This is a genomic window from Paenibacillus sp. MAHUQ-45 (genome assembly GCF_058133325.1).
Genome location: NZ_JBYUPV010000008.1, coordinates 35,225 through 92,895, shown reverse-complemented (window position 1 = coordinate 92,895; position 57,671 = coordinate 35,225). Strand labels below are relative to the sequence as shown.

Sequence of the window (57,671 nt, the reverse complement as noted above, 5' to 3'; positions counted from 1 at the left end):
GCGCTTGATCGAATATATTGATTGCCCAAACCTCAAAAGCATAATAGATTTTTTCTTTGGGTGTGTCCCGCTGCGACAGCCCTTTTTGTATTTCCTCTATAAGGTTTTCCCCATTGAAAAGTATCGCTGAGTTAAAAATCTCCTCTTTACTCTTGAAAAATAAGTAAAGACCTGCTCGTGAGATTCCAGCTGCCTGAGAAATATCATTCATCGATACACGCTTGTATCCATACTTGTAAAACACCTCAAGTGCGGTCGAAATAATGTGATGCCTCTTTTGATCGTCCATTCAACACTGCCCCAGTCTTGATTTTCTGTAATTTTATTATATAGACACTTTACAATATCTGTCCACTCGTTTATTATACACACATAGACGATTATCGTAATTTGTATAATAGTTTAAAATGAGAGGTGTTAACTGGATAAAATCTTTAACAATTCCTTTTATTGAATACCTGCCGATCCTGCCAAATATATGATCTACAAAGGAGAATACTAACAACATGAGTACAGAACAAAAACCGCTGCAATCAGGTTTCGGATTTCATACTACTGCACAGGAAGCTTTAGCTGGGCGTGATCTTCACGGGAAAATTGCCATTGTAACTGGCGGTCACGGAGGGATTGGTCTTGAAACAACAAGAGTACTCTCGAAAGCCGGAGCTACAGTTATTGTCGGGGCCCGCAATGTAGAGCAAGCGCAGCAGAATGTAAGTCAATTCAATAATGTAGAAGTTCTTCAATTAGACCTTTCTAATCCGGCATCCATTGATGCTTTTGCCGCCGAATTTCTAAAGTCTGATCGTCAGCTTGATATTCTAATTAATAATGCCGGTGTTACAGCACCGCCAGAAATTAAAGATTACCGCGGATTTGATACTCAGCTGGCGACCAATTATTTGGGTCATTTCCAATTGACCACCAGACTTTGGGAAGCACTGAAAAAGTCAGGGAACGCCCGAGTAGTGTCGCTTTCTTCCATCGGTCATATGGATGGTCAGGTTGATTTGAGCGACCTTAACTTTAACACCAGACCCTATAACACAGACATTTCGTACGGACAATCTAAAACGGCATGCTCGCTGTTTGCGATTGAACTGGATAAACGGGGTAAGGAGCATGGCATCCGGGCATTCGCCGTCCATCCTGGAGGCATATTGACTGGCTTGACTCGCCATTTATCTGATGAGGTGCTCGCACTTTGGGGCGTTCATCGTGATGCTGCAGGTAATTTCATTTCACCTGAAGGGTTTAAAACCGTTGAGGAAGGTGCCGCCACAACTGTCTTTTGCGCAGCAAATCCATTATTAGAAGGCAAAGGTGGCGTATACTGCGAAGACAGTGATATCGCGGAATTTGTTCCTGATGATTATAGTGAGCGTAGAGGTGTTCGCAGTTGGGCAATTGATCCGGCACTCGCACAGTCACTGTGGGAACAAAGTGAGGAGCTGCTTAACATCCCTCATGGCACGATCCCACAGGGTTCAAACTAACCAAATGTAGTTAACGAGGTACTCAGACCCTTCACATAGGAGGAGCTGAGTACCTTTTCTTGTCACTCGACATTCCTCCAGACTCCCCCAAGGGTTGTACTGTATGAAGTTCCTTCTTGGTGCGAACACTATGTAGCGCCAATTCACTCCAGCCACTGAATTATTCCCTCCGCCGATACACGCCAGGGGATACCCCGTAGCGCTCCCGGAAGACTTTGTGGAAATAAGTATAACTGCCAAAGCCACATTCTTCTGCGATACGCTCCAGGGTGTAGTTACTGTTATCCATGAGACTTAGGGCCATAGCCAGACGGATTTGCTTGGCATATTGGATCACAGAGTATCCAAACTGCGCCTTGAACAGATGCACGGCTCTTGTCGGACTGATCCCAGCATGGGAAGCCACATCTTCCAAACGAATAACGGAGGTAGCGTGTTCTTCGATATAGCCTTTCATCTTGAGGGCAAGCAGTAGTGATGAGGAGGAAGTCACAGGCGCCTCTTCAATGGCTCGGTCGAGGAGCAGACATAATGCCTTGAATAAGGCCTGAAGGATTTCCGCATTGCCTCCGTCCAGCCTTCTTTGTTCAAAGATAAGCTGCTGCCATACGCTGTGTATTTTGCCGACATCAGCGATTCTGATTTTCTTCGGGCGCTCACGTTTGTTCCACCAATAATCCACCCAGTCGCCCGTACACATGACAAAATAATCGCCGCTGTGGCCCAGCGGACTTTGCTTCTCTCCGATCCGCAGATCGTAGACCTCCCCCGGAGGAAACAAAAGCATGTCCCCAGGCAGGACGGTCACCATCTTACCGTCGATCAGCGCTTCGCACTCACCTTCTACCTGAAGCCGGATGATATAGGTTTCGAGACCGTTTCGGAATAGTTGCCGAAAGGGCTGATCATGGCTGATGTAGCCGCTGAGCTGTATGTTTACACCAATTTTTTCCATAGTAATCCCTCTTTTCTTACACTTTCATGACCAGATTGATGAGGTTATTAGCCATATTGTTTCTTCAAAGGAGGCCGGAATTCCTCCTATAATAAATTTATGAAATTACCTAGGAGGTTATCATCACTATGAGCCAAGGAACTATTCGCGTCATCCAGACCGCTAAAGATACCGCAGATCGTCTGACTGAAAAGCAAGCGCTTACGTTCACTCCTGACACTGAGGGAAAAGAAAATACACTCATCAACATTTATGATGATCTTGAATATCAAGAAATTGAAGGCTTTGGCGGTGCGCTTACCGAAGCTTCGGCAGTAACGCTGGCCAAGCTGGGCGAAGAGAACCAGAAGAAAGTCATTGATGCCTATTTCGACCGGGAGCAAGGCATTGGATACACGCTGTGCCGCTCGCACATTCAAAGCTGTGACTTCTCGCTCGGCAACTACGCTTATGTAGAAGAGCAAGATGCCGAGTTGGCAACTTTCGATATTTCCCGCGACCATGAGTCCATTATTCCGCTGATCAAGCGCGCTTCTAATGCAGTAGGTACAGACTTCCGTCTCTTCTCCTCGCCATGGAGCCCTCCAGCCTTCATGAAGACGAATGGCGAAATGAATAATGGCGGTAAGCTTAAACCAGAATACAGAGAAGCTTGGGCCAACCTTTTTGTGAAATACATCCAAGCCTATGCCGAAGAAGGTATCGATATCTGGGGAGTCAGCGTACAGAATGAAGCCAAAGCTCAACAAATTTGGGATTCCTGTATCTACACCGCCGAGGAAGAAAAAGATTTTGTCCGTGATTACCTCGGACCTGCACTGGAAAAAGCCGGCTTGTCCCACGTTAAGGTGCTGATCTGGGATCACAACAAGGAACGTGTCTATGACCGTGCCAAAGTTGCTTTTGAAGATCAAGCTGCTTCCAAGTACATCTGGGGCATCTGCTTCCACTGGTACTCCGGAGATCACTTCGAAGCCCTGTCTGCGGTACATGACCGCTTCCCGGACAAGAAGCTCTTCTTCAGCGAAGGCTGTCAGGAAGGTGGCGTTCAACTTGGTTCCTGGAAGACAGGCGAGCGTTACGGCCATGATATCATCGGTAACCTGAACAACTGGATGTCCACTTGGACCGACTGGAATATTCTGCTCGACGAGCAAGGTGGCCCTAACCATGTAGGCAACTTCTGTGATGCCCCGATTATTGGCGATACTGTACAGGATGAACTCATCTTCGAGAGCTCCTACTACTACATCGGGCATTTCAGTAAATATATTCGTCCAGGCGCCAAGCGCATTGGAAGCTCCAAGTATACCGACAGTTTGGAGACAACGGCGTTCCGCAACCCAGACGGAACCATTGCTGTTGTCGTCATGAACCGGACGGACAATGAGCTGCCGTTCACCCTCCGTTGCCGTGAACAGCTGGCTGAGACCTCCATTCCAGGTCATGCGATCCAGACCCTCTTGTTCAAATAAGTGAACAAGAAAACGGGTACCCTCCTTATTATTAGGACGGTACCCGTTTTCTATGTTGCTAATGGTACAGCAGCCAGGCTACAAGTGGAGCAGTGAATGAACCTGCAACCGCGCACACGGTCATCGCGACCGAGCTCATGGACAAGGACTGTTCCCCATACTCCAGTGCCTTGGCCGTTCCCAGTGCGTGAGATGCGGTTCCTAGACCAATCCCAATGCCGAGCTCGCTGCGGACTCTGAACAGCTTCAGGATGTACGGACCAGCAATGGCCCCGGTAAATCCGGCAATCATCACAAAGACAGAGGTCAGAGACGACTCTCCGCCCAAGCTGCCAGAGATCTGGATCGCTACCGGTGTCGTGATTGACTTGGGCAGAAGGGATAGAATATACTGCTTCGGAAAGCCCATCAGCATAGCCAGCAGAATTCCACTGAACATCCCTACCAAGAGTCCAGTTAGCGTACCTCCCAGAACCGCTGGAAGGTTGCGACGCAGCACATGACGCTGGTTATAGAGCGGATAAGCTAACGAAACGACAGCGGGACCTAGCAGCTTGTTAATCCACTGTCCGCCGATCATGTAGGTCTCGTAGGGAATTTCAAAGTATAGCAGCAGGACGACAACCATGAACGTCGCAGTTAAGGCTGGCATCAGAACAGGGATGCGGAATCTTTTATAGATCAAGGCCATCAGCACATATATGCTTACATTGGCCAGCACAATTGCAATCGCAGTTAGAATCATGAAGCTTCCTTCTCCTTCTCTTCCATTCCCGGCAGGGCCTTTGGTACATCCATGCTCCATCTGGCAAACCATCTGCTGGAATGTGCCGCCGCACCAATCGTGACTGTCGTACTCAAGATCAGCACTACAATCAGCAGTAGCCCTTTTCCGCTAAACAGGCTCAAATGATCCACAATGCCCGCTGTCGCGGGAATAAAGAACAAGGGAAGATACGCCAGAATCGCCGCAGCCCCATGCTCAATCCAGCGGATAGGCACAACCCGGCATAGCAGCAGAATAAAAAGAAGCAACAGACCGATAATACTTCCCGGTATAGGAAGATGCAGAAGCTGCTTCACAGCCTCGCCAGCCAGGGAGAACAAGTACAGCAGTACCACCTGAGCAATAATTCGCACAATCTTCATCACACAAAAGTCCCTTCACAGAGTAAACTATCCTTAATGTTATTGTAAAAAACGGACTCTACCAGACTAACAGAGATTTCATGATTTTTTCAATGTATAATATGAAACTCTGATGTATTTTCACTGTGTGCCGATTTTTGTTATAATCAATTCAATTCGTACTTATGAATTAAGACATAGAAGAAGGGGACGTTTGCATTGTCAAAGATTATTAAGACTTTAACTATTGCCGGCAGTGACTCCAGCGGGGGCGCGGGCATTCAGGCTGACCTGAAAACTTTTGAGGAATACGGAACATACGGCTTCAGCGCTCTCACCACTATTGTGACGATGGACCCAGACAATGGCTGGCACCATAATGTCTATCCGGTGGATGCGGCTATCGTTGCCGAACAGCTTAAAACCATTTTCGCCGGCGGTCCAGTTAATGCCATGAAGACCGGCATGCTGGGGAGTGTAGAAATTGTCAAGGTAGCCGAACAGGCAATCCGTGAGAATCTCCAGACCAATGTTGTCATTGATCCTGTTATGGTATGCAAAGGAGAAGACGAGGTACTGAATCCGGAGAGCGCGCAAGCGATCCGCGATTTGCTGTTGCCTCTGGCCACCGTGGTTACACCTAACCTGTTTGAAGCAGGTGTATTGTCCGGTCTCGGCAAGCTCACCACCATTGAAGATATGAAAGAAGCTGCACGTTTGATCCACGAACTGGGTGCCCGCAACGTTGTAGTCAAAGGCGGCAAGGCGCTGGATGGCTCCAAAGCGATCGACGTCTTCTTCAACGGTACAGACTACACCGTCTTTGAAGCGGATAAAATCGAACCGGCACACAACCACGGCGCAGGCTGCACCTTTGCAGCTGCGATTACCGGTGGACTCGCGAACGGCCTAACCGTGGACGATGCGGTGGCCAAGGCGAAAGACTTCGTCTCTGCGGCCATCCGCAACGGCTTCGCGTTCAACCAGTACGTAGGACCGGTCTTCCACGGCGGCTACCGTCTGGAACACTAGGTCTCGCCAGTCTGGCGAACAGTCTTGACATACAAAAGAGCAGAGCCGAGAATCTCGGTTCTGCTCTTTTTATACGGCTATAGTAAGCTGTTCAGCAGCTTTCAACTTGTTAACGAGATGTATTTACACCCTATCAAGCTAGGTGCGCTCTACAGGTTATTTTCCCCAAACTGCCGTCTTCTCAGCTCTCCTTGACAGTCTTTCCGGCATCTTCCCGTTCATTCACGAAGCTCAGATGGCTTCTGCCCCAGCCGCACATGCTGTCCAGCACCACAGCAATCGTCCTGCCATGCTCAGACAGGCTGTATTCTACGCGTGGAGGCATCTCTTGATAAAAGATCCGGTCAATGAGCCCGTCCTCCTCCAGCTCCCGTAGCTGCTTTGTGAGCGTGCCCTGGGACACGTCTGGAATTCTCCGCCGCAGCTCCCCGAACCGCTTCGTTCCGTCCACCAGCAGCATGAACAGGATCAGCGGCTTCCATTTACCCCCGATGACATCCAAGGTTGCCAGCACACCTGTCAGTCTAGGCTCCTGCGAATTTCGTTTCATCATTATCACCTCTCCTGTTCTCTCCATCATACCTGGGACACTCCTTAATTGCACGTCTCTTGCCTGGAGAATGGCAAAACATCCATTAGTACGAATTTTCGTACCGGGTACGAATAAAGTGCGTACTGGGCAGCGCTGTTATTTTACCCAATAATAGAATGGAAACCATCATACGAATAAAGGAGAACAACCTATCATGTCAACTCTTACTCTACAAAATCAGCGGGTCGTTATTATAGGAGGAAGTTCCGGAATTGGATTCGCTACAGCCAAACAAGCGGTGGAACAAGGCGCTTCCGTCGTTCTGGCAGGTCGGTCCTTGGACAAACTGGAACTAGCAAAGGAACGACTGGGCGCTGACTCCGTGGAAATATATACGCTGGACAATAAAGATGAGGAACAGCTCAAATCCTTTTTCGAGCAAGTGGGTCCATTCGATCATCTGTTCACGCCTGGTGCCAGCTATGTCAGAGGGCCGATCACGGCAAGCGCGGAAGTTGCCCGCAGCTGCTTCGACGCCAAATTCTGGCCACAATACAATGCTGTAAAATACGGTGCCCCTCACATGAACCCTAGTGGATCGGTGGTCCTAATGTCCGGCGCCTTTGGGCAAAGACCACTCACAGATGGAGCATCTTACGCTGCCTGCAATGGAGCCATCGAGAGTCTGGGCAAGGCACTAGCGGTAGAGCTCGCCCCAATTCGTGTCAATGTTATTTCCCCAGGAACGATCCACACAGAATTTAACTGGGAAGGTGCCGAACAGGCTGTTCGGGATGAATCCTACAACGCCTATGCCAAAATCAATCTGCTCGGCCGTATCGGCACAGCCGCAGAAGCCGCACATACTGTCGTCTATCTGCTGACGAACGGATACACCACCGGCAGCACCCTGTTCCCGGACGGCGGCTATATTTTACGCTAATCTTCTATACTCTAAAATAAAAGGTGTCCCGATTAGCCAGAAAACTAACTAATTCGGGACACCTTCTATGTATTTAATGGATTATTTCTGGGCAGTCATGGCCTGATAGCTTGTCTCACTCACGACACGACGTGCGGTAACATAACGTTCAGCATAATACGATTCCGACAATTTGCTGATTCGAACGCCCTTGCTGCTGGAAGAATGGGCGAACTCGCCATCACCGATATAAATGCCTGCATGAGAGATCCCGTTACCAAGAGTATTGAAAAATACCAAATCTCCGACACGAAGATCTTCTTTAGCGACAGCTGTACCAGCTTTGGCTTGGGACTGCGAGGTGCGTGGAAGATCTCCAGCATTGAACTTATTGAATATGTATAAAATAAATCCGGTGCAATCAAAACCCGCAACTGTTGTGCCTCCCCATACATAAGGAGTACCAATGAGTTGGTTTACTTCATTGTCGATCTTAGCATTAACGTTACTGGCAAATGCGGCTGGTGCTGCAGTGAATAGAATAGCGGCTCCAATTACAGAAACAATAAACTTCTTCAGAACGTTATTCTCCCTTCAAATGCCTACGGAGTTAGCTGAGGGTTCGGTTAAAGGTTTCCCTATATTCCCTTGCGTTCAGGAATAATTCACCCAGATGTGGTTCCCCCGTTTTCAACGATTGAAATTCGGCAACATTAATTAATATTTTGTAACTATTTGTATAGTAGTATAGATGCACACCTCCTGTCAATGCTATTTGCTAGATTCATAACTTTATTTGCTTCTACATTCTTTCTACATATTCATAGATTATACTGGCTTTTTTCAGTTGTTTTTCAGCTGATTTTCGATCATTTCTTCTCTATTAATCCCTCGGGGGTAGATCGTAATACAATTGTAACAAAAGGTAACATTCTTGTAATCACTGCAGATAACGCAGTATAGATGTCGGAATTGGGCGATGGAATATCTCTGACTCATTAATTAATAGAATTTCATTTGTTCATAATCTATCTCATCCATCTTCTTTTCGATAGCTTGGATTGGGGCTTTTTTCGTTTATTAGAGAATTTCCCCCTATAGTTAGACAACAGCTTGTCTTCATTTAGATAGAAAAAGGTTGGGCAGAAGATTATTCTGACCCAACCTTTTTTTGTGTATCCGCAGTCGACGGATATAGATTATTAGTTAGTTCAATAAATCCATTACTTTGTTTGCATATGCAATCCAATCCTTATTGTCAGTATTTATCTCTATCGTTGGCAGGATTGATAAACTAGATTGTTTACGTAGTTCTGATTGTGTTTGTATAAATTCATCGGCCGACTTTCTGATTTGTTCTCTTGATTTGCTTGTCCATTCATGAGGTGTTCGACTTTGCATTCTTTGTTCTACGTTGCCAGAAGAAACCGTTAATAATACACATGTAGCACCAAGGTGGAGCAGTTCATTTTCAAGTGATTCAATTTCATATAAGGAGTCGGAGGGGAAGGCCACTCTGTGATTCAGATGGAATCTTTCCAATATAAAAAATATACCTCTAGACGCCCGAGATGCATCTGGACCCAAATATGTTGACCACTCATTTAATTGTCGTAGCATACTAACCCGTTCTTTCAATATATGAAGATGTTCATCACGGCTTAAGCGTTTAAATTCTCCATGAACATTGTTTAATACTTGGGAATACTGTTCGCTCAAGACAATGATACTGCGCTCTGCTGATTCTTCTTGTGCTTGAAGTAACTTTAGAGCTTTTAGAACAGATGTTTTTCCTGCGTGTGAGTAACCCTCCAAAATAATTCCTCTTATGTGGCTCATTAAAGACCTCCAACTAACAATTATTTGAAAACTACTCTTTGAGTCCATCTATCCCTCCAGGATTTTTAATTATACACAATAAAGGTTATTTTTGGGTATTAATATTTTCAGAATAGTACACCCGGGTTATGAATCCTCTCTTTTCCGCGCATACTACTCTTACACATTCAATATGAATCACTGCGAGAGGAGAATGCCGTATGACGCAATTATTCCGTAATTCTCTGCCCGCCGGAGCGGGTCAGCCTGCGCCAGTGCTGCCTGTTCCTCTTTCTTTTAACCGCAACTGGATGCAGGATTTGGAGTCAAAGCTCGATAAAGGCGGTCCCTGGGGCGACTGGCGATTGTCACAGCTGGCCGTGCAGGGCGAAAAAGCGACTCTGGTCAGTAGCTTCGACGAATTGCAATGTATGAAGCATCTGTCCGGACTCTCCCCACTTCCCCACCAAATCGACACTGCACATAAGGTGCTATTCCAAATGTCGGGCCGGGCCATTCTCGCCGATGAGGTTGGACTTGGCAAGACGATCGAGGCTGGGCTGATCCTCAAAGAGTATCTCGTACGTGGACTTGTATCCAAGGTATTGATCCTCGTTCCGGCCTCCTTAGTGCTGCAATGGGTTCGGGAGTTGAACGCCAAATTCGGCATTTCTGCCATTGCCCAGAAGAAATCCTATTCCTGGGGTAACGACATAGTTGTCGCTTCCCTGGATACCGCCAAACGTGATCCGCATAAAGAAGTGCTGATGAACAACGAGTACGACATGCTGATTATTGACGAGGCCCACAAGCTCAAGAATAAGAAGTCAACCAATTACCAGTTCGTACAGCAGCTACGTAAAAAATACTGCCTCCTGCTTACCGCCACCCCCGTGCAGAACGACCTCGGCGAACTGTTCAATCTCATTACTTTGCTGAAGCCGGGCCAGCTGGGGAATCAAGGCGATTTTGCCACCAACTTTGTTGTTGATAAGCGTCAGCCTAAGAACGAAGAGCAGCTCCGCGGGGAGCTGTCCAAGCTGATGATCCGTAATCGCCGTGGAGAAGGCCCGGTCAATTTTACGAAGCGCAAGGTCCGTAATATTCCACTGACATTGTCGGAAGAAGAGAAGTCACTTTATGACGGGGTTACCGCTTTTGTCAAAGACCAGTATCAGGAGGCGGGCGGCAATCTCAGCAGTATGCTCTCTCTTGTCACCCTGCAGCGGGAGGTATGCAGCAGCCGGGATGCCGTCTTTATCACCTTGGTGAACCTGATCAAGAAACTGCCTGAGGACTCACCGAAGCGTGACCGGATGATGGAACTGCTCCAGACGCTTCGTACGGTAAAAGCCAATACTAAGGCGGAGAAGACGATGTCTCTAATCCGCGAAATGAACGAAAAGGTCATTGTGTTCACCGAATACCGGGCCACCCAGGAGTATCTTCTGCAATATTTTCGCGAAGGCGGGCTGCAATGCGTCACCTATTCCGGGGGCATGAACCGTGGCAAAAAAGACTGGATGATGGATCTGTTCCGTGGCCGCGCCCAGGTCATGATCGCTACAGAAGCCGGTGGCGAGGGCATCAACCTACAATTTTGCCACCATATGATCAACTTCGATCTGCCCTGGAATCCCATGCGGGTAGAGCAGCGGATCGGACGTGTCCACAGACTGGGACAACAAAATGATGTAGTGATCTATAACCTGTCGACCCAAGGCACCATTGAAGAGCATATTCTGCATCTACTGCATGAGAAGATTAATATGTTCGAGATGGTTATCGGCGGACTCGATGTCATTCTGGAAAAGTTCGAGAAGAAGGAATCGCTGGAAAAGAGTCTGTACAAGCTCATGCTGGAATCGCAAGACGAGCAGCAGCTGCGCAGTGGTCTTAACCAAATCGGTGAGTCGCTTACTCAATTGAACACCAGCATCAAGAAGGAAAGTGAGACAACGTCATGACCCTCTCCCCACAGCAAGTGCGCAAGCAGGTTATGGATTATCTTGAGGCCACGGATTGCTCCATTATTGAGACCTCTCCCCTGCATGTGACGGTCAAGCTCTCTCCGCGTGCAGACCAGATGCTCACAGATCGTCCCTATTATTGGGGCTTCGTAGAACGCACAGGAGTGGAACCTGAGACACTGTCATTCACGTTCGTGTTCAATCCTGAACAATATGACACTCAAGCCGAAGCCCCTGCGGCACCCCGGAGTTCGGGATTAGGAACCTCCGGAGTGATGAGGACAGGCATCAGCAGTGGAAGCGTTAAGCCTGCCGAAATAGAAGCAGCCACAGAACCTGGAGGTACCATTACCGCAGGCTCTGTAGGATCTCCCCCTCCTCCGGGCAATCCGCAGGACAGCATTTTGTCCCGCTATTTCGGCGTTATGCCCGCCTTGCCCAGGATTGGCCCTGGCCTGATCAGGCGCGAGGATGTTATTTATGGCAGCAAACGGCTGCGCCAGATCTGGGACGCTGCCCGTGAGGAAGGCAAATGCCTCTACCTGTTCGAAGACCCTGGCAATCGCCAGCGAACAACGCTGTTCTCAGCGGCCTATGAGCCATGGCTCGGAGTCTGCTACAAAGTGGAGATGTCCTGCGACTTGAAGCGTGAGGAGCTGCATTTTATGGCTATCTCTTTGGTGTCGGGTGTCATTACCTATGAATTTGCGAATAAGCTTGCACCACTCAAGCTGACCCCGCGCCTGCCGGAAAATGTCCATGTTCAGCCGCTTGAAATGTCGGTGACGGCAGGCGCGGAACAACTGGAAGCCAATCTTACCAACCGGCTTGCAGGGCTGGATTACAGCTGGGCGGAAGCGGCCCGTGAACGGCTGCGGCTGGAGCTAGACATCATCGACGTCTATTACGAAGAGTTGCTCAAGGAACCGGATGAAGAGAAGCGTAAAGAGATCGAGGAGCAATATGCCCGGCGCAGGCAGGAGACCGTGTGGCAGTATGAACCGCAAATTGCAGTTTCTGCGGTGACCTATGGACTGTTTCATCTGCGGAAGGCATAGAATGCGACCCGGCTCGCTAAAAGCAGGCAAAAAAACAACGGAATTCCCGCAGCTGCTCGCGACAGCTTGTAACACTCTTTTTACAGCTTGTCCTTTACAATATCAGTATGCTTATGGAGAAGAAAGGTGATCGGTGCTATGAAAATATTCGTTCAGCGGGAACGCCACCGCAGGCTCCCCGCTTCCCTTCTGCTGCTGTTATGCCTGGGACTGGCAGCAGCAAGCTTTGGTTTCCCGTCACAGCTCGCTGCGACCGGCAGCCGCGTAAGCGTTGTGCAATCCGTCTCGCAGGAAGTACCGCCCATCTTCCGGTTTCAGGAGGCTTCCGCCCCTGTCACTCTGGAAGACTTCGCCCAATCGAACATTATAAAGCTCTCGGAGCAAGCGCCCTTCAAGGAATGGGCCAGTGCAAAACCCCAATATTACCCACTGGGACCGGGAACGCACGGCTGGCTGGTCAATGTGATGAATGGTAAGCAGCGAATCGGTTATATGATTATCTCCGCCTCTGAGGATGGAGGTTATGTACTGAGTGAATACGGAGCCGGAACCTATGGTCTCCCGTACAGCTTAAGCGAACTGCACCGGTTATTGGTGCAGCAAGGACTTATTTCTTCTACTTATTCAGGTACACTGGAACTTACAGCGTTGTATGCCCCCCTTCTGCCAGTATGGAAGCTGAAAATCGACGGTAAGCTTGTCTTTATCGACGCCGCTGCACCACAGGTGCTGCCTTGGACCCTGAGTCAGGTGGATAACGCATTCAAGAATAGAACAGTCAGCTTAGAGGATGTAACCAGTAAAAAGGCTACCATCCCCCGCACCGCTTACCGGACCGGAGGAACAGACGATCCTTATGCGGATCTGCTATGGCTGACATCGCCCAAGCTGGTCGTTACGGATGCCGATAGTTTTACTGCTGAAATCTCTCCTGGTGTAAGCCTTGTCTTTCAGGCACCTGGACGGAATGACCTGTTCGGATCACCTTTTACGATTACAGGCTATCAGAGCTGGCTGCCAGCAGAGAAAACTGCGGACGCCAAGACGGCTCTATACGCAGCTACAGGTGCAGGAGGCAAACGTTACTTACCGTTGTCCGTATTGCTCCAGAACGGAACGCTTCAGAAATTACCCGGAAATCGTACAGCATCATTCAATTAGAATCACGATGAGAAAGCGAACATTAGGATATGTCAAAGAACCTTCCAACAGCCATCTTGGCATAGGGAAGGTTCTTTGCTGTGATATAGGCTGAGTCCAAAGCTACGCTGAATTGGCCTAAGCATCATGCCTGTTTAGGGATGATACGGTACTCTTTTCCTTTCGTGGCCAGCTCCCCCGCCAAACAGACCAACCCATAGGGATCATACCGAACCACTTCTCAGACCAAGGCTCTTTCACCATTTCTTTGTGGGAACGGATGCTGCTGCGCGGGTCCTCGATAAATACAACTATTTTCTCGGTGATATACTTCACCAGCTCATCGCCGCCTGAAGCCATATTCACCACCTCCTGCACTGTTTGTCCTTGATTTGATGGACACTCCATTATAGCTATAGTGTGCTCCGCCGCCGTGAAATCTAAACCCATGGAAGAGGGTCGTATAGGTTTGCCTGTAGCGGCACAATCTAACAGTGTAACCACTCCCAGATTTTTTTCCCATTTCAGGTAAGGAGGCGTATTTAGATGAAGTTGACCATCGGGTCGGGCTCCTCCAGGTTCCTACGCCGGATCAGTCTTTGCTGGGCAGCTGGAATGCTACTACTGACCCCAGGTTATATCGGAGCTGAACCGGTGTATTCCACGCAGGAGCAACAGGATGATGATGAACGGCACCACATGCTGGGCCATGGCCAGCGGATGATCCTGATCGATGCCGGGCACGGGGGCGTGGACGGCGGTACATCCTACGGCAAAATTCTGGAAAAGGATATCACACTGGATATCTCCCGCAAGCTGTTCCTGCTGCTCCGCAGCGATGGCTTCGATGCGATTCTGAATCGCAACGGTGACTATGCGCCCAGTGATGAGAACCGCTGGCTGCGCAGTTCCTCCCGTCATCTGCGCGATCTAGCCCAGCGTAAAGAGCTGGCCGAGACACTCCCGGCCAACGTTGTCGTCAGCATTCATATCAACTGGGCTTCTTCCCCTTCCAAGCATGGACCGTTAGTGCTGTATCGTCAGGAAGGACGCAGCTTCATCCTCGCCAAAGCGATCCAGAGCCAGCTGAACCATCTGTATGGCACGCAGACTGATCCAAGACCCGGCAAGCCCTTTTATCTGCTTAATAAAATAACCGCCACAACGGTAATTGTCGAGGCGGGCTTTATCAGCAGTCCAACGGACCGGGCGAAATTGTGTAGTCCTGCGGGCCAGCAGGAGATTGCCGAAGCTGTAGCGAATGGCATTGCCGCTTATCTTATGGAAGTGTAGGCCGAGGAGTCCACTTCCATTCTTCTTTTACAAGATCGGAAATTCCAATGAAGTCGACCGTGTTCTTCATGTCTTCAATGCCGCTGCGAATCCCCGCTGCGGTATTTTTGCCTTGTACACCGACGTGCCCGATAGTTACACAGTAACGCAGATTAAGGGCCCGTTCCTGTACAAGACGCATCTGCTTACGCACATGGTTGACATTATGAACATCGTCCAGGAAAATGTGGTTCTCAACACGGGGCAAGCCGAGCTCTTGTGCCACCTCTCCCACCACAGAACGGTAATTAGTCTTGCTGTCCACGAAGAATAGTCCACGCTCCTTGCAGACAGCCAGCACAATGCCCATGATTCGGGGATCTCCCGTCACTTTCGAACCCATATGATTGTTGATGCCGATCGCATAAGGAACATTATCCAGTGCCGCTTCGACCTTCTGACGCACTTCTGCGTCGCTCATCTTTGCCAGCACTGCACCTGGACCGAGCCACTCCGGTCTCCCACTTTTTGGCTCCATCGGCAGATGAACCAGTACATCATCTCCCCGTTCATGGGCACGCTTCGCGTCCTTCTGGGAGGTCGGCAGGAACGGCATCACCGCTACGGTGAGCTTAATCGGCAGGGAAAAGATCTCATCCGTGCCCTTCATTCCGTTGCCGAAATCATCAATAATAATGGCTACCCGGCTGCGGGTCTGACGAGAATGCTTGCCCTCTTTGCCCGCTGGCACGGTACTGCCCGGCCCGTTCAATGAAGCCTTCGGTTGTCCATCGGCAGCAGCAACGACACCTACCGTCTGAACGTCCTTACCATAAGCCCCTTCAGCTGCTGTAGCAGCATAGTTCCCGGATATCGCCAGGCACCCGGCGGACAGCAGCACGGCAATGTTTCTTCCCCCGGTCATGAGCCGATGACGCCATTGGTACTTTCTCATGCCCTCATCTCCTTCTCACTTTGGATTGTGTTCTCATTGTTTGAATTTTGGAGGGCAATTATGTAGAAGTGACTCTACGCAATAATTAACATTCGCCTTGGAAGGATCACGATCGAGCCACATCTGGTTATTTGCGAGAATTAACGTTGTGTTGTTTAATGCGCTATATAATACAATTGAATCCGTTTGATTTTTACCTTAATATTGAAAATAAACTAAAATTAATCTCTCAGAAAGGAATGATTACAATCCTCGGATACCTCTTTATTTTTATAGCTAATTTCATATTCGCCTATTTTATTTATGATGATGCAAGCATGGTTAAGCCTTTATTCCATTCTATTATTATCGTACTCATAAGTTTTATTATGGATCTCGTAAGCAAACACAAGAAAGAAAAGCTCAATAAGCCACTATAGAAATGAGCCTTCAATAAAATGATTTTCCCACATAAGGCCCATAATAATGATACAGTTTCAAGCATATTGATCCCTTGCATTGGAGATTCTAATCCCATGGACATAAGTATCGTTGCCGACATCACCAAAAGCCCACTCAGACGGTCGTTGTATCACTTCACCAGAGCCTCTAATCTGCAAGCCATCGCCCATTTCGATGCCCTGTATTCACCATCTGTTATTGCTCCTCATCTGTCTAAAGGCATTCGTCGCAGCTTGAAACATTCCACCTTGTTCAATGAGCAATCAGTCGTTCTGAACGCTCATTTGCGCATTACCGACGACGCAATGGACCCCAGCACTACACCGGAGCAATTTAGAACCTGTCTCGACCGTCATGTATTCCTCTGGCCTACCAAGCGCGATTGCCTAACAATGCTCGGGATGTACTCCCGCCGGGAGCCTGACGAATCTTTCGCCGTTCTCCAACTGGATGCCGCTGCACTGCTGACTGATCATTTTGACGTAATTGCGCTGTCCAAATACGATTCCGGGAGCTCTCCGCGGTATCCGCACCGAATGTCCTACCGGAAATCCTGCGAAATGTTTCTGCCACTTCACCGCTTCAAGCAATCTACAGCGACTTTTGTCCCGAGCAAGCCCTCAGAGATCAAAGAAATTCTGGTTGCAGGTCCATTGACTCCGCTCAGCAAATACCTGCAAACCATTTATTGCACAGCAGAGTCACTAGTTCCACTCAGGTGGAACGCCTTGGCGAAACCGTTAGCCACACTCCATGAAGACGGTAAATGATCTGATTTCTATATAATTAACTACACTACATCGCTCAATCCGTCACACTCACCAGCACCGCTCTTGCGACCTGAACGTCATCATCGGACAACCATATTCTAACCGTAGGATCAGTACCTTTTTGTTTCAGCAAGGAAGCCAGATCCCCTGTAGAACCTTCTTCATATCTGGAAATGAGCTGATTTTTCTCCGAACTTATATGTCTGATGAAGACTTTCGTTGCAGCATTCAAGGAGATGTCGTTATACAATTCACTCGCCGCTTTTTCCGTATCTGCGGTTGACAATGTGGTCATATACTTAGGATTCTGATAAACCGTGATTGTCCTTTGCTCCGCCGCATTCAGATCACCGAACAGATCAGCTGTACTCTCATCCAGTCCCGCCATAATTCCTTTATTCTCATCTATATATTCAAACTTCTGATGCCCAAACGGCAGGAGATTACGATCCACAGTTCCAATTACGGCTATACCGCTAATCCCTGTTACAAGGAAAAAGACTACGAGGGCATTCATAATCTGCTCTCTCGAAGTCGTCCTCCGCTCCAAACTCTTATACACAGCAATGCCAAGCATCCCGCCGATCAGGTTCAACAGAACATCATCGATATCGCTGCTGCCGAGTGCCAATATATACTGAATGATCTCAAACGATACGGTGGTCGTCAGTATGATGCCAAATTTGTACCGACTAGAGCGCATTACACCCATATGAGATACAAAAACCCCCAAGGGAATAAACAGCGCAATATTGCCCAGAATATTCTCCAACAATCGTTTGAGCCCCACTGAATCATCACTGAAGTAAGATATAATTGTGTAAAAGGGCATGAGATTCACACTTCGCAATAAACCAGGGTAGCTGAAAATAGCTGTTATAGGAATCGTCTTGAATAAGATAAGGTTGACGGCTATCACAGCATACCCGGCAAATAGCAGATAGAATACCACCTTCACTGTGCTGTTTCTCCTTTCGATATGTTCCATTTGCACATTCCTCCCCAATCATATATGCACCTTTTTTCACAACACCTTCGCTCTTTCTTATCATAACGGGCTTTCTATCATTTGTAAAATATTCCAAAATACACAAAAGCGGCGAGTCTCCTCTGAACAAGAAGACTCGCCGCTTACTAGAATTGCAGCCATTACCCATGGTCACATATTAAATTTTAAATGCCGCTTCCGTATCCTTGAGATTGCTCAAGAGTACCTTCACCTGGTCAGACATTTCCTTCATCTCATTGACCTGGTTCATCTGGCTCTTGACACTTTCGGAAGATTCATAGGTCTTCTCAGACGACTGCCGGGCGATCTCGGTCATCTGTACGATCGAGGCTGTCGCTTCTTCCGTTCCTGCAGAAATTTCCTGAGAGGCAGCGGATACCTCCTGAATGCGGTTGAATACGGCCTCTATTTTACCCCGAATGTTCTTGAGAATAACTCCGGCTTCCTCCGTCAATTGCATCCCGCCAGTAACCTCATCGTTAACTGCCTCCATGGAGTTCAGGGCAGCTTCAGACTCTGCCTGCACCGTATGGACAAGCCCGGAGATCTCCTCAGCCGATTGGCCGGTTTGCTCCGAGAGCTTGCGGATTTCTCCTGCCACTACCGCAAATCCACGGCCGGACTCACCGGCTCTCGCTGCCTCAATGGCTGCGTTCAATGACAGCAGATTGGTTTGGGAGGAGATCTGCCGGATAATCTGGAGGATCTCGTCAATTCTCTTTGTTTTATCGGTCAAGCTATGCAGCACTTCGTTCAACTCATTCACAGTCGATTTGATCCGACCCATCTGATGAATTGTCTCTTCGAGCGAAGTATCGCCTTGATGAGCCAGCGACGTTGCTTCTTCGCTGATATCAGCAACACTCTGGGATGAATCTGCAATGCGCTGAATGCCACCAGCCGCTTCCTCCATGGCATCGGCATTATCTTGTGACAGCTGCAATTGCAGATTGCTGCCGTCATACAACTCTTGAATACTGGCTGCAATCTCCTGCGCAGCCGCTTCCGTCGTCTCTGCATTTACCACCAGCCGGTCCACCGCCCTACTTACCTGTCCGGTTCCGAACCGTACGCTGCCGATCAAATGCGTCAAACTCTCAGTCATTTGGCCAAAAGTCTGGTACAGAAGGCCGATCTCATCCTTACCCCGCTGCGCTGGAATTTCGATCCGCAGATTGCCGCGGGAAATCTCCGTCGCCAGCTCCATAATCCTACGGATTGGCCTCGAGATTTTCCGGTGAATAATTATATACTGGATCGATCCGAATATCACCAGCAGGATTAGGCCAATGATCGAAGCATTGAACAATAGCTTGTCCGTTGATTGCAGTGACCGTGTTAAGGAAAATACGACATCCACCACATAGGCGTCTTGATTATTAATATGTATTGGGGCGATATATTCGAGCTGTTCATTCTTATACAAGCTCTGATCCTGATTATGACTTACAGTTTGTAGCACTTCTGGCGTGATATCCTGCCCCACTAGCGAAGTATCCTTGGCGGCAATGACCTTACCGCCTTCCACCGCCTCATAGATTTTCATCGATACAATATCCGGCTGCATTCGCACCTGCTGCTCCAGATAGTTCTGCAGACTATCTTCGCTGGCCTGAATGACTGTACCGAAGGTCTGTACAATACTCTGCGCCCGTTCCTTATTTTCATCAATAACCAGATTTCGGTTCTGTACATGCACAACAGTAATTATGATTATAACCATCAGTGTGAACATGATCAGCAGCATGAGGTTTAGTTTACGGGGCAGATTCCAGAACGGAAGCTTGATCTGGGTTGTCCCCTCAATCATTGGTTGGTTTATCTGTGTATTGTCCATCACTGCTCTCTCCCTTCCGTAGTGCGGGTCAGGGGATAACGATTTTGACTTCGGTCCCTTGTCCGGGCGCGGAAGTGATCGTAACTCCGTAATTCTGCCCGTAGTATAGCTTGAGACGTTCATCCACGTTGTGAATGCCGATTCCGCCCAGCTTGGATCTTACCTGTGGTACCGGCTCTTGTCCGGAAGCCTCAGCGGCGGCTTCAAGAATGGCAGGATCAAAGCCTGCTCCGTCATCCTTAATGATAAACTGTATGCTGCCATTGACTGTTCTGCCACAGCTGATCGCAAGAGATCCCGGTCCATTCTTCTCTCGTATGCCATGGTAAATCGCATTTTCAACCATCGGCTGCAAAATGATCTTGGGAATGATCAGATCCGACAAAGCGTGATCATAGCCCAACTCGTATGACAATTTGTCGCCATACCGTTCCTTCTGGATGATCAAATACTTGGAGACATGCGCCATCTCTTTTTCAATCGTCGTGAACTCTTCACCACCACTCAGTGACAGCTGGAAGAATTCGGCGAGCGCCTTGGTCGTTGATATGACTCGCTCGGTATCCTGAAACTCGGCCATCCATACAATCGTATCCAGCGTATTATATAGAAAGTGCGGATTAATCTGACTGTGCAGCACACTAAGCTCATGCAGACGCAGCGCTCTCTCTTTGGTTTCAATATCCTTCAGCAGCTGACGGATCTCCAGCACCATAGAGTTGAAATGCCGGGCAAGGCCCTGCACCTCTGTAACGCCAGTCTCAGGCACACTGATGGCTAGCAGTCCGCTCTCCACCTGCTGCATCGCCTGCTCCAGCCGATGAATCGGCCGAGTCATACTCTTCGCAATCCAAGGCGACGTTATCAAGATAAGCAGCAGCAGTGCTGCGCCGACCATAATAAACGATTTCATTAACTGCATGCGGATCTGCTGCAATCCGTCCAAAGAACTTACGCCTACCAGCGTCCAGTCTGTCCCCTTCAGATGGGTCTGGTAGACTAGACGGTTCTCCTTCAGATCATACCCCTGAGCCTGCTGACTCATAGCAATTAATTGCTTTTGCTTGGCACTATCCATAAAGTACGAAACGTCCTTATGATAGACCATTTCATGCTTGCTGTTGATGATAAAAGCATACCCTTTACTACCCAGCTCCAAGCCGTTGAGATAGTCCTCAAGTCCCTTGTATTTGATATCCAGCAGCACTACGCCGAGATTCTGCCCATGCTCATCTTTGACCTCCTGACTCAAGGAAATCACCCAGTTATCCTTGTCCATGGAGAACTTCTGCATCCTTGCAGAGGTAAGCGCAGGAATGTTACTATGTATGGCAGCTACGTACCATGGCTCTTCCATCATATCCGACGAACGCCTCATATTCAATTTTTGTTCATTAGATAGTACATAACCATCCTTACCGATCACGATCACAGACTGAATAAACGGATCCGAAATCAGTACATTCTGGATGAACTGAAGGACATCCCGCTCATCAGTCTTATTCTTATTTGCCAGCGTCCGGAGGGTCTCGGGATTGCGGGCGAGCATCGTGGACAGCACGTTGAGACGGTCAATATACATCTCCACATACGTGCCGCCCTTGGCAATAGCCATCTGGCTGGATTCCACGGACTGGTTCATCACCACTCTGGATATGCCGACATAAAGAACACTGCCAGTGATCCCGACCGTCAGAATGCTTATTAATATGTAAATCCACAGAATACGAAATTGTAGTGAGCGAAAGAAGGGTTTCATTACTCTTTGATCCTTTCACGGTATTGCAGGGGTGACATGCCAAATTTCTTCTTGAAAGAAGAACTGAAATAATTCGGGTTGTCGAACCCTGCTTCTGCGGAAATTTCGTACACCTTTTTATCTGAAGCCAGCAGCTGCAGCTTGGCCCGTTCCAGTCGCAGCGATACGATGTAGTCCTGAAAAGATACCTTGAACAGCTTTTTGAACAATGTGCTCATATACCCCGAACTAAAGCCCATCTGCTCCGCTAATGCGGTTAACGAGAACTCCGGATTAGCAAGATTGCTCTCAATCACCTGGGCTACATGCTGTTTTTCACCTTCCGGTTCACTGACCGGTACGGTCCCGTTCGTCCGTAGCTGCATATCCTTGAGAAGGGTCAGCAGTTCAGTCTGCTGACCCTCATTTTTTAGCTTATTCACCAACTTGCTCAAGACCTCAAACACATCTTTTCTGGAGACCGGCTTCAGCACATAATCATCAATCCCGATCTTCAATGCGGTTACGGCATAGTCATAATAATCATAACCGGTAATCACGGCAATCTTGACATCCGGCTTCAACACCTTGATCCTTGTCGCAAAATCCAGTCCGTTCATACGTGGCATGTTGATATCCAGCAACACCAGATCCGGGAGCTGCTCCTCAAAAATACGCAAGCCTTCGTCACCACTCGCAGCTTCATAGATTTCCACAATATGCAGTTCATCAAAGGGGACGAAACGCTTGATACCGTTTCTTACCAGATCCTCGTCTTCAACAAGCAACAGCTTATACATAACCTTTAGACTCCTTCATTCTTATTTGGCGACAACAATCAGGTCTCCATACCCTTCCTTGTCCATGTCTGCCAGCGGAACGAAACGGATGGAAGCACTATTGATACAATAGCGTTTGCCGCCCTTGTCTGCCGGACCATCATCGAAGACATGACCTAGATGAATATCGCCCGCCCGGCTCCGCACCTCTGTACGGGTCATCCCAAAGCTGTGATCCTCGTCGTAGGTTACGACATCCGGAATAATTGGCTTGGTGAAGCTCGGCCAGCCGCAACCTGCATCGTATTTATCAGCGCTGGCGAACAGCGGCTCACCTGTTGTAACATCCACATAGATGCCCGGCTCAAACTGATCCCAATATTCATTGGAGTACGCATGCTCAGTATCAGCAAGCACGGCTACTTGATACTGGATCTTGGTTAGTTTCTTTTTCAGTTCCTCATTGCTTGGTTTAGGATATTTAGATGCATCAATGTGGATATTCACATCCTGCACGACGCTCAGATCAATGTGGCAGTACCCGTTCGGATTCTTCTCCAGATAGTCCTGATGATACTCTTCTGCCATATAGAAATTGCTGAGTGGCAGCGCTTCGGTCACGATGGTCTTGTCATATTTCTGCTGTTCCTTCTTGATAGCATCCTTAATCACAGCCAGGTCCGCTGCATTGCTCGAATAAATACCAGTCCGATATTGAATTCCCTGATCATTGCCTTGCTTATTGACACTTGTCGGGTCGATGACCTTGAAGAACGCCGCGATAAGCTGTTCGAGAGTCACTCGTTTCGGATCATAGCTGACCTTGACCGTCTCAGCGAACCCCCTGTCCCCGCGGACAACATCTTCATAAGAAGGATTCTCTCCGGTACCGTTGGCATAGCCGGATACAGCATCGCTAACCCCGTATACCCGGGCCATGTAAGCTTCTATGCCCCAGAAGCAGCCGCCGGCAAAATAAATATCGCGCAGTTCACTACCTGAGTAATCCACATCCTTGTTCGGATTCGGCAGAGAAGCGGTTGTGACCTGGCCCCCGCCTGCGGAAGCGATCCCTCCATCACCGATTAAATTATACGGCGTGCAAGCACTTAGTACCAGCAATAGCAGCAGTGAACCTATCAGTCCTAGTCGTTTCATAATTTCCTCCCGTATCCTTCTGTTTTAATGTATGGATTGAAAAGTCTCGGCAATGACTTCGTTCGTGTTATGTCCTGGTGCACTTTTGACCAGAATGCCATCCGAGCCGATATAATAGGAAGAAGGATATCCTCTCACACCAAATTTGCGAGTCCACGTTCCCCCGTCATCCATCAGCACCTGAATATGGTCGTACCCTCTTTTGGAGAACCAGTTTGCAAAATCAGCAGCCGATTGTTCCCCATTGTATCCAGGACTGACAATCGTCAATACCTTATAGTCATGCTGTTCGCTCGACAGCTGGTCCAATTCATCCAGTCCCGCCAAGCAAATAGGGCACCAGGACGCCCAGAATTTCACGTATACCTTCTGCCCTTTGAAATCAGCCAAGGACACTTCATTTCCCTGCAAATCTTTGAGCTTGAACGCCGGCGCCAGCTGCCCCTTGTTCACTGCCCCTCCGGCTACCGATGCTGAAGTGACACCCTCTCTACCATAAATACCAATCGCGCCGATTACCAATAGGGCAGCTATTGCGACCCAGACCCATGTTTTCATCTTTCCCATGACGCTTTCCTCCTTCTACACTTGAAAATAGCTTGTAATCATGTTCAGCTTATTACTGACCAGCAGCAGTCCCATCACAATTAATACGATGCCTGAGATGGCTTTCAGTACACGCATATGCTTGTAGATCCGGCGCACCTTCGTTAACAGCAGGCTGGAGAATACGGCCATTACCAGAAACGGTAACGCCAAGCCCAGAGTATAGACCAACATATACATCCCTCCCGTGCCCGCCGAGCCGCCGCTTGCCGAAAGGCCCAGCACAGCCGCAAGCACAGGACCGATGCAAGGGGTCCAGCCGAAGCTGAATGTGAACCCGAGCAGAAAGGCACCGCCAAAGCCTTTTTTATGCTGCAAATCAGCGTCAATGCGCTTTTCTTTTTCCAAGAAAGAGAGCCTGATCAAGCCCGTCTGGTAAATTCCGAACAGAATCACCACGATTCCGCAGACTGTAATGAAATACGAGCTCCCCAGGACTCCGCCAAGCGCACCTGCCCCGAAACCAAGCATTACGAAGACTGCCGATAGCCCAAGAATAAACATCAGTGTTCTACCTATTAGCAATGGTGAGACTGTCATCTTCCCCAGCTTCCAGGACCTTTCTTGACCACTGCCCTGCTCTGAACTGCCGAGGTAGGCGAGATACACAGGCAGTAAAGGCAAAATGCAAGGGGAAAAGAACGACAGTACACCCGCAGTAAACACACTTCCAAAATAAATCGATTCCGTCACCACTTTTGCCCCCCTAACTGCGTCTCCATTTCAATCATACTTCTAGTGTAGGTTAATCTATCCAGAGATAACATCCAAGTTGATCAGCATTTTCTATAAAATAATCATGTGTTGCAGTCAGTATAGCCAACCTAACATGCAAGAAGACCACTCACCCAATGAAGGATGAATGGTCTTCTGCTGTATTTGCTTATGATGGGGCGATTAGCTAAGTCTCTTGTCCAGCGATCCCGACTTAAGAACCCTGTGCAGGCGCAGGGTGTGCCTCGATATAGGCCAGCGCGTTATAGACCAGCTCCGCCGCTTCGGCGCGGGTGATCTTCTCCTGCGGTTTGAAGTTGTTGTCCTGATCCAGCTTGGCAATCCCAAGCACAAGTGCTCGCTGAACAGACCCGTCAAATTCAGTGCTAAGCTGGCCCTGATCGCCAAACTCCAGCGGTTTGATTTTGAACAGCGGCAGATTGTTACTCTCCTGCATGGCCAGAATCAAATGATGAGTGAACTCTTCCTTGGTCCATGCTGCTCCGGGGTCCAGATCTCTGGACAAGTCAATGTTGTTATTGGCAGCAATGATTAGAGTCTTGGCATACCACGCAGCATCATTGGCCTTAGGGAAATAATCGGTCGCATGTGGTTCTTTGATAAATCGCAACAGATCAATATTCAAATCAAAGGCGTTAACTAGTAGCTGAATTCCCTGAGCCGCAGTCAATGTCCCTTTAGGATCAAAGCGATCACTACTGACACCATGAATGTAGCCCTTCTGCTGCAAAGAGATAATCTTATCCTTGGCCGGTATATTCGCAAGATCGGTAAAAGCCACCCCAGCGGCAAAGCTTTGTCCAGTAATCGCGAGGGTAAGGATAGCTGTTGCCCCCAGCATTGCAAATTTTTTGTTCATCATTGTTGTCTCCTCGCCAGTAATTGGAATGTTACATCCCCATAGACGAGTGTTAGCACATAATGTTGCAGCTGTTTGAACGAAACCGCTGAATCGTATTCTGATCTGCGTTTTGATACATTGCTAACGTTATTTCCTGAAGTTGATTTATGGGCTCCTGTTTTAACTCTGGCTTGCAGGCAACGGTTGTCTTGCATAACGATTGACTGGAACTGAGAGCCCGAGATGTCCCCGCAAGGTAGTGCTATCATATTCCGTTCGGTAGATACCCCGTTCCTGAAGAATAGGCACGACCAGTTCGACAAAGTCAGCCAGGCTGTCCGGCAGTGCAGGTGGAACGAAGATAAACCCGTCGGCGGCGCCATTTTCGAACCAATACGTCAGCGTATCCGCCACTTGCTCCGGTGTACCACGCAGGGATTCATCCGATGACACATTGCTGATTTTGGAGTAAAGCTCGCCGATGGTCAGGTCCTCTTCACGAATGATTTTCTGAATTCGATCAAAATCACTCTGGATGCTGTTCACTTCCTTCCAAGCCACTTGCGATGCAGGGGTGTCCAGACTGTAGGCAGTCAGATCGACATTCCCCACATAGCCGGACAAGAAACGTAGCGCCTGCTCCTGGATAACCGTGGAGTCCAACAGCGCCGCTTTCTCCGCTGCCTCAGCTTCCGTTCGCCCGATAATCGGCGAGATGCCCTGTAGAATAAGCAGTTCATCCTCGCTCCGCCCATACTTGGACATCCGACCTTTCAATTCTTTGTAAAAGTCTTTGGCTTCCTCGAACGATTTTTTGTGACTAAACACCACTTCAGCCGTTCTCGCAGCCAGTTCTTGCCCCGGGTTGGAGGAGCCTGCCTGGAACAGCACAGGATGACCCTGCGGTGTACGTCCGATATTGAGCGGCCCCCTTACCTGAAAGAATTCACCTTCATAATTGAGCAGATGCACCTTATCCGGATTATAAAACTCGCCAGTCTCCTTGTTACGGATAAAGGCGTCCTCTTCCCATGAATCCCATAACCCCTTCACTACATCAATGAATTCCTCTGCAACCTTGTAGCGGTCATCATGAAGGAGATGCTCCTTGCGGCTGAAGTTAAGCGCAGTAAGCCCTGTCGCATCAGCAGTGGTCACCACATTCCATCCGGCTCTTCCTCCACTAATAATATCGACCGAGGCGAACTGCCGGGCCAAATTATAGGGCTGGTTGTAAGTGGTAGAAGCAGTGGCTACAACCCCGATATGGCTAGTGGCGCCTGCAATAGCAGTAATCAGTATAGTAGGGTCGAATCTATTCAAGATTTGTGAATGTGAATTCTCATCAACAGCCAGACTGTCAGCGATAAAGGCAGCATCAAACAAGCCTCTTTCCGCTTCCTGGGCGATTTTTTTATAAAAGCCAACATCAATACTGGCATCCGCTTGCGCTTGCGGCAGTCGCCACGAACCAATATGCATCCCGGTTCCGACAATATATAAGCCAATTTTTATTTGTCTCTTGGCAGACATAGATTTCATCCTTTCCGTAATAGACCTGAATGATTGCAGATAGAAAAAATATCGTTAAACATAGTTAATAAATTGGTATACTCAGTTTTAAAATTTTAATTTATGATACATTAGATTGCAGAGGAAATCAATTCCTCAATTGAGCAACTAAGGATTGACATTCGAGACAAAGCTGTTATGATTTTAATAATTCTCATGTGTTTACTAGGAATTAATCACTATTATTTTTCATTCAATTTTAGGAGGGTCTTTACAGATGAGTAAGAAATTAAAATGGGGTCGGCTTTTATTAACAGTATCTACGGTATTGGCAGTTACGCTAGTATCGGCGTGCAGTAATAAGGGGACAGGCTCTGGCAGTGAAGTTTCATTGAAAGTAGGAACGACAGATATTCAAACTGATTTGTGGAATTTCGTGCGAGATGAAGCCAAAGGCGAAGGATTAAAGATTGAGGTCGTCACTCTATCTGGTCAGGTAGATATAAACCAATCTCTCGCCGACGGTGACCTTGAGGCCAACGCTTTCCAGCATGTTGCTTATCTAACAAGCTGGAACGGTATTCACAATGCCTCTCTAGTGGCTGCGGATACGACGATTATTGCCCCGCTCGGTATCTACTCCAAGAAGATCAAGAATCTGGATGAGATTAAAGACGGCGCCAAGATTGCGATCCCGAACGATCAGTCCAATCTGGTCCGGGCCCTGAAGCTGCTCGAATCAGCCAAACTCATTAAGCTGCCTGAGAACTTTGACCTTGCTAAGGGCGGAGTAGATCAGATTGCAGACAACCCTCACAAGTTGGATATTATTACAGCGCAAAGCGGGATGCTCCCAAGAGTGCTGGATGACGTAGACGCAGCCATTATTAATAATGGTGTGGCTCTGCAGGCGGGGTACAAGCTGGACACCTCCCTATTCCATGAGAATGAGCAGGAGAGCGCCTATGTTAACGTAGTAGCAACGAAGGAAGACATTTTAAAAGACAAGGCGGAAGCCTTCAAGAAGCTGAACACCGTGCTCCACTCTGACAAGGTCAAAGAGTATATTCAGAAACGATACGAAGGAAACTTCATCCCGGTTACTCGCACCATCGACGATGTTGTAGAATCGTTCAATAAAGAAAACGGAACGAAATAGCATAACGTAAAAAGGATCGAACATCTGATTTTCCAGATGCTTTGATCCTTTTTCTTTTGTCCGCAGGTTGTTATTTCTATACCAAATGTTCTTCCAACAAAGATACAAACAATTCCATCGCCGGGCTCAGCCATTTGTTCTTATGATGGGAGCAGATCGCTGTGATACGTTCAGCTTCAAGCTCTGTCGTCAGTTCAATAAGAGATTGATTCCTTAGCTCCTCTTCCACTGTAAAGCGAGGCAAATAGGCCACTCCTAAATTACTGCTTACACAGCGCTTCGTCGCTTCAATGCTCCCGACCTCAATGATGTTGTCCATTACAATGTTCTTGTCTTTAATATACTGATCGAATTTTTGCTGAAAAATACTGCCCGGATCATTAACAATCATGCTGACCGCTTTAGCCTGATCCTTCGCTGTAAAGTTATGCTGATCTTCGACCAGAAGCGGTGAAGCGATCAACACCAGGTCATGTGCAGACAAAGATCTATTCATTACAGAGCTGGAACGTCCCCCTACATCATAATGTATCCCCAGATCGGCTCCCCCGCTAATGATTTTGTCTTTAATTACATAGCAGTTCAGGGCTTGCAGAGATAGTTTTACACGTGGAGCCTGCTCTTTAAAAGCTTTTAGTAGAGGCTGTAATTTATAGATTAATAGAGATTCTGGAATAGCGACATTTAGGTCGCCACTAATTTCAAGCGCGCTTTTACCATAGTTACTAATCTGCTCAGTAGACTTAATGATATTATCAATCAGCGGCAAAATCTCTTTTCCGGCTTGTGTCAACACCATTTTCCGGCCAATCTTTTCAAAAATCTTGACGCTTAGTTCCTGTTCCAGCTGCTGCATCTGAAAGGTAATTGTGGACTGTGTATAGTTTAGCTGCCGGGCTGCATTTTGAAAGCTTCCGGCTTCGAGAATGGTTTTTACTGTGTACAAATATTTCAATTCCATGGTAATATCCTTCTTTCAGTTCGATAGAATCGAATTTAATTATTCAATGTTTCAATTATATTAAAATATCGATTTATGCTATCGTAACGTAAAAGGAGGTGCTTTTCAATTGAATGTTGCGCTATGGATCTCTTTTTTCACATATGCAATAACAACAGCCCTTTCGCCAGGGCCAAACAACATTCTCGCATTAAATGAAGTCAGTACTTATGGGTTGAAGAAAAGCAGACCGCTGCTGTACGGAATCTATGCTGGCTTCCTGGCTGTGATGATTCTTTGCGGTTTCTTCAGCGTAATCCTGGGAAGATATCTGCCCGGCATCCTGATCTATTTAAAATATGTCGGCTGTATTTATATCTTGTACCTTGCCTACCGTACGATTACAAGTAAACCAGCGAAGAATGAAGATCAGAAGTCTGGCTCTTCATCATTTTGGCGCGGCTTCATTTTGCAATTCGTGAATGTGAAAATCATATTATGGGGCCTCACCGTCTTCATTGCGTACATCCTGCCTTATTACTCCTCATACCCTGCCATTGCCGGTTTTATCCTCTTGTCAGCTGCAATCGGTAACGGGGCAACTCATATATGGGTTATGGCTGGCGTGCTGCTTCATAATGTCATCAACAACTACTGGCGAGTGGTCAATGTGATAATGGCGTTATTGCTAGTTTATAGTGCTATTAATCTACTACTAGATTGAGAAGGAGTTCGAGATAACGATGTCGTATGAGAAAATTGTTGCATATTTTGAAGAACAGGAAATGACCGGTCGAATCAAACATTTTGACAGCTCCTGTGCAACGGTTGAGGAAGCGGCGAATACCATTGGTGTTGTGCCTGCCCGAATTGCCAAGACACTGAGTCTCAGAAAAGATGAGGATTGCATGCTGATCGTAATGGCCGGTGACGTGGGTATCGATAATAAGAAGTTCCGTCATTACTTTGGTATGAAAGCTAGGATGCTGACGGCATCCGAAGTGGAGGAACAGCTGGATCAGCAAGTCGGCGGCGTCTGTCCCTTCGCTGTCGCGGATCACATTCCTGTGTATATCGATGTCTCGGTTAAACGTTTTGATACGCTGTTCCCGGCTTGCGGCAGTCCCACCAGTGTAGTTGAGCTGACGCCTGATGAACTTTTCACCCATGGGCATGCTACGGAGTGGGTGGATATTGCAAAATTACCTGTGGAACAATAAAATTAAGTATCGTTAATTAACAAAAGCCCCCATCCCACTTTAGCGTGGGTTTGGAGGCTTTTGTTGATATTGTTACCGATAATACCTTAAATCGAATTACCGTACAACCGTTCTGCTCATCAGCAGCATTGCTTTCTGATATTACTTCTTCATAATCGTAAACCAATTCACATTTAAGCCGCCTAAGGTTGGAAAAGCTAACGCAATTTGCTGTTCTGTAGAAGTAAATACGACATCATGGGAGATCGTGGTCCAGTTCTGCCATCCTCCCGTTGCTGGAACAGTGATGGTACCGAATACAGCACCGCCGCCAGCCCGTTCGAATTGAATTTGACTGCCATTGGGGCTAGCTACCCGATAGCTGATTGTGTAAGTTCCGGGAGACAGCGGGGTTGGAGTTGAATAAGTCATCCAGTCACCAGGGTCAATCCAGCCCACATTTTGCCCTCCCCCAACGTCTGTTGTATCTTGCTTCTGCACGCCATAACTTTCGATATAATCCTCTGCCTCAATTTTTATAGTCGGTGATTTCTCTTCGATTTTGATCCAGTTCAGATTAAATCCGCCGGCGGGAAAGGATAATCTTAATTGCTGCTCGCCAGCAGAAAGGCTAATATCACTGGAAGCAGTAGTAGTCCATGTCTGCCAGCCACCTGTAGAAGGAACTTGGGTGGAACTAAGCACCTGACCTGTATTGCCTTTCTCGGCCCGGATGGTTCCGCCGCCACTTGGACTTGCTACCCTGTAACTTATCTTATACGTACCGGAAGAAGCGACATTGATGTTATACGTCAGCCAATCGCCCGGGTCGATCCAGCCCACATTTTGGCCGCCGCCTGTATCGGTAGTGCTCTGGGTTTGGATTCCAGACATGCTGGCATAATTCTCAGCTTTTATCGTCCCAGGCACACTAACGGAAGTACTAGGCTGCTGACCGCCGCCCATCCACAGGAGCGCATTCGTAATCAACTTGTTCTGCGTCTCATCTGAAAATGTAAACGATTTCGTAGTATTAGTAGCGTAATCCATCAGATTATGGCCCATATTGAGATACATCATCTTATAATTTTTATTGGACCAAACTACAGGATAATAGCCGCTGTACCACGATTGGTTGGGATCTGTGCCCAGAGGAAAGCTCACCGGATCAATGGAATACAGGATATCAATATTGGGTTTGGTCCGCAAATCCACCGACCAGCTATACCATTCGTTGGCAGGGGTTTTGTAGGTTGCTGGCATATTACTGGTAGCAGGGTGGGTGCTGTTTTCAAGCTTTAAAGTAGCTGGCGTTGGGAACCACGTATTTGATTTAAAAGCTCCCGATCCCAAAAATTCGTTATAGTACCAGTTCCATGACGATGGGTTCGTGGTGAAAGCGCTGACATGAAATCCCAGCCATCCTCCGCCATTTTTCATATATTGCTCGAATGCAGGTCTCTGGGCAGCGGGAGGTGCATCATCTAGGAAAATAACAACCTTGTACTGGGAAAGATTCGAAGTATTAAGTTTACTCCAATCGTTTGTTGATTCGTACGAAAAATTATACTTACTGGCCAGCTCGGGAAATCTCTGGTTTGCTTCTTTTACAAAGCTGATATGGGCCGCATCCCAAGTTCCATTGTAGAAAGCGATGACTTTAAATTGCGGACTGGCTTCTGCAGCCTTGGCACCATAACTGAAAAAAGAGCTTATGAATATGAAACTCATACAGACCGCAAAAAACCTGATAAAAAACGTATTCTTTTTAGTTCTTATGGACATTTTCCCTTCCTCCATTTCATTTTTTGAAGTTCTCTTTGGAGTGATTACACAGGGTGTCCACTACATAATTAGTGGTCTTAATTTTTATGCATTATTAAATTTATATATGATACGAAAATTCACACGGAGTTCCTAACGTGAACGAATCTTCCCTGGAGAAGCGCCATAGCTCATTTTGAACAAATGGTAGAAATGACTGAGATTATCAAACCCGGCTTCATAGGACACTTCAAGGATCGTTAACGTTGTGGTCAGCAATAGATTCTTGGCATATCCAAGCCGCAGTTGATTAATGTAAGCCGTCGGGGTGGTGTGAAGATATTGTTTGAATACGCGATTCATATGACCGACACTGTGATCAGAGAGATCATACAAGCGCTCCAGACCGGCTGTGAAATTCTCTTTCTTTTGCATATCCAGAAGCAGATCGTTCAACCACCCTGGCATAACTTTCTTGTTCTCATCCTGTTCATTGAAAAAGTAATAGGTCAACGCATCCGTCAGAAAGCTTCTCGCCATAATTCTGGCCTTCTGCTTGTCTATACTTGTGTATAGATGGATCAGCTTGCCCTTCTGGACAAGGCTCTCTCTATTGAAGGATGGCAGAAGAACATGGGGCGGCATCCTCATACTTTTTAATTTTTGCGCAAAGATCAGATTCTCAAAATACTGAAAAGCATCCTCCACCACTTCTTTGTAAAAGTTAACGTTAATAAATTGACAATCTGTCTCATCGTAAAAGTCATACCAATGCGTATCCTCTGGCCGGATAAACACCATCGAGTTCTTGTCCAAAATCTGTGCCTCACCATTAATGTGATGGATGCAAGACCCCTCAGTGATAATAAAAATCTCATAATAGTCATGATAATGCAGCGGGGTAGTGTGCTTAATCGAATGCTCAATATGAAAAGTAGACTGTACCTGGGGATCGATCAACGTTTCAGCCTTCAAAAGAGTAGCTTCTGCCACTTCTTCTCACCTCTCCTCATCCTAAACTCATGTTCATATAGTACAAAAAAAAGATAAAACAACACAAGACTGTCATGCCATTCAGCTGATACGATAAATCCATCATACAGATATAGTACAATAAACTACTTCAAAAAGCAGGTGGAACGTAAATGCAAAAGTTAACACTTAGCGGTGTATGGCAGATGAAAAGAAGCGATGAGTCCGAATGGATCAAAGGTACGGTACCAGGTTCGGTTTATCAAGACTTGCTGCAGGCTGGTAAAATGGAAGACCCGTTCTTCAGGGACAACGAATATGAAGCGCTTGAGTTATCCAAGTTTGATTATGAATATACAAGAACTTTTTCAGTAGACAAGGAATTGCTTGACCATGATGTGGTCGTACTACGCTGCGAGGGCCTCGATACACTTTGCGATCTGTCTATTAATGGAACCTCTGTTTTGAAAGCGGATAACATGCACAGAACCTACGAGGTTGATGTTAAGAATGTGCTGGTTCCCGGGAACAATGTGATCCATGTTTATATTAAATCGGCAACCCTATATGCACTGGAAAAAGAACAGGAACAGCACCTGTCCAGCTGCGCCGATGCCGTACCAGGTATCTCCCATATCCGCAAGGCACACAGTATGTTCGGCTGGGATTGGGGTCCGCAGATTCCCGATTCGGGCATCTGGAGAGAAATCTCTGTCTGCGGCTACGACCATGGCCGTGTCAACGATGTATATGTCACTCAGACCCATACTGACAACAAGGTCCATCTGGACATCAAGGTAGATCTTCAGCATTGGTCGGAAGCCGAATTGAACCTGCGGGCCGTTCTGGAATCCCCGGATGGCAAAGTGTACGAACAGACGTCAATCGTCAGCCTTTCTCAGACCTCAATGGAACTGGTAATTACCGACCCACAGATCTGGTGGCCGAACAATTACGGCAGTCAACCTCTGTATACCTTAAAGGTGGAACTGTCTAGTGGGGCTAAGGTCATAGATGACAAGACACTTGCCATCGGACTCCGGACACTGACCGTCAAGCAGGTTAAAGATACCTGGGGCGAGTCCTTCGAGTTTGAAGTGAATGGCCGCAGCATCTTTGCCATGGGCGCAAACTATATCCCGGAAGATAACGTCTTTGGGCGGATTAACTTTGAACGTACCGAGAAATTGATCAAGAGCTGTGTGGCAGCCAACTACAACTGTATCCGGGTCTGGGGTGGCGGCTATTATGCCGATGATTACTTCTATGATCTGTGTGATCAATACGGATTGATTGTATGGCAGGATCATATGTATGCGTGCGGCAATTACGATTTTACCGACGAGTTCAAAGACAGCATCACACTGGAAACGATCGATAATATGAAAAGAATCCGTCACCACGCCTCCCTCGGTCTGTGGAGCGGCAACAATGAGCTGGAGTATGCCTGGGCTTATTGGGGCTGGGGAGAACGGTACGGCGAAAAGCTGAAACAAGACTATCTCAAACAATTCGAAGAATACTTGCCGGAGCTGTCCAAGTCACTAGATCCCAATACGTTCTACTGGCGCTCCTCTCCTTCTTCCACTGGTAACTTCGACGACCCGAACAATGAGAACATTGGGGACATGCACTATTGGGATGTATGGCACGGACGTAAGCCAATCACGGAATTCAGAACGCTGTTCCCGCGCTTTATGTCAGAGTTCGGATTACAGTCGTTCCCGTCGCTTAGAACCGTGGAGTCATTTACACTCCCAGAAGACCGGAATATCTTCTCTTATGTTATGGAGTCCCATCAGAAGAACGGCACTGGCAATGAGAAGATTCTGTACTATATCAGTGAATACTTTAAGTACCCTAAAGACTTCGATAACCTGCTGTATGTTTCCCAGCTTATTCAGGCGGAAGGCATGCGTAATGGGATTGAGCACTGGAGAAGAAACCGCGGAAGATGCATGGGCGCGATCTACTGGCAGCTGAATGATATCTGGCCAGTCGCATCCTGGTCCAGCTTGGACTATTTCGGTAGATGGAAAGCGGGACATTATGCTGCCAAAAGATTCTTCGCACCGGTTCTGGCCTCTGCCTGTGAAGAAGGAACTACTGTCTCGTTGCATGTCACTAACGAAACCTTGAACGAAACTACTGGACACCTAAGCTGGCGCCTCCTGAACACTCGCTCCGAACTCATCCAGAGTGGTGAGCTGCCGGTATCCGTAGCTGCCCTTTCCACGCAGGAGATTACCAGCCTGGATTTCGGTTCTGTATTGGACACCAAGCAGAAGCTGAGAGAAAGCTATCTGGAATTCAACTATCACGTCGACGGCCAATCGGTAAGCAGCGGCAGCGTGCTGTTCGTAAAATCCAAGCATTTTAATTATCTGGACCCACTCATCAGCACTTCTGTCTTGGAGACGATAGATCAGTTTATCGTTGAAGTTAAGAGCGAGTCGCTCGCCAAATTTATCGAACTCAGCTTAAGTGATGCGGATTCTCTTTGGAGCGATAACATCTTTGACCTATCCACTACTGCTACCAAAACCGTCACTGTGCAGAAAGACACCCTGTCGGAGCCATTGACACTAGAAGCCTTTAAAGAGCAGCTTACTGTTCGTAGTTTGTTTGATACATTTGAATAAAAATTATAAGAGGGTCGTAAACCGCTGTAAAAGCAGGTTTACGACCCTCTTGTTATAGTATACTTCGGCCCTTTCCCGTGCAGTTTTTGTGCCTTTCAACCTCATATGCTATACTTTTCTCAGTATTTGCGACAGGGGGTTGTATAGACATGGCAACGCAGAATTGCTCATTAGCTAGGGTGTCCTCATGCAAAGCCTAATACTAGGGCGATACTTTGTGTGAGGTGCGATAGAACAGATTTCTTCGCCCAAGCTTAACATTATCGTTTCTAATAATGGGCTTTGCACCTTATAATTTTCCATTAAAAATAAGGGGCTGAAAAGCTATGAATACACCATTCATTAGAAACCACCAATATAACGTTATCAAGAAACAAAGTGAATTCCTTCAAAACACTCTGCGAACCGTCGCAGACCGTAGAGTCTTGGAGACCGTAAGATTTCGTGCCGCAACGATCGTTACTGAAGCCTTTCCTTCTCTTACACAGGAGCAGCAGCAGATGCTGGAACAAATCTCGACCTTGGAGTCGGGCTATGATTTCCAGAGATATGTTAGCGCATTAGAGCCTTACCTTGAGTCATATCCGACGATTACGCTAAAACAAATTCAGAAGCTGTTCCCTAAGACGAAGAAGCTGAAAGCACCGGACCTGTCATCCATCGATTTTCGATTTGTGACGTATCTGAGCTGGATCGATATTGCTGCGAATAAATTATTCATTGTATATCCATTCGAAGGGCAGTTCATTGGGATTGAGGGAAGAATTACGCCGACACACAAGAGCGGATATTGTCTGTTCTGCAATCGGCATCAAGAGCTTGCTTTCTTCTCGGTCAAGACCAAGCCTGCGGGTGCTTCGCCGGATAATTATTCTGCGGTTGGTCAATACGTATGTATGGACAATCATAAATGTAATGGGATCATTACCGATACAGAATCACTGGAGAAGTTCATTCTCTCAGTTCGCAAATAGCGCTTGATTGTAGAAAAGGTTGCTCGCAAGAGCAACCTTTTTTTATACGCTTAATAAGATACGCTCTTTAACGGTTAGCATGGATAACTGTGCCACGGTATATGAACTTAGAATATATTTATACTCATTTGGATTACAGTTCAAGGATCTCTTCAGCACAAGCTATGAGTAATACTCTATATTTTCAAAAATATAAAAAAGCTCGTAAATCGCTACAAGAGCAACTTACGAGCTTCTTCTCTAACTATGATGCGGTCGAGAGGACTCGAACCTCCACAGTATTGCTACCACACGGACCTGAACCGTGCGCGTCTGCCAATTCCGCCACGACCGCATATTATGATACGGCGACCACAACCGCCTGTACATAAGACTATACGCCTTTTTCGGATAAAATGCAAGTCTTTTTTCGAAAATCTTCTACTCTTGCCACGAGCTAATCAGAAAACAGGTCATCCCCCCGTGTTGAACCAAAGGAATGACCACAATCTCCTGCCAGAAACGATATGACAGCTGCTTTAATTGGTTATTTGGAGCCGCTGGTTAAACAACGCGATGACTTCGTCTATTTCTTCTGCCGTAGTATATCGGCCCAGACTGAAGCGGATCGCCCCTAAGCCCTCATACTCAGTGATGCCCATTGCACTTAATACCGGGGATAAGGTGGTGTTCCCTGAATGGCAAGCCGACCCGGTTGATGCCGCAATTTCAGGGAATTTCTTCAGGATCTCAGTGCCGTTCATCCCCAAGAAGCTAACATTCAAAGTATTCGGTAAACCCTGATTGATATCACCATTGAACCGTATGCTATTACCAAAGCTGGATCGTAGACCTTCCTTCAACCTATCCTTCAGGTCACGGATCGTATGGCTCTTCGCATACTCCGCAGCCAGTTCGGATGCTTTGCCTAGACCGGCTATATAAGGAACGTTTTCAGTTCCAGCTCGCTGACCCGCTTCATGACCTGCACCTTGAATAAAGGATGAAATAGGTGTCCCTTCACGGACATATAGGGCACCAATCCCTTTAGGCGCATATAGCTTATGTCCAGCAATCGATAATAAATCAACACCTAACTGATCGACATCGATGGGTATTTTACCAAAGGATTGTGCGGCATCTGTGTGAAAAAGAACTCCGTGAGTCTTAGCAATTGCCGATATTTCCGCAATGGGTTGAATCGTTCCGACCTCACTATTGGCGTGCATCACAGAAATAAGTATCGTTTCCTTACGAATCGCACGCGCAATCTCATCAGGAGATACACGCCCCTCGGCATCCACCTTCACATAAGTCACCTCTGCTCCGAGTGTCTCAAGAAAGGCGCATGGATTCAAGATCGCTGGATGTTCAATGGCTGTTGTAATGATATGATTGCCGCGCTGACGTAACGCAAAGTACACCCCTTTCAGGGCATGATTATTAGCTTCCGTCCCGCCGCTTGTAAAAATCACTTCGTTGGATATTGCCCCGATAGCCGCAGCAACCCTGCCTCTGGCTACCTCAATGGTATCTTTAAGCGATGCGGAAGCCCAATGCGTTGAAGAAGGATTCCCGTAGTGCTGTTGCAAATACGGCAGCAGTTCCTGCAAGACTTCCGCAGCAATGGGGGTACTGGCGTTATAATCCAGGTATATTGGATTTACTGGCTTTGTTGCCATTCGTATACCCCTTCCTCCAAGCGGAACGCTGTAAATCCTTCGCGCTGCATTTTTTCCACAGCCTGAGTTGAAAAAATGCAATAGGGACCTCGGCAATATGCCGCAATCTCAGTATCCTTGGGAAGCCCTTGAAGATAAGTATCCAGTTCCTCCATCGGTACGGAAATCGCCCCAGGAATATGACCTGCTTCAAACTCTTCTGCCGGACGAACATCGAGTAGAATAATGCTCCCGTTTTCGACCTTGTTTAATGCCTCTTCCAGTGAAACGGTCTGCAAATCCTCATAGTTGTTCATAAAATTCATTTTAATCCGCGTAATTTCTGCAAGCTGACTTTCAGATAAACGCCATAAAGAATTTAAAAAGTCTAAAATTTCAGGGTTAGCCAATGTATAGATGACAAACGTCCCCTGCTTAGTATATTTCACCAATCTGGCATCTAATAAAACTTGAAGATGGCGCGAAACATTCGCTACGCTCATCTCTGTTCCTTTAGCCAGCTTCTCTACCGACTTGGGACCCTGAGATAATAAATGCAGCAGTTCCAGGCGTTTATCACTAGACAGGCATTTCCCGATACGAGCGAACTGTCCATATAACTCATCCTTAAACTCTCTTACCGACGGCTCTTGAGTCATCTCGCCCACCCCTATCATATTCAATAAATTATTTGAATTATAATAATGAGCAGCCTATTCGTCAAGTGGGTTCTTAATCCCGCAAGTTTTCTTATTGATGTGAAGAACCAATTTTCCGATCTCTCGCTGCACCCAAGCCAAAAATAAGGAGCAGCACGGTTGCGCCAACCAGAATCAGAAGCGGCGTTGTCCAGCTATGCGTCACATCATGCAAGTAACCGAAGAGCATCGGACCTGTTGCCGCCAGCAAATAACCGACGGATTGAGCCATACCAGACAACTCTGCCGCCTGATGAGCATCCTTAGTGCGGAGCCCAAAAAACATCATCGCCAGACCAAAAGCGAAGCTACCACCGATCCCCACCAAGATGACCCATAACGCAATTAAATGGACGCTTCCATAGAGTAGACCGAGAATGCCAGACATTATAAAAATAAACGCCATTATAATAAGTGGACGCTGATTAGACATCCGTCCTGCCATAATTGGTACAATAAAAGTAAAGGGAAGCATCGCCAATTGCAGAATCGATAACAACCAGCCGGATTGGCTCGAGCCAATGCCCTGCTGCAGCAGAATCTCTGGCAACCAGGCGATCACCACATAGAACACCATAGATTGCAAACCCATATACAAGGTCACTTGCCAAGCCAAGCCAGAACGCCACAAGCTGGTCTGTTCACCGGCCACCGTATTATTCTGAATCGTACTTGCCCCGTTTTCTTTTCCCTTCCGTTTCCATTGTGGTACCCACATTACAATAGAGATAAAGCTCAGAACGCCCCAAATCCCCAGTGCCCCCCTCCATCCAAGTCCTGCATTAACGGCAAGCGGGATACTGATTCCGGAAGCGATGGCACTCATCAAATTCATCGAAATGGAATATACACCTGTCATCATCCCTAGCCGTGCGGGAAATTCACGTTTGATCAGACTGGGCAACATTACATTGCACACAGCAATAGCCAGCCCAAGCACAATAGTTCCCGCATATAAAGTGATCACCCCAGGAACAGACCTTAATACAATACCAAATGTAAGACAAATCACAGCAGCCATAATCAGCCGTTCCACGCCAAATTTACGACCTAACCGGGGAACCCATGTTGAAAATAAAGCAAACGCAAGCAAGGGCAATGTCGTAATCATCCCTGCCATTGTATTGGAAATCTGTGTGCTGCTGCGAATCAGTCCCACCAAGGGACCTACCGAACTGAGTGGAGTCCGCAGATTGGCCGCGATAAAAATAATTCCTATAATCAAGGTCAAACCCGCTGTGCGCCGGGCAGTTAGACCTGATTCTTTATTCAGTCTTTCATGAAGCTCATTCGATAAAGCCATGCTGTAACCCTCCTAATGTATTGTTAGCTAGATTCTGTAATCTAATGAACCACATAAATTATAATATACTTATAATTAAATAAAGTAAACTATAATATATTTTTAAATAAAATTTAGCATACCAAAAACCCTCTATCCTCAAATAGATAGAAGGTCATTGTGGTTCTTATGATTACGTCACAGCCCCTGAAGACTACAGCTTGTATTTTAAAATAATATGAAGAACTACTTCATCATCCGAGTGGTTAACATAGGAATGCTTACCTTCTGCATTAAAACTGATGGAGTCATATTGATTCAAGTTATGCGCTTCTTCATTCACGTGAATGGTAATGCTCCCGGACATGACGGTGACAATTTCTGTTGAGTATTGGTGATGTGGTTCCGGAAAGTAGGAACTATGCGGCTGCAGATAGGCCCGGCACATCTCAATTTCATTACTGGTGTTCTGAAAGATGGGCTCCACAATCCAGGTTTTCTGTTCACCTGTAATCCTTAAGCCTTGTCCAGCTCGGGATATTTGCGATTTATTCTCTGTTGAGAACAAAGACATGAGCGGAATTGAGAGGCTTTTGGATATTTTCCATAACAGTCCAAGGGTTGGATTGGTCTCACCCCGTTCTATATTTCCAAGGGTCAGCTTACTCACCCCAGATATTTCGGATAGCTCCTCCAGACTCAAGCGCTTCTCTTTACGAAGTTTTTTGAGGCTACCGCCAACCTGTAGAACAATTTGCTTGGGATCATCGGCTTCCATTTGTATTGTTCAACCTCGCTTTCTATTGTACCACTGTGCTGCCTTCCAACTGTTTAAGCGCATAATCTGTGGTCATTGTGATCTTATTCGGGAGATCCTGGATAGGAAACCACTGTACTTCCTCTAACGCATGAGGTTCTTGATTTTGTACATCCCCAGAGACGATCTTAGCCAAAAATGTTGGAGCTACATAGTGAACATCTTCCGATGGAATGATGTGATTCGTCACACACAGTAGTCGTTCAATTTCGATTTCTATTCCTAACTCTTCCCGAATTTCACGTATCACAGCGTTTTCTATTGTCTCCATATAATCGACTTTGCCACCGGGTAAACTCCAATGCCCAGCTTCAGGTGGTTTTTTACGTAACACTAGTAAGATGCGATCATTCTCATCTCTTATAAGCGCGCCTACACCGACTCTTGGCCGTTTTTCTGTTTCCATTACATTTCTCTCCTAATTTCACATTAAGCTTATTATAGCGTATTGCGATACTTAAGCTATATATCAGTACAGGAATACTATATAAATGTTAACGCAAAAAACAGGGTCTTCAAATTACTTAGTAGTAATTCAAAGACCCTAGCACTAACCATTAAAATGACAGTATCGATACAATCATTCTGAGATCTATACTATTTTTGCCCCTCGTTTTTACAAAACTCTTTCTACTTGTGCTCTGTGATGATGATCATGACGTGTCATTTCAACAATAAAATCTTTTAGCACAAAAGGATTTCCATCTACATCATTGTACACATTGGTGAAGGCTTCTTCTGAGATTGCCTGAAGATCTTCCAAAACGGCTTCTCTTGAGGAGATTAGATCAGTAAGAATTTCATCCTTTGTTTTACTTAAAGCCCATTCCCCTGCTTTTCGATTGAATTCTTCGATCTCCTCAGCATTGGATAATCCTAATGGACTATTATGCAAAATGGCGCGAGTAACCTCATTATGAATATACTTGTCCCACAGTACAATATGGCCGACGACCTCCTTTACAGTCCACTTATCCGGACCCAGAGGTGTTAGCCATGACTGTTCTTCATACTTACTAAGATTTTTTGCAAAATTGATCCATTCTCCATACCCTAAAATAACCTCATTTTTCGTGCTCATCGTAAACCTCCTGCATATTTCTCTTACACCCTTTACTGGCTCTTGCCAGTTCACCATCATACTCCTTAAAGTGGACTTTAAGTCAATGTTATTTTTTGCAAGCCAGAAATAATATTCAGGCTTTGGTCTACTATATAAGTTGAACTAAAGATCTTCACGTAAGACTTGATCATCACTGCGGCGAATGTTTGGACTTCCGGTCGCTGTTGTCCACGTATTTCTTTGACTAAACTACTTCTAGCGCTTGAACTCTGGGCACACTACTATACATTACAAAAGCAGTGACTGCCTCATGTGGCTTATACACGAACACCGTATAAAATGCACTTAACTGAGTATGCACTAGGAATTTATTGGGAACTTAAGCTGAGACTGAACTGGGAACTCAACATCTATTCAACGGTTAAAATAACGGCATTTTTGTACCTTATATTGATCGTTTTAGAGTAAAAAAGGAAATTAGGAGCATTTTTGTACCTTATTTCCTCACTTATTCCTCAAAAGGGGATGTATCGTAAGAATTAACATACAAAAATGCCCTTAATTGAACTTTTCCTTCTTTTGTAGATAAATTAAGGTACAAAAATGCTCTTATTTATGTATTCACGAGGCTGGAAGCAAACCGACGTTGAGCCAAGAGCCAGCGAACTCCTCCCATGTCACTCAAAGAATTAGACAGGGGGACGCAGCCGCGAAAGGATTCGGTCAAGCGCTGTCGTTTGGACCTTGACTTCTTGTGCTGTAGTATCCGAGGGGCGGCAGTCGCTTATTTACGCAAGTCTATTTTTCTCCTGTTCGCTCAGGCACCCGCATGTATCCCTAACGAAAATAATCAAATCCAAGCAGGATACCTCTAGTATGGACGAGAATTTGTGAACTTATTAGTGATGTATAACTTATCACTGTCCAGCTATATATCTACTTAATAATAAAATAAAGTTTGACTTAAAGTCGACTTTAAGCCTTAACATTATATTGATGAAATACAGTAACAATGATCAGGAGATTATATTAGTAGCATTCAATTTTATTGAGAGGGGATACGTAAAAATGGAACTAAACGATAAGATTGTCATTGTTGGGGTAACAGGTTACATCGGCGCATGGGTTGCCAAGAAGTTAACAGATATGGGTTATACGCAGATTGTCGGAACATACCGAAATGAAGCAAAAGCACAGCAGCTTCAAACGATGTTGCCAAATATAAACTTTTACAAAGCAACCCTGGGTGATACAGAAAATTGGCGTGAAGTGTTAAATGGAGCAAAGTGGATTTTTAATCAGGGGAGTGCCTCCAGTCCAAACGACAAAACGTTTAAAGATAGGGGCCACACGAAAGAAAAAGGAATCCGCATGCTCTTACAAATGGCTGTTGATACAGGCACTGTCAAAAAGATCGTACACACCACCGCAGAGTCAACCATTGCTTATGGCAACGATGATCTATCAAAAACGACGTTTACTGAGGATGACTGGACCAATGAAAACAGGGAAGGCTTGTTCGACCACAACATGGTTTCAAAAACAATGGAAGAAAAAGCAGCCTGGTCGTTTATCCGCTCCCCTGAAAATACAACGAACATAATCATGACCACGATCCACCCTACGCATGTTATGGGACCAAGCTTTGTGCCTTGGCACAATGATATGATTTATGCCATGCTTCGCGGCGATAGAGCTATGGCAGATTCGCAGCTGTATGGGGTTGATGTGCGCGACGCAGCGGCAATGAATATTGCGTTGATGAAATCGACTGAAGCGAATGGGACGCGTCATTTCGCCTCTGCATTTAAATCAACTTACTCTACCCTTATGGATTTGATTAAAAAGCATTTTACAGATGAGCAGATTAAAGCCGTGTTAGGTCATGCTGCCCGGATTATCCCTGGCGAAGACGCCGCAGATTTATTGAGCTATTGTCATTCAACGTCATATTATCAAGATATGGTACCTCGCATGTTAAACCGTGTAGTGTACAAGACTAACTACCCTGAAGTGTATGCTTATGAGTATACAGAACCGAGTGCTACAGTCATACAAGCCATGGAAAAGATGTTGCAGGATAAAAACAGAGGATAACATGTTATCGCAAAAAAAGTGTAGCCCCCCCATTGGGAAAGGCTACACTTTTTTTATCATTACTTGGGAAAAATCATCATAAATAGATCGGTTCTAATAGTGAGAAGCTACTCATCTGGGACGACATTATCCATAATCCAGCTATCCAGCTATCCAGTTTCTCAGACCCGAAGAAAAAATTATTGTGCCTTAATTTTTCTCTATTATAACAAGTGAATAAACCGTACCCCCGGCTTCACCTCCAGACATGGCACTCTGGCTGACCACTTTCCATCCCCCTTCTAACAGTTGATTCAATTCAGTCAGGTTATTCCTTTTCTCGTTAAAATAATGAACAACAAAAGCCTTTTGCATGAAATACTTCCCTCCTAAAAAGCTTAAATATTTTTTTCAAAGTGCCTCTTTTTCTGTTCTAAGCGGTTATGCATTCATTTCGACATTAAGCTGATCAAGACCTCTATTCCTTGCGTTTCCGGATAGTGAATAGGGCCTCTCGTCTAGCTCCTCCTCTATTCATGCTATAATAATCTTCATAATTTCATTCGTTTTTTCTCCACCTGTCCTTTATCTCAGCCCTGTAAGATGACTTACATCGGCATATGAAAAAGGAGAATTACAGATGGATAAGAAAATAATGAGTGCAGTATTGTTAGCGTTTTGTTTGATCTGGTTAGGATGGGGAATCGTTTGGTCTGGATGGAACGGGCAGATTCCTGCACAAACTATAAATGGTTGGGAAAATAACAGATTAATTGCCCACGCTTTGGGCGGAATACAAGGATCGAGTTATACGAACTCCTATGATGCATTTATAACGAACTACAATAAAGGATACCGCCTGTTCGAAACAGATCTTTTGCTAACAACAGACGGTGAGCTTGCCGCTAGACATGACTGGTCCAAAAGACTACAGCCAGATCTGTCTGGCCAGACTGGTCATTCCTTAACTAGTTCGCAATTTGAAAGCTCTCTTATAGACGGCAAATTCCGCCCCCTCCTATTTAAAGATATTCTTCATTTAATGGTGAAATATCCTGATTTCTATCTGATTACAGATACGAAGGAAATGAACAAACAGAAGATTCAGCAGCAATTTTCTACTTTAGTGGAACAAGCGAGGAAGGTTGACGCCTCTCTCCTGAATCGAATTATTCCTGAAATCTATAGTCCGGAAATGTACGATACCGTCATGAACATCTATCCTTTTCCCAATAAAATCTATTCCCTGTATCAATCCGGGGCATCTGCAGCAAGCATTGTGAATTTTGTAAAGGAAAAACAAATTTCAGTGGTGGCAATGCCCACCTACCGTGTTCTTATAAATCCTAATCTGGTTTATGCATTAAACCAACTCAATGTACAAAGCTACGTCCATACCGTTAATAATCCGGGCGTTATGAAATTAATGTCTCAACTAGGCGTACACGGGTATTACACAGATTTAGAAACACCCCCAAACACGCTGGAGGATACATTTTCCAAGCCTGCTAAGCTGGTTTTCGGGAAATACATCCAGGAAGTACTGGGAACGATAAGTAGTATAATAATGAAGGTGGCAACATAATGGCGATTAATAATATTCTTATTGTGGATGATGAATTGGAAATCAGAGAAGCGCTGGTCATTTATTTGAAAAGCGATAGTGTGGATGTGTTTACAGCGTCCAATGGGTTAGAAGCGCTTGAAATATTGGAACAAGAAACCATTCATCTCATTATCATGGATGTCATGATGCCACAGATGGATGGCATTAAAGCAACATTCAAAATTCGTGAAAATAAAAATATACCGATTATTCTGCTCTCCGCCAAATCGGAAGCGAACGACAAAATCATAGGGCTTAATGTAGGCGCTGATGATTACGTTACCAAACCGTTCGACCCGCTGGAACTGATCGCAAGAGTCCGGTCCCAGCTCAGAAGGTTTACCAATTTGGGATCTTTTCAAATGAGTGAAGGCGAGGAGATTCTCCAGGTACGGGGGCTTGTCCTGAACAAAACTTCAAAAACTGTAGAAGTAGACGGCGAAGACGTTCGGCTCACGCCTAAGGAATATAAAATTCTGGAGCTGCTGATGGAGAACAAAGGAAGAGTCTTTTCCATTGTAGAAATCTACGAGAGCGTGTGGAATGAGCCTATTTTTGCCTCTGATAATACGGTCGCTGTACACGTACGAAACATTCGCGAGAAAATTGAGATTAATCCCAAGGATCCGAAATATTTAAAGGTGGTGTGGGGAATTGGGTACAAAATCGAGAAAAAATAACGGGATTAGTGCTTTATCTCTTGATCTCCGGGTCATATTAGGTACGGCGATTTTATGGATCGTGGTTCAACTAATTGATCGATTCATCGGGTGGTTTTACTGGAGTCCTCTTCTATTTAGCCTGTTCAACTATGTTTTAGCTGCTATTATTATCCTGATTCTTGCAGGCAAAGGCTACTTCTTTTTTGGTAAAAATGCTCCGAAACAGGTCAGTATGGTATCTATTTACTTGGACCTTCTCAGGAAGTATGCTCAAGTCTGGAAAGGCATTTCGGTAGATAACCGAATTACACTGAAATTGGTTGTTTTATTCCTTTTAACAGCGATTGCAGGTATTTCTGTGTGGCGAATCATTAGCTATTCCCCATTTTATGAATTGTTTATCTGGATACCTTATCTCGTTTTGTATATTTTGATTGTCATTCCGCACAGTCTACACAAGGTTATTCAGTTGATGCAGATTGTTAACGGCACGAAGGAAATTGCCCAAGGCAACATTCAATCTACAATCCCAGTTCAAGGAGAAGGCGTATTTCCCAGACTGGCAGGATACATTAACAACATGAAGATCGGCTATCAAAATGCCCTGGAGGATCAAATCAGAAGCGAGCGTTTAAAAACGGAGCTGATTACAAATGTATCGCATGACTTGAAGACTCCATTAACATCTATTATCAACTACATTGATTTGTTAAAAAAAGAACAGCTTGAGTCGGATAGAGCCACTTCCTACGTTGATATTCTGGACCGCAAAGCTCTTCGGCTTAAACTATTAATTGAAGACCTGTTTGAAGTGTCTAAAATGAGCAGTGGCACCGTTGAACTGGATATTCAAACGATCGATGTAGCAACATTATTAACACAAGCGATTGCCGAATTCAGCAGTAACTTGGGCACCTCTCTTGAAGTAAGAGAAAAAATAGCCAAACCCCATATCTATGCCGAATTGGACGGTAATAAAATCTGGCGGGTATTTGAAAACCTGATTGGGAACGCCAAAAAATACTCTCTTCCAGGTACAAGAATTTACATTTACCTTGATGAATCTGAACATCGTGTTCTGCTTAAAATCCAAAACACAGCTTCTTATGAAATTGATTTTCCCGCTGACGAGTTATTTGAACGCTTCAAAAGAGCGGATGAGTCACGTCAAACTGAAGGTTCCGGGCTTGGTCTGGCTATTGTGAAAAGCATTATTGACCTGCACGGCGGTGAGATCAGAATCGAAATCCATGGCGATCAGTTTAACGTTCTTCTTGAGCTACCCAAAACGAGATTATAAAAACAGTAAGCCCCTTCACTTCCACGAGAAGTTGAAGGTTTTTTTTCGTTCTTAGATATTAAAAAAATCTTCAAACAAACTTTAGATTTCCCCTTATTTGATCTTTATTTTTATTGCTTATGATGGAGGCATCAACAAGAAAGAAGGATAACACTATGCACAGAAACCTCCATGACGCCTTACTATTTTTTTATAAATTTCTTCGTATGCCTATGCAGGTCGGCAGCATTACTCCAAGCTCAGCTTATCTGGCCAAAAAAATGATAGAGTACGTACCCTGGCAACAAGCCACGGCAATTGCCGAGCTTGGGGCTGGCAGCGGCGCGATTACGCAGTACATAGCGTCCGCTAAGTCAAGACACACGCAAGTTCTTTTATTTGAGAAAGATGCTGAACTCCGGCAAAAACTGACTGAGAGATACCCAGGATTTCTGTGTTATCCCGATGCAAGACATATGGATATTGCCCTACACCAACAAGGACTCCAAGACGAGAAGTTGGATTGTATCTTAAGTGGCCTGCCGTTTTTTAATTTCCCTCAGCAGCTACGTGACATTCTAATGGAACAGATTAGTACGGCACTGAAGCCCGGTGGACTGTTCATTGCGTTTCAATATTCCCAGCAAATGAGAAAGCAACTGCACCAGCAATTTGAGATAGAGCATGTACATTTCGTACCACTCAATATGCCTCCTGCCTTCGTCTACGTCTGCGTAAGAAGCCCTCTCCCCTTCCCGCAGACTCACATCTTTTTTTACAAAAGGAGCGATCTGTAAATGAACTATGACACGCTTGTATCGCTTATTGGACAGTTTGGCTATGCTGCTCTATTCCTTGCCCTATGGTTCGGGATTATCGGTCTACCGATCCCCGACGAAGTCATAGTCATGACCGGCGGCAGCGTTACCTCAAACGGTATGCTCCATATGTTTCCTGCCTTCATTGTTACCTACTTGGGAGTCATCTCGGGACTATCGCTTGGTTATGTACTTGGCCGCCTGCTGGGGGCCCCTGTACTGGATAAGCTTCGACGTAAAAAGAAGATGGATAAGTACCTTTCATCCTCGGAAAAATTGATACAGAAGTACGGCAGCTTCTCGCTCTGCATCGGTTACTTTTTCCCGGTCATCCGGCATGTCCTCCCCTATCTTATGGGTCTCAATAAAATGTCGTCCCCTCGCTACGCCTTACTCTCTTACACAACCGGGCTGATATGGACGACGATTTTTTTCATGCTGGGACGGAGTGTAGGTAGCCATGTCGAGGAAATTGGTCATTTACTTTACCGGGACGGAATTTGGGTGCTATCGGCGCTACTTGTTGCTCTAACCCTGTATCTCATCATGCGTGTTACTTTTACAAAACGAAAGAAAGTAACAAAAAATGTTGAAGGTTAAAGACCAAGGATGACATGTTAACGCAAAAAAAGTGTAGCCTACCTATTGTGGAAGAATACACTCTTTTTTGCTCGCCCATTAATACTGCTCTGATTTTGTCAGCTTCTTACCAATGAAATGTAGCAACCTAAGGAATGGGAAAAAGAATATGATAACAACTAAAGCGGAGTATACAATATCGGGGAACACTAACAAATGGTTGCGTATGAAGTAATCTATGCTTAGAACACCATAAGGAAGAAGGAGAACAACACTCGTTACAACGCCTGGTGTCCATCTTCTTAAATATAACGACACTCCGATATGAAAGAAGGCATGCAGAAACAATCCTAGACTTAACACAATGTAAAGAAGGAAAAATTCATACTCATAGGCCAAAAAGGTGGCTATCGAAAAGATAACAAATAGGACGCCAACAGCTGCTGAGAATTGTGGGGCTGTGAGAGCTGACATTTTTCCCACCCTTGATCGGAGGGCATTAGGAACCTTTTTCAAAATATCTTCTCTATTTCTGTGAAGCCAACCTGGGATCGGAATGATTTCTTCAAAATCATGAAGCATAAAAATAATTGGTAGCAGCCACAAAATACTAGTGTCACTAATAAAATTATTCATTTGCTTATCCCTTCCTTACGTTATTAGGTTCTTATTACATTAATTCCGAATACACAAAAAAACTTCTTGAATCGTCATAAGACACAATCAAGAAGTTCTTCGTTGTAATGCGGTCGAGAGGACTCGAACCTCCACAGTATTGCTACCACACGGACCTGAACCGTGCGCGTCTGCCAATTCCGCCACGACCGCAAATTATGTACTGGCGATCATCACCGCCTGTACATAAGACTATACTCGCTTTTCAGGCAGAATGCAAGGATTTTTTTATTAAACGGGATAAATAATAGCAGGCCCATCATACAGGTGATCACTTCGGTAACCGTCATCGACCAGATAACACCGTGTAGTCCAAACAGGGAATGTAACAGAATAATGACCGGTATATACAAGACACCTTGTGTGATGGACATAATCATCGTGGGCAGGCCTTGACCTGTGGCTTGAAACACACTTGTGAACAAACCTGTAAAACCATTAAACAATGCGGATATGAGCATCGCTACTACAATATAGGTCCCTACTTTCAGCACCTCTGGATCATTGGAGAAGAAATGGATAACAGGCTCTCTGAAGAGATACACCAAGCCCACGAATAATATCGACATTCCGCCAATATAGAGCGAAGCATAGGTAAACCCTGTTTTGAATCTGCTAATATTTTTACTGGAATAATTATAAGCGAAGAATGGAATCAGGCCTAGGAACAATCCCATGGCGAGGAACTCCGGCACCTGGGCAATCCGTAGCGCCAGACCGAAACCGGCAACAACGCTGTCTCCATACAGTATGGAATAGTTATTGAGCAAAAGTGTGCTGACAATAAGGAAGCCAGCTTGCAACAGCTCGGATAACCCGATCTTGTAGATTTCCAACTGATCCTGAATGGAGATTTTAAAAGACTTCAGGAACCCTCGCAGATACTCGCTCTTCTTTTCCAAGTAATAGATATAATACAGCACGGACCCCACATTAGCCAAAACCATTGCCAGCGCCGCTCCGGCTACATGCCATTTCAGCACCAGTATAAATAACGGGTCGAAGATCAGGCTCAGCGCCGTACTAATGAATATGCCATACATTGATTCCTTGGAGGCCCCTTCAGACCGTACCAACTGCTCCAAAGCAAAATTAAGAACAACGACGAACCCTCCGGCAAAAAGAGTCAAGACATAAATTTTGGTATAGGCCAGAGTAGCAGCATCCGCACCAAGTAATTGAATAATGGGATTCACCAGCAGAAAAGCTAGGAATGCAATCAGCAATCCGGCGATGATACTACTATAGAAGGTATAGCCAGCAATTCTCTTCCCCTTCTCCATCTCTTTCTCCCCGGCCAAGCGTGTAACAAAGGTTCCTCCGCCTACTCCGAATACATTACCAATGGCCATCAACACGGTGAAAATCGGCAGGCCCAGGGTGATGGCTGACAGCATGCTTGTGTTATGCAGCAAGCCGATAAAATAAGCGTTAATCACGTTGTAAATCGTACCGACCGACATCCCGATCATCATGGGAATGGATAAATGGGTGATCGCTTTACGGACAGGTGCAGCTTCGAGATAATATTGATTATTCTCCATTTCATTCTCTTCCTTCTTAATAAGGTATTTAACTGTTAGAATTCTATCTTTATTCATAATATAATTGTTAGAATTTGAATTGTCAATCGTCTAACTATAAATAAAAAAAGCCCGTATACGCCTCTATGACGTGCCTACGGACTTTCTCCATGCCTTGCTTAAGCAGACTATGGATTGTTTATGTTATTGGTTTTCTCTGCTGCTTTGACGATGAAGGTCCCTGTGTAATTCTTGGTGGGGATTTCTATCTCATACGTACCCGGCTGAGGATTGCTGAGTAGCAAGATGTTCTCTCCCTCTTTCAGCTCTACGTTAAAATTCAAATCCTTCGAAACGAGCGTTAGCCCTGTTCCTACAGACCCTTTGACATTAACGATGGCCTTGATCATTTTGGCGGCAATAAATTCAGTAGTCTTAGGAGTAATCCCTGCTTCTGATACCTCAATCGTCGCCACCTGCATATCGTTCTCCTCATCCAATACTGCGGTCTGCGATATGGGCTGACCAATAGAACCTACAGCAATTCGGTCATATTGCAATAGCAGCCCTGCCACGACAATGATCGTAGCTGCTGCTAACAAAATGGTGCTTGCATAGGTAGGCTTGCCTACTGTTTTCTTGGACGTGTTTGCTTTCTTCGCTTTCGGACGCGGCTTGTTGATCAATGCATCGCCTATTTTTTGCACGAGGAAGGAACACAGAATGAACAGAACGACCCCAGACAAAACAACTCGTCCTGAAGTAAAGAATAAGCTTCCCAGCACGGTCCCTAATGTACCGCCGATGACACCAGAAAGGATACTATTAATCACAGATTGCCAGCCAAAAGGGAATCCTAGAGCCGCTCCCGCAACAGCGGACAGCAATGCGCAGATCAGTATGGATAGCACTAGCCCGTAATCAAAGGTTTGGGCCCCGATCACTCCGGCTGCAAGTCCTGCAAGAAGAGCAAAAAGCGAAGCTAGTATCATGCCGCTCTTCCCAGTCAGCCCACTCTTTCTTTGCACCAAAAAATAAATATGGTAAAGCGTAATTAGCAGAATTAACACTAGACCGCCTGTATTCAGCAGCATAACACATTCACTCCATCTTTAATCTATTCTTGCACTATAGACTCACAGCTTAGAGGCAAAATCCCAGTCTGGATAAATATAAGGAATCTCTGGTCCAGTCGAAGGGCTGATATCCGTGACCATGATTTTTATTTCAGTCTGACCATGATGGGTTGTCTTATCAATGGTTCCTGTGAGCTCCACCCATGTGTCATTGGCAAAATTGCTTGCTTCCTCACTCTCGGCAACAATTCCGTAAGGAGTAATATCGGCGATACAATGCGTCATAGCCATTCTATTAATGATAAACTGGTTCCCTTGTAATTCATCTTCCCGAGAGATAAAGCCTTTGATCTTAATCGTCTTGCCTTCAAAGTTATCCGCAAAAGAATTCAGCGCCTGCAGCCTCTCGATAAACCACTGTTCCTTCATCTCAATGATATCTTGCTGATACAAGAGCATGCCCAACTTGGCATAATCCCGGTTGTACTTGTCCGACTTAAACCGTTCCTTTATTTCTGGAGATTCCGATCCGGCAAGCCCAGCCAAATCCTCAGGGATACTACTGCTGGTAGCTGTTCCCTCTAGTTGAAAGCCTCCATTCTTAATAAGAGAGCCGGCAAAAGCCTGACTAGGCAAAAATGCACCCAGCATTAGCGGCAAAATGAATAGACCATACATGATCACATTTTTCAAGAGTGATTTGGACGGCTCATGGCTATGCCCATGATGATCATGCTCATGATCGTGATGATGACTATGATCGTGGCCATGGTCATGATCATGAGCACAACTACAAGCAATCACAGGCTGAGTACGGGAGCGAATTAGAACGTAAAGTTGAAAAAGGGTGAACAGGAATAGACCAGCAGCAGCGAGCTCCGTGTATTTTACCAGATGTGGTGCGATATAAAGCAGAATTTCACCCGTGAGAGCCAGATAAATCATGTAACCGGTGAATCCCATAAGGATAAGCAGTTTTAATGAATCATGTACCAACATGCGTGTTTTTCCCAATTCGGATCCCTCTTTCTATTACAGCAACAGTTTCTCAAGCAGCCAAGTGCCTGCATAGACGAACACAACCACCAATGCGCTATATACGACCACAAACCGAGATTTGAAAACGGCTGTCATCATCAGTACACCCTTCAAATTTAGCATTGGACCAAGCACCATAAATGCAACCAATGCTCCCCCGGAGAAGCTAGTCGTGAACGATTGGGCCACAAATGCATCCGATGTCGAACAAAGTGAAAGCAAGAAGCCCAGCCCCATCATTAGTAAGTTCGCACTTCCCTGTCCATGGCCTAATGCCGCCAGGCTCTCTTTAGGAACGAATGTCTGTAGCAGGCTAACCAATAATGCGCCGAACATCAAATATTTACCCATATCAAAAAACTCGCTGATCGAATGGTGCATGACCTCCAATAGCCGTTTCCTAAAAGAAGAACGCGCAACTAAAGTATTACCTTCCGAATGAGCATGATGGCTGTGACTTCCATGTGAAGAAGCGCCACTGTGTCGCAACTGATCTGGATGAACAAAACGATAGACAATCAATCCTAATACAAGGGCTACCAGAAAAGCTAGTCCCATACGGGAATATGCGAGTTCCGGTCGGTTGCGAAACGCCGTAAATGTCGACCAGAAAACGATTGGATTCAAAATAGGCCCTACCGCAATAAACGTAGTCGCGACATATAATGGCATCCCTTTCTGAATTAAACGACGAACCGCGGGCACCATCCCGCATTCGCAAATAGGAAAAATGATACCGATCACGCTTGCTGTGATGATTCCTAAAACTGGATTGCGGGGAATCATTCGCTTAATCGTCCCCTCTGATACAAAAACCTCCAGCAGCGCTGAAATAATCACCCCGATGAGAATAAACGGCATCGCTTCGATAATAATGCTGACAAACATCATTTTAAATAACTGTAGCTTGGCGTTTTGCAGCAGCGCTCCAGGCTCTTGGGTAGAAAAGAAATAGAGAATGAGCATCGTCACCAATGAGAGTCCCAGCACGATATAACTATTCCACCTGGATGACTTATTTCGCATTACCGTCTCTTGCACTATAGCTTCACCTTTTTTCGTTCATGAATTAGAAGAACAAACGTTGAACCAGCCAAATACCACCGAGTGCAAAGGCCAGTGTTGAGCATCCCAGTACCGCCCGTCTCGAATATTTCCAACGATGCAGCAGTGCCAGAAGCGGCAAAAGGATAGCGACCAAAATCAGTTGAACGGTCTCAATACCAAGGTTGAAACTAACTAAATCAACGGCAAGCTCACTTTTTACAAGGTCCATTTCTTTAAGAATATCAGCAAAGCCCATCCCGTGAATGAGTCCAAACAGGAAGGTCAATACCCAGCGGTAGCTGACACGCTCACGGACCATGTTATCAACAGCAACAAAACAAATGCTAAGCGCGATCGCCGGCTCCACAATAATGGAAGGAACATTGATGATGCCAAGCACGGTCAAGGTTAAAGTAATACTGTGTGCAACGGTGAAGGCAGTGATCATCGCTGCATACTGCTTAAAGGTTTGTCTGGCGATCAGTAGCGAGAACAGGAACAATAGATGATCATAACCAGACAAGATGTGGTTCATACCCAGTTTGAAAAACGATACCCAACCAGAAACCGACTGCTCAGCATCTTCGTCAGTTGTCTGTCCCGCTGAGGATGAATTGTCGGCAACACTAGACTGTACCTGTTCGCCATCCTGCTGCAAATTTGCATACTCTGTGTCAGTGAGCTGCATTGCCCATACCCGGCTGCTGCCGGATAAAGCTGCGGTGCTCTTTTGTTGACCATAATTGATCGTGATCAGATCCACATAGTTCTCAGTAGCCTTATTATTCATGTACAACCGATCTGTCAAAGATATCGACTGAGCCGGCGACACCGCTGGAAATTTTAATTTGATGATGGCTTTCGTGGCATCACCTTTACGATCCATGACCATACTTTCCACTTGTGTCCAAGCCTGTGGCTCGTTATTTATTTTCAAAGTGATATCCTGCTCAAGTAACTTGAGGAATTGATCTTTGATAGCTTCGAATTCCTGTTCATCCAGCATTCCATTTCCATCTGTATCGCCACCAGCCAGCTCGATCACGGACAGCTCATCAATTGAATAAGTCATTTCAGTGTAGGATTTGGTCAGATTAAGCGTAGTATAGCTGGCACTATACGCATGTGCATCGGCTTGCTGATTAAACGGAAGTATTAGCAGTAATATTAATGCGAAACAGATGAATAATTGACGTGCTCTTTGAAGCCTGGGCATGATTTTCCTCCTCTTAAATAAACAGGATGCCATTCAAAAGAAGGGCATCCTGCTTTCCATCCTGTGCCTCTATAAAAATTAGTTGTTCAGCAGATTATAGATGACTTGCGCCGCTTCGGCACGGGTTGTGATTCCTTTCGGATCAAACTTGCCAGCCGCGCGTCCTTGAATCAGCTTGTTCGCTGAGGCCGCATTAACAAATGGTACGGCCCAAGCAGAGATTTTAGCCTCGTCGGTAAATGAAGTAGGATTATTCACGGTTACTTGACCATGAACCACTTCATATCCCCGCATCAACATGGTCACCATTTCCTCACGGGTAATTTGTGCATTGGCATCGAAGAGGGTCTGGGTCTTGCCTTGGACAATGCCCGCTTTGACAGCGATCGCTACTGCCTCGGCATACCAATCGCCGTCCTTCACATCTGTGAATGCCAAGGTTCCTTTATCCGTAAGATGGAGCGCCCGGATCAGCATCGCAGTGAATTCGGCACGAGTAACCTTACGTTCCGGCTCCAATGTGCTGTCGCTGGTTCCGTTCACCAGTTGTTTAGCTGCAAGCTCTTTAATCACGTCTGCCGCCCAATGTCCTGCCGGAACATCCACGAATGACTTGGTATATTCCAGAACGGCATATTTACTAAAGTGAGTAAGCTTGGCTGTCATATACCCGTTGGCATAAGTGCCTCCCACATACTCAATTGATCCGCCATCAGAAATGTAGAAGATTCCTGCCAGCTTAGGATTCGTATCTGCCGCAACCTTCAGCTGGATCGTAATTGGCTGATCGAATTTCGACAGATTAATCGACTGGCCGCTTGCTGTCTGAATCGAAAGAGTCAGCTCATAGATATCGCTGCTCAGTTTCAGGCCTGCATGGGCTGTTTGACTGCTGCCGTTGATTATGCTGACTGCTGTTTCATTACTCAAAGGCGACAGCTTCAACGTAACCGTACTGTTCTGCTGCTCTTCTGTCGACAGCTTGCTGAACAGCTGCTTCAGCAGCTCAGACGGAACGGTTAACGTAATTGCGTCAGATTTGATTTGCAACGCATTTTGCTTAATCAGATCTGCTGTATTTCCTGGAAGACTTATTTCCGTCGTTTTCGCGGGAACTTCGACGGTCGTAACCCCGTTTGCACTATTGTTTAGGTCAGCGGAGGATACTTTGTAGCTGGAGTTAGCGCCAGAACCATTGTCAACAACATTACCAGGAGTGGTATTGCCGCTTGATCCATTAGAGCCACTGCCATTGCTTCCTGTACCTGGGTTGCTGCCTTTACTATCTTTATCTCCGCCGGAAGTGTCCAGTTTAGTGACCGTCACTTCGCTCGTTGCTTCGAATTTACCATCTTCAGTTGTTACTTTGATGGTGGCTGTTCCTTCCGCAATAGCAGTAACTTTACCGCTGGCATTTACGGTTGCTACTTCAGCATTGCTGGTGCTCCATTTTACAGCCTTATTACTTGCCGTATCAGGAGTTACGGTCGCCTTAAGCTCGTCGCTTTCTCCAACCTTCAGATTCAGCGTTGCTTTATCCAGCGTCACACCCGTTACTGGTGTATTTTCTCCACTGGAATCTTTCGGTGATACCGTTACTTCGCTTGTTGCTTCCAATTTACCATCTTCAGTTGTTACTTTGATGGTTGCTGTTCCTTCCGCAATAGCAGTAACTTTACCGCTGGCATTTACGGTTGCTACTTCAGCATTGCTGGTGCTCCATTTTACAGCCTTATTACTTGCCGTA

The 57,671-nt window shown here is 46.0% G+C and carries 55 protein-coding genes, 2 tRNA genes and 1 riboswitch (1 of these 58 cut by a window edge); of the genes, 20 read left to right on the top strand and 37 right to left on the bottom strand.

Features of this window, described 5'->3' with window-relative positions; translation table 11 throughout:
- Window positions 1-289, bottom strand: the 5' portion of a protein-coding gene (locus AC3Y23_RS18010; RefSeq protein WP_379201434.1) for a TetR/AcrR family transcriptional regulator. 269 nt of this gene lie to the left of the window's left edge; 289 of the gene's 558 nt are visible here — the first part of the coding sequence; the start codon lies at window positions 287-289; its stop codon lies off the left edge, out of view.
- Between the two features lie 217 nt (window positions 290-506).
- On the opposite strand from AC3Y23_RS18010, the gene AC3Y23_RS18005 reads away from it, so the two are divergent.
- Complete coding sequence (locus AC3Y23_RS18005; RefSeq protein ID WP_379201431.1) at window positions 507-1,496, top strand: SDR family NAD(P)-dependent oxidoreductase; 990 nt, start codon at window positions 507-509, stop codon at window positions 1,494-1,496.
- 160 nt (window positions 1,497-1,656) lie between these two features.
- On the opposite strand, the gene AC3Y23_RS18000 is transcribed toward AC3Y23_RS18005, so the two are convergent.
- Window positions 1,657-2,451 carry an AraC family transcriptional regulator gene (locus AC3Y23_RS18000; protein WP_379201429.1) on the bottom strand — a complete coding sequence of 265 codons (795 nt, stop codon included), beginning with the start codon at window positions 2,449-2,451 and terminating at the stop codon, window positions 1,657-1,659.
- Between the two features lie 128 nt (window positions 2,452-2,579).
- Between AC3Y23_RS18000 and AC3Y23_RS17995 the strand changes: the two genes are divergently transcribed.
- A complete protein-coding gene (locus AC3Y23_RS17995) occupies window positions 2,580-3,926 on the top strand; it encodes a glycoside hydrolase family 30 protein (protein WP_379201427.1) in 1,347 nt (448 codons plus the stop codon).
- A gap of 58 nt (window positions 3,927-3,984) precedes the next feature.
- On the opposite strand, the gene AC3Y23_RS17990 is transcribed toward AC3Y23_RS17995, so the two are convergent.
- Both AC3Y23_RS17990 and AC3Y23_RS17985 read right to left on the bottom strand, forming a co-directional pair.
- Complete coding sequence (locus tag AC3Y23_RS17990) at window positions 3,985-4,671, bottom strand: LrgB family protein (protein WP_379201425.1); 687 nt, start codon at window positions 4,669-4,671, stop codon at window positions 3,985-3,987.
- The gene (locus AC3Y23_RS17985) at window positions 4,668-5,075 is read right to left on the bottom strand and encodes a CidA/LrgA family holin-like protein (protein ID WP_379201883.1); all 408 of its coding nucleotides are present in this window, start codon (window positions 5,073-5,075) and stop codon (window positions 4,668-4,670) included. Before AC3Y23_RS17985 ends, AC3Y23_RS17990 begins: the two co-directional genes overlap by 4 nt.
- A gap of 198 nt (window positions 5,076-5,273) precedes the next feature.
- On the opposite strand from AC3Y23_RS17985, the gene thiD reads away from it, so the two are divergent.
- Window positions 5,274-6,086, top strand: coding sequence for a bifunctional hydroxymethylpyrimidine kinase/phosphomethylpyrimidine kinase (thiD, locus tag AC3Y23_RS17980; RefSeq protein ID WP_379201423.1), 813 nt, complete (start codon window positions 5,274-5,276; stop codon window positions 6,084-6,086).
- Window positions 6,087-6,267: 181 nt separating this feature from the next.
- Here the strand turns inward: thiD and AC3Y23_RS17975 are convergent, their stop codons facing one another.
- Entirely contained in the window at window positions 6,268-6,639 is a 372-nt protein-coding gene (locus AC3Y23_RS17975; protein WP_379201421.1) for a winged helix-turn-helix transcriptional regulator, read from the bottom strand.
- A 193-nt stretch (window positions 6,640-6,832) separates the two neighbouring features.
- On the opposite strand from AC3Y23_RS17975, the gene AC3Y23_RS17970 reads away from it, so the two are divergent.
- A complete protein-coding gene (locus AC3Y23_RS17970; protein WP_379201419.1) occupies window positions 6,833-7,561 on the top strand; it encodes an SDR family oxidoreductase in 729 nt (242 codons plus the stop codon).
- Window positions 7,562-7,642: 81 nt separating this feature from the next.
- Here AC3Y23_RS17970 and AC3Y23_RS17965 read toward each other — a convergent pair whose 3' ends face one another.
- Together AC3Y23_RS17965 and AC3Y23_RS17960 are read right to left on the bottom strand one after the other, a co-directional pair.
- Window positions 7,643-8,119, bottom strand: coding sequence for a C40 family peptidase (locus AC3Y23_RS17965; protein WP_379201881.1), 477 nt, complete (start codon window positions 8,117-8,119; stop codon window positions 7,643-7,645).
- A 4-nt stretch (window positions 8,120-8,123) separates the two neighbouring features.
- A riboswitch (cyclic di-AMP (ydaO/yuaA leader) is annotated at window positions 8,124-8,260 on the bottom strand.
- A 486-nt stretch (window positions 8,261-8,746) separates the two neighbouring features.
- Complete coding sequence (locus tag AC3Y23_RS17960) at window positions 8,747-9,379, bottom strand: hypothetical protein (RefSeq protein WP_379201417.1); 633 nt, start codon at window positions 9,377-9,379, stop codon at window positions 8,747-8,749.
- 200 nt (window positions 9,380-9,579) lie between these two features.
- On the opposite strand from AC3Y23_RS17960, the gene AC3Y23_RS17955 reads away from it, so the two are divergent.
- The 3 genes from AC3Y23_RS17955 to AC3Y23_RS17945 all read left to right on the top strand — a co-directional run bounded on the left by AC3Y23_RS17955 (window position 9,580) and on the right by AC3Y23_RS17945 (window position 13,547).
- On the top strand, window positions 9,580-11,325 hold the full coding sequence (locus AC3Y23_RS17955; RefSeq protein WP_379201415.1) for a DEAD/DEAH box helicase: 1,746 nt from the start codon (window positions 9,580-9,582) through the stop codon (window positions 11,323-11,325).
- Complete coding sequence (locus AC3Y23_RS17950; RefSeq protein ID WP_379201413.1) at window positions 11,322-12,386, top strand: YqhG family protein; 1,065 nt, start codon at window positions 11,322-11,324, stop codon at window positions 12,384-12,386. Before AC3Y23_RS17955 ends, AC3Y23_RS17950 begins: the two co-directional genes overlap by 4 nt.
- 138 nt (window positions 12,387-12,524) lie before the next feature.
- Window positions 12,525-13,547 carry a hypothetical protein gene (locus AC3Y23_RS17945; RefSeq protein WP_379201411.1) on the top strand — a complete coding sequence of 341 codons (1,023 nt, stop codon included), beginning with the start codon at window positions 12,525-12,527 and terminating at the stop codon, window positions 13,545-13,547.
- 117 nt (window positions 13,548-13,664) lie between these two features.
- Here AC3Y23_RS17945 and AC3Y23_RS17940 read toward each other — a convergent pair whose 3' ends face one another.
- Window positions 13,665-13,886 (bottom strand): YqzE family protein, encoded by a 222-nt coding sequence (locus AC3Y23_RS17940; RefSeq protein WP_379201409.1) that lies wholly within the window; start codon window positions 13,884-13,886, stop codon window positions 13,665-13,667.
- Between the two features lie 186 nt (window positions 13,887-14,072).
- On the opposite strand from AC3Y23_RS17940, the gene AC3Y23_RS17935 reads away from it, so the two are divergent.
- Window positions 14,073-14,819, top strand: coding sequence for an N-acetylmuramoyl-L-alanine amidase family protein (locus AC3Y23_RS17935; protein WP_379201407.1), 747 nt, complete (start codon window positions 14,073-14,075; stop codon window positions 14,817-14,819).
- Here the strand turns inward: AC3Y23_RS17935 and AC3Y23_RS17930 are convergent.
- Window positions 14,806-15,753: a divergent polysaccharide deacetylase family protein gene (locus tag AC3Y23_RS17930; RefSeq protein WP_379201405.1), complete on the bottom strand. Its 948-nt coding sequence runs from the start codon at window positions 15,751-15,753 to the stop codon at window positions 14,806-14,808. The genes AC3Y23_RS17935 and AC3Y23_RS17930 overlap by 14 nt on opposite strands.
- Window positions 15,754-16,268: 515 nt before the next feature.
- On the opposite strand from AC3Y23_RS17930, the gene AC3Y23_RS17925 reads away from it, so the two are divergent.
- Entirely contained in the window at window positions 16,269-16,964 is a 696-nt protein-coding gene (locus AC3Y23_RS17925; protein ID WP_379201403.1) for a DUF7002 family protein, read from the top strand.
- Between the two features lie 34 nt (window positions 16,965-16,998).
- On the opposite strand, the gene AC3Y23_RS17920 is transcribed toward AC3Y23_RS17925, so the two are convergent.
- The 9 genes from AC3Y23_RS17920 to AC3Y23_RS17880 form a co-directional block, all read right to left on the bottom strand.
- Complete coding sequence (locus AC3Y23_RS17920) at window positions 16,999-17,952, bottom strand: VanZ family protein (RefSeq protein ID WP_379201401.1); 954 nt, start codon at window positions 17,950-17,952, stop codon at window positions 16,999-17,001.
- 178 nt (window positions 17,953-18,130) lie between these two features.
- A complete protein-coding gene (locus AC3Y23_RS17915; protein WP_379201399.1) occupies window positions 18,131-19,810 on the bottom strand; it encodes a methyl-accepting chemotaxis protein in 1,680 nt (559 codons plus the stop codon).
- A gap of 28 nt (window positions 19,811-19,838) precedes the next feature.
- Entirely contained in the window at window positions 19,839-21,569 is a 1,731-nt protein-coding gene (locus tag AC3Y23_RS17910; protein WP_379201397.1) for a cache domain-containing sensor histidine kinase, read from the bottom strand.
- The gene (locus tag AC3Y23_RS17905; protein WP_379201394.1) at window positions 21,569-22,348 is read right to left on the bottom strand and encodes a response regulator transcription factor; all 780 of its coding nucleotides are present in this window, start codon (window positions 22,346-22,348) and stop codon (window positions 21,569-21,571) included. The genes AC3Y23_RS17910 and AC3Y23_RS17905 overlap by 1 nt, the downstream gene beginning before the upstream one ends.
- Before the next feature lie 21 nt (window positions 22,349-22,369).
- Window positions 22,370-23,485, bottom strand: a complete 1,116-nt coding sequence (gene msrB, locus AC3Y23_RS17900) for a peptide-methionine (R)-S-oxide reductase MsrB (RefSeq protein ID WP_379201392.1) — start codon at window positions 23,483-23,485, stop codon at window positions 22,370-22,372.
- A gap of 24 nt (window positions 23,486-23,509) precedes the next feature.
- Entirely contained in the window at window positions 23,510-24,052 is a 543-nt protein-coding gene (locus AC3Y23_RS17895) for a TlpA family protein disulfide reductase (RefSeq protein WP_379201390.1), read from the bottom strand.
- Between the two features lie 15 nt (window positions 24,053-24,067).
- The gene (locus tag AC3Y23_RS17890; protein ID WP_379201388.1) at window positions 24,068-24,784 is read right to left on the bottom strand and encodes a cytochrome c biogenesis CcdA family protein; all 717 of its coding nucleotides are present in this window, start codon (window positions 24,782-24,784) and stop codon (window positions 24,068-24,070) included.
- 235 nt (window positions 24,785-25,019) lie between these two features.
- On the bottom strand, window positions 25,020-25,685 hold the full coding sequence (locus AC3Y23_RS17885; RefSeq protein ID WP_379201386.1) for an S-layer homology domain-containing protein: 666 nt from the start codon (window positions 25,683-25,685) through the stop codon (window positions 25,020-25,022).
- Window positions 25,686-25,847: 162 nt separating this feature from the next.
- On the bottom strand, window positions 25,848-27,200 hold the full coding sequence (locus tag AC3Y23_RS17880; protein WP_379201384.1) for an LLM class flavin-dependent oxidoreductase: 1,353 nt from the start codon (window positions 27,198-27,200) through the stop codon (window positions 25,848-25,850).
- A gap of 256 nt (window positions 27,201-27,456) precedes the next feature.
- Between AC3Y23_RS17880 and AC3Y23_RS17875 the strand changes: the two genes are divergently transcribed.
- On the top strand, window positions 27,457-28,338 hold the full coding sequence (locus AC3Y23_RS17875) for a MetQ/NlpA family ABC transporter substrate-binding protein (RefSeq protein WP_379201382.1): 882 nt from the start codon (window positions 27,457-27,459) through the stop codon (window positions 28,336-28,338).
- A gap of 76 nt (window positions 28,339-28,414) precedes the next feature.
- Here the strand turns inward: AC3Y23_RS17875 and AC3Y23_RS17870 are convergent, their stop codons facing one another.
- Entirely contained in the window at window positions 28,415-29,299 is an 885-nt protein-coding gene (locus AC3Y23_RS17870; RefSeq protein WP_379201380.1) for a LysR family transcriptional regulator, read from the bottom strand.
- A gap of 109 nt (window positions 29,300-29,408) precedes the next feature.
- On the opposite strand from AC3Y23_RS17870, the gene AC3Y23_RS17865 reads away from it, so the two are divergent.
- Together AC3Y23_RS17865 and AC3Y23_RS17860 are read left to right on the top strand one after the other, a co-directional pair.
- Entirely contained in the window at window positions 29,409-30,002 is a 594-nt protein-coding gene (locus AC3Y23_RS17865) for a LysE family transporter (protein ID WP_379201378.1), read from the top strand.
- Window positions 30,003-30,021: 19 nt separating this feature from the next.
- Window positions 30,022-30,498 (top strand): YbaK/EbsC family protein, encoded by a 477-nt coding sequence (locus AC3Y23_RS17860; protein ID WP_379201376.1) that lies wholly within the window; start codon window positions 30,022-30,024, stop codon window positions 30,496-30,498.
- A gap of 141 nt (window positions 30,499-30,639) precedes the next feature.
- Here AC3Y23_RS17860 and AC3Y23_RS17855 read toward each other — a convergent pair whose 3' ends face one another.
- The gene (locus AC3Y23_RS17855; protein ID WP_379201374.1) at window positions 30,640-32,208 is read right to left on the bottom strand and encodes a carbohydrate-binding protein; all 1,569 of its coding nucleotides are present in this window, start codon (window positions 32,206-32,208) and stop codon (window positions 30,640-30,642) included.
- A gap of 186 nt (window positions 32,209-32,394) precedes the next feature.
- Window positions 32,395-33,234 carry a helix-turn-helix domain-containing protein gene (locus AC3Y23_RS17850; RefSeq protein ID WP_379201372.1) on the bottom strand — a complete coding sequence of 280 codons (840 nt, stop codon included), beginning with the start codon at window positions 33,232-33,234 and terminating at the stop codon, window positions 32,395-32,397.
- Window positions 33,235-33,386: 152 nt separating this feature from the next.
- Here AC3Y23_RS17850 and AC3Y23_RS17845 point away from each other — a divergent pair, with 152 nt between their 5' ends.
- Together AC3Y23_RS17845 and AC3Y23_RS17840 are read left to right on the top strand one after the other, a co-directional pair.
- The gene (locus AC3Y23_RS17845; protein WP_379201370.1) at window positions 33,387-35,855 is read left to right on the top strand and encodes a beta-mannosidase; all 2,469 of its coding nucleotides are present in this window, start codon (window positions 33,387-33,389) and stop codon (window positions 35,853-35,855) included.
- A 326-nt stretch (window positions 35,856-36,181) separates the two neighbouring features.
- On the top strand, window positions 36,182-36,829 hold the full coding sequence (locus AC3Y23_RS17840) for a FusB/FusC family EF-G-binding protein (RefSeq protein ID WP_379201368.1): 648 nt from the start codon (window positions 36,182-36,184) through the stop codon (window positions 36,827-36,829).
- Between the two features lie 250 nt (window positions 36,830-37,079).
- Here the strand turns inward: AC3Y23_RS17840 and AC3Y23_RS17835 are convergent.
- The 7 genes from AC3Y23_RS17835 to AC3Y23_RS17805 form a co-directional block, all read right to left on the bottom strand.
- Window positions 37,080-37,163, bottom strand: a tRNA-Leu gene (locus AC3Y23_RS17835).
- A gap of 184 nt (window positions 37,164-37,347) precedes the next feature.
- Complete coding sequence (locus tag AC3Y23_RS17830) at window positions 37,348-38,490, bottom strand: cysteine desulfurase family protein (RefSeq protein WP_379201366.1); 1,143 nt, start codon at window positions 38,488-38,490, stop codon at window positions 37,348-37,350.
- Window positions 38,472-39,146 carry a metalloregulator ArsR/SmtB family transcription factor gene (locus AC3Y23_RS17825; protein ID WP_379201878.1) on the bottom strand — a complete coding sequence of 225 codons (675 nt, stop codon included), beginning with the start codon at window positions 39,144-39,146 and terminating at the stop codon, window positions 38,472-38,474. The genes AC3Y23_RS17830 and AC3Y23_RS17825 overlap by 19 nt, the downstream gene beginning before the upstream one ends.
- A gap of 73 nt (window positions 39,147-39,219) precedes the next feature.
- Window positions 39,220-40,470, bottom strand: coding sequence for a CynX/NimT family MFS transporter (locus AC3Y23_RS17820; protein ID WP_379201364.1), 1,251 nt, complete (start codon window positions 40,468-40,470; stop codon window positions 39,220-39,222).
- 193 nt (window positions 40,471-40,663) lie between these two features.
- On the bottom strand, window positions 40,664-41,227 hold the full coding sequence (locus AC3Y23_RS17815) for a helix-turn-helix domain-containing protein (protein WP_379201362.1): 564 nt from the start codon (window positions 41,225-41,227) through the stop codon (window positions 40,664-40,666).
- Between the two features lie 22 nt (window positions 41,228-41,249).
- The gene (locus tag AC3Y23_RS17810) at window positions 41,250-41,672 is read right to left on the bottom strand and encodes an NUDIX domain-containing protein (RefSeq protein ID WP_379201360.1); all 423 of its coding nucleotides are present in this window, start codon (window positions 41,670-41,672) and stop codon (window positions 41,250-41,252) included.
- A 210-nt stretch (window positions 41,673-41,882) separates the two neighbouring features.
- Window positions 41,883-42,347: a DinB family protein gene (locus AC3Y23_RS17805; protein ID WP_379201358.1), complete on the bottom strand. Its 465-nt coding sequence runs from the start codon at window positions 42,345-42,347 to the stop codon at window positions 41,883-41,885.
- A 1,050-nt stretch (window positions 42,348-43,397) separates the two neighbouring features.
- Here AC3Y23_RS17805 and AC3Y23_RS17800 point away from each other — a divergent pair.
- Window positions 43,398-44,426 (top strand): NAD-dependent epimerase/dehydratase family protein, encoded by a 1,029-nt coding sequence (locus tag AC3Y23_RS17800; RefSeq protein WP_379201356.1) that lies wholly within the window; start codon window positions 43,398-43,400, stop codon window positions 44,424-44,426.
- Between the two features lie 189 nt (window positions 44,427-44,615).
- Here AC3Y23_RS17800 and AC3Y23_RS17795 read toward each other — a convergent pair whose 3' ends face one another.
- Window positions 44,616-44,780 carry a hypothetical protein gene (locus AC3Y23_RS17795; RefSeq protein ID WP_379201354.1) on the bottom strand — a complete coding sequence of 55 codons (165 nt, stop codon included), beginning with the start codon at window positions 44,778-44,780 and terminating at the stop codon, window positions 44,616-44,618.
- 265 nt (window positions 44,781-45,045) lie between these two features.
- Between AC3Y23_RS17795 and AC3Y23_RS17790 the strand changes: the two genes are divergently transcribed.
- The 5 genes from AC3Y23_RS17790 to AC3Y23_RS17770 all read left to right on the top strand — a co-directional run bounded on the left by AC3Y23_RS17790 (window position 45,046) and on the right by AC3Y23_RS17770 (window position 49,370).
- On the top strand, window positions 45,046-45,990 hold the full coding sequence (locus tag AC3Y23_RS17790; protein ID WP_379201352.1) for a phosphatidylinositol-specific phospholipase C/glycerophosphodiester phosphodiesterase family protein: 945 nt from the start codon (window positions 45,046-45,048) through the stop codon (window positions 45,988-45,990).
- On the top strand, window positions 45,990-46,691 hold the full coding sequence (locus AC3Y23_RS17785; protein ID WP_379201350.1) for a response regulator transcription factor: 702 nt from the start codon (window positions 45,990-45,992) through the stop codon (window positions 46,689-46,691). Before AC3Y23_RS17790 ends, AC3Y23_RS17785 begins: the two co-directional genes overlap by 1 nt.
- Window positions 46,666-47,973, top strand: a complete 1,308-nt coding sequence (locus AC3Y23_RS17780) for a sensor histidine kinase (protein WP_379201348.1) — start codon at window positions 46,666-46,668, stop codon at window positions 47,971-47,973. The genes AC3Y23_RS17785 and AC3Y23_RS17780 overlap by 26 nt, the downstream gene beginning before the upstream one ends.
- 155 nt (window positions 47,974-48,128) lie before the next feature.
- Window positions 48,129-48,749, top strand: coding sequence for a class I SAM-dependent methyltransferase (locus AC3Y23_RS17775; RefSeq protein WP_379201345.1), 621 nt, complete (start codon window positions 48,129-48,131; stop codon window positions 48,747-48,749).
- Window positions 48,750-49,370 carry a DedA family protein gene (locus tag AC3Y23_RS17770; protein WP_379201343.1) on the top strand — a complete coding sequence of 207 codons (621 nt, stop codon included), beginning with the start codon at window positions 48,750-48,752 and terminating at the stop codon, window positions 49,368-49,370.
- 78 nt (window positions 49,371-49,448) lie between these two features.
- Here the strand turns inward: AC3Y23_RS17770 and AC3Y23_RS17765 are convergent, their stop codons facing one another.
- The 8 genes from AC3Y23_RS17765 to AC3Y23_RS17730 all read right to left on the bottom strand — a co-directional run.
- Window positions 49,449-49,985 (bottom strand): HXXEE domain-containing protein, encoded by a 537-nt coding sequence (locus AC3Y23_RS17765; protein ID WP_379201341.1) that lies wholly within the window; start codon window positions 49,983-49,985, stop codon window positions 49,449-49,451.
- A 108-nt stretch (window positions 49,986-50,093) separates the two neighbouring features.
- Window positions 50,094-50,177 (bottom strand) — tRNA-Leu (locus AC3Y23_RS17760).
- A 20-nt stretch (window positions 50,178-50,197) separates the two neighbouring features.
- The gene (locus AC3Y23_RS17755; RefSeq protein ID WP_379201875.1) at window positions 50,198-51,568 is read right to left on the bottom strand and encodes an MATE family efflux transporter; all 1,371 of its coding nucleotides are present in this window, start codon (window positions 51,566-51,568) and stop codon (window positions 50,198-50,200) included.
- Between the two features lie 167 nt (window positions 51,569-51,735).
- Window positions 51,736-52,641 carry a cupredoxin domain-containing protein gene (locus tag AC3Y23_RS17750; protein WP_379201339.1) on the bottom strand — a complete coding sequence of 302 codons (906 nt, stop codon included), beginning with the start codon at window positions 52,639-52,641 and terminating at the stop codon, window positions 51,736-51,738.
- A 42-nt stretch (window positions 52,642-52,683) separates the two neighbouring features.
- Window positions 52,684-53,622 (bottom strand): TIGR03943 family putative permease subunit, encoded by a 939-nt coding sequence (locus AC3Y23_RS17745; protein ID WP_379201336.1) that lies wholly within the window; start codon window positions 53,620-53,622, stop codon window positions 52,684-52,686.
- Window positions 53,623-53,655: 33 nt separating this feature from the next.
- On the bottom strand, window positions 53,656-54,687 hold the full coding sequence (locus AC3Y23_RS17740; protein ID WP_379201334.1) for a permease: 1,032 nt from the start codon (window positions 54,685-54,687) through the stop codon (window positions 53,656-53,658).
- Between the two features lie 43 nt (window positions 54,688-54,730).
- Window positions 54,731-55,924, bottom strand: coding sequence for a HupE/UreJ family protein (locus tag AC3Y23_RS17735; protein WP_379201332.1), 1,194 nt, complete (start codon window positions 55,922-55,924; stop codon window positions 54,731-54,733).
- Window positions 55,925-56,002: 78 nt separating this feature from the next.
- A partial coding sequence (locus AC3Y23_RS17730; protein WP_379201330.1) for an S-layer homology domain-containing protein occupies window positions 56,003-57,671 on the bottom strand: 1,669 nt, incomplete at its 5' end.

Bases quoted from the DNA above. Each gene is read 5' to 3' on its own strand.
- AC3Y23_RS18005 (WP_379201431.1), top strand. From the start codon at position 507: ATGAGTACAGAACAAAAACCGCTGCAATCAGGTTTCGGATTTCATACT.
- AC3Y23_RS18000 (WP_379201429.1), bottom strand. From the start codon at position 2,451: ATGGAAAAAATTGGTGTAAACATACAGCTCAGCGGCTACATCAGCCAT.
- AC3Y23_RS17995 (WP_379201427.1), top strand. From the start codon at position 2,580: ATGAGCCAAGGAACTATTCGCGTCATCCAGACCGCTAAAGATACCGCA.
- AC3Y23_RS17990 (WP_379201425.1), bottom strand. From the start codon at position 4,671: ATGATTCTAACTGCGATTGCAATTGTGCTGGCCAATGTAAGCATATAT.
- AC3Y23_RS17985 (WP_379201883.1), bottom strand. From the start codon at position 5,075: ATGAAGATTGTGCGAATTATTGCTCAGGTGGTACTGCTGTACTTGTTC.
- AC3Y23_RS17975 (WP_379201421.1), bottom strand. From the start codon at position 6,639: ATGATGAAACGAAATTCGCAGGAGCCTAGACTGACAGGTGTGCTGGCA.
- AC3Y23_RS17970 (WP_379201419.1), top strand. From the start codon at position 6,833: ATGTCAACTCTTACTCTACAAAATCAGCGGGTCGTTATTATAGGAGGA.
- AC3Y23_RS17960 (WP_379201417.1), bottom strand. From the start codon at position 9,379: ATGAGCCACATAAGAGGAATTATTTTGGAGGGTTACTCACACGCAGGA.
- AC3Y23_RS17955 (WP_379201415.1), top strand. From the start codon at position 9,580: ATGACGCAATTATTCCGTAATTCTCTGCCCGCCGGAGCGGGTCAGCCT.
- AC3Y23_RS17950 (WP_379201413.1), top strand. From the start codon at position 11,322: ATGACCCTCTCCCCACAGCAAGTGCGCAAGCAGGTTATGGATTATCTT.
- AC3Y23_RS17945 (WP_379201411.1), top strand. From the start codon at position 12,525: ATGAAAATATTCGTTCAGCGGGAACGCCACCGCAGGCTCCCCGCTTCC.
- AC3Y23_RS17940 (WP_379201409.1), bottom strand. From the start codon at position 13,886: ATGGCTTCAGGCGGCGATGAGCTGGTGAAGTATATCACCGAGAAAATA.
- AC3Y23_RS17935 (WP_379201407.1), top strand. From the start codon at position 14,073: ATGAAGTTGACCATCGGGTCGGGCTCCTCCAGGTTCCTACGCCGGATC.
- AC3Y23_RS17930 (WP_379201405.1), bottom strand. From the start codon at position 15,753: ATGAGAAAGTACCAATGGCGTCATCGGCTCATGACCGGGGGAAGAAAC.
- AC3Y23_RS17925 (WP_379201403.1), top strand. From the start codon at position 16,269: ATGGACATAAGTATCGTTGCCGACATCACCAAAAGCCCACTCAGACGG.
- AC3Y23_RS17920 (WP_379201401.1), bottom strand. From the start codon at position 17,952: ATGGAACATATCGAAAGGAGAAACAGCACAGTGAAGGTGGTATTCTAT.
- AC3Y23_RS17915 (WP_379201399.1), bottom strand. From the start codon at position 19,810: ATGGACAATACACAGATAAACCAACCAATGATTGAGGGGACAACCCAG.
- AC3Y23_RS17910 (WP_379201397.1), bottom strand. From the start codon at position 21,569: ATGAAACCCTTCTTTCGCTCACTACAATTTCGTATTCTGTGGATTTAC.
- AC3Y23_RS17905 (WP_379201394.1), bottom strand. From the start codon at position 22,348: ATGTATAAGCTGTTGCTTGTTGAAGACGAGGATCTGGTAAGAAACGGT.
- msrB (WP_379201392.1), bottom strand. From the start codon at position 23,485: ATGAAACGACTAGGACTGATAGGTTCACTGCTGCTATTGCTGGTACTA.
- AC3Y23_RS17895 (WP_379201390.1), bottom strand. From the start codon at position 24,052: ATGGGAAAGATGAAAACATGGGTCTGGGTCGCAATAGCTGCCCTATTG.
- AC3Y23_RS17885 (WP_379201386.1), bottom strand. From the start codon at position 25,685: ATGAACAAAAAATTTGCAATGCTGGGGGCAACAGCTATCCTTACCCTC.
- AC3Y23_RS17880 (WP_379201384.1), bottom strand. From the start codon at position 27,200: ATGTCTGCCAAGAGACAAATAAAAATTGGCTTATATATTGTCGGAACC.
- AC3Y23_RS17875 (WP_379201382.1), top strand. From the start codon at position 27,457: ATGAGTAAGAAATTAAAATGGGGTCGGCTTTTATTAACAGTATCTACG.
- AC3Y23_RS17870 (WP_379201380.1), bottom strand. From the start codon at position 29,299: ATGGAATTGAAATATTTGTACACAGTAAAAACCATTCTCGAAGCCGGA.
- AC3Y23_RS17860 (WP_379201376.1), top strand. From the start codon at position 30,022: ATGTCGTATGAGAAAATTGTTGCATATTTTGAAGAACAGGAAATGACC.
- AC3Y23_RS17855 (WP_379201374.1), bottom strand. From the start codon at position 32,208: ATGAGTTTCATATTCATAAGCTCTTTTTTCAGTTATGGTGCCAAGGCT.
- AC3Y23_RS17845 (WP_379201370.1), top strand. From the start codon at position 33,387: ATGCAAAAGTTAACACTTAGCGGTGTATGGCAGATGAAAAGAAGCGAT.
- AC3Y23_RS17840 (WP_379201368.1), top strand. From the start codon at position 36,182: ATGAATACACCATTCATTAGAAACCACCAATATAACGTTATCAAGAAA.
- AC3Y23_RS17830 (WP_379201366.1), bottom strand. From the start codon at position 38,490: ATGGCAACAAAGCCAGTAAATCCAATATACCTGGATTATAACGCCAGT.
- AC3Y23_RS17825 (WP_379201878.1), bottom strand. From the start codon at position 39,146: ATGATAGGGGTGGGCGAGATGACTCAAGAGCCGTCGGTAAGAGAGTTT.
- AC3Y23_RS17820 (WP_379201364.1), bottom strand. From the start codon at position 40,470: ATGGCTTTATCGAATGAGCTTCATGAAAGACTGAATAAAGAATCAGGT.
- AC3Y23_RS17815 (WP_379201362.1), bottom strand. From the start codon at position 41,227: ATGGAAGCCGATGATCCCAAGCAAATTGTTCTACAGGTTGGCGGTAGC.
- AC3Y23_RS17810 (WP_379201360.1), bottom strand. From the start codon at position 41,672: ATGGAAACAGAAAAACGGCCAAGAGTCGGTGTAGGCGCGCTTATAAGA.
- AC3Y23_RS17805 (WP_379201358.1), bottom strand. From the start codon at position 42,347: ATGAGCACGAAAAATGAGGTTATTTTAGGGTATGGAGAATGGATCAAT.
- AC3Y23_RS17800 (WP_379201356.1), top strand. From the start codon at position 43,398: ATGGAACTAAACGATAAGATTGTCATTGTTGGGGTAACAGGTTACATC.
- AC3Y23_RS17795 (WP_379201354.1), bottom strand. From the start codon at position 44,780: ATGCAAAAGGCTTTTGTTGTTCATTATTTTAACGAGAAAAGGAATAAC.
- AC3Y23_RS17790 (WP_379201352.1), top strand. From the start codon at position 45,046: ATGGATAAGAAAATAATGAGTGCAGTATTGTTAGCGTTTTGTTTGATC.
- AC3Y23_RS17785 (WP_379201350.1), top strand. From the start codon at position 45,990: ATGGCGATTAATAATATTCTTATTGTGGATGATGAATTGGAAATCAGA.
- AC3Y23_RS17775 (WP_379201345.1), top strand. From the start codon at position 48,129: ATGCACAGAAACCTCCATGACGCCTTACTATTTTTTTATAAATTTCTT.
- AC3Y23_RS17770 (WP_379201343.1), top strand. From the start codon at position 48,750: ATGAACTATGACACGCTTGTATCGCTTATTGGACAGTTTGGCTATGCT.
- AC3Y23_RS17765 (WP_379201341.1), bottom strand. From the start codon at position 49,985: ATGAATAATTTTATTAGTGACACTAGTATTTTGTGGCTGCTACCAATT.
- AC3Y23_RS17755 (WP_379201875.1), bottom strand. From the start codon at position 51,568: ATGGAGAATAATCAATATTATCTCGAAGCTGCACCTGTCCGTAAAGCG.
- AC3Y23_RS17750 (WP_379201339.1), bottom strand. From the start codon at position 52,641: ATGCTGCTGAATACAGGCGGTCTAGTGTTAATTCTGCTAATTACGCTT.
- AC3Y23_RS17745 (WP_379201336.1), bottom strand. From the start codon at position 53,622: ATGTTGGTACATGATTCATTAAAACTGCTTATCCTTATGGGATTCACC.
- AC3Y23_RS17740 (WP_379201334.1), bottom strand. From the start codon at position 54,687: ATGCGAAATAAGTCATCCAGGTGGAATAGTTATATCGTGCTGGGACTC.
- AC3Y23_RS17735 (WP_379201332.1), bottom strand. From the start codon at position 55,924: ATGCCCAGGCTTCAAAGAGCACGTCAATTATTCATCTGTTTCGCATTA.